Origin of the sequence: Phaeobacter sp. PT47_59 (assembly GCF_028890025.1) — a bacterium.
In the GTDB taxonomy this organism is placed as follows: domain Bacteria; phylum Pseudomonadota; class Alphaproteobacteria; order Rhodobacterales; family Rhodobacteraceae; genus Phycobacter.
Genome location: NZ_JARCJL010000007.1, coordinates 164,968 through 210,565, shown reverse-complemented (window position 1 = coordinate 210,565; position 45,598 = coordinate 164,968). Strand labels below are relative to the sequence as shown.

Below are 45,598 nucleotides of genomic sequence, written 5' to 3'. Positions count from 1 at the left end.
GCCATCAACACCATGATTTATATAGGTAATGTCGAGTTCAGGACAGCGAAATCAGCGGGTTACTTGGGGAATACGGGTTGTGATCTTTGATTTGGACGCCGGGCAGGTCGCCGCGGTGAACAGGCGGGCAGAAGAGCTTTTTGGCATCTCCCGGGACGATCTCGAAAACGCACCGATGCTGGAAAAACAGTGCCCCGAGCGACAACCCTCCGGAGACCTGAGCGCCGATGTCGTCCGGCAACATATGGACAAGGCATTGGATGGCGCGCATCCTGTTTTCAACCTGGAGATCCTGAACGCCGAAGGCGAAGCGGTGTTTTGCGAGATTTCCCTGTCGCGGATTCCCCCGACGGACAGGACGTTGATGCGGGCGAATATCTCGGACATCTCGAACCGGCTGGCCGAACAAAAACAACGGGAGGATCTCCAGTCCAGCCTGGCGGCATCGCAAAGACGTGAGGCCATCGGCCAGTTGACCGGCGGCGTGGCGCATGACTTCAACAACATCCTGGCGATCATCATGGGCAACCTCGAATTGCTGCGCGAGCGGGTCGAGGACGAGGAGCTTGAGGTCATCATCAACGGCGCCATTTCAGCCAGTGAACGCGGGGCGGGTCTGACCCGAAGCCTGCTTGCCTTCGCGCATGAGGCCCGCTTGCAGCCCGAGGTGGTGGATCTCAACACGATTGTGCACGAGGCCGAGAAATGGATGCGCCGTACCCTGCCGGCCTCTATCGTCGTGGAGATCTCTCTGCTGGCCGGTCTTTGGCCGGTGAAGCTGGATCGGACATCCCTGGAAAGCGCGCTGTTGAACCTGATCCTGAATGCCCGCGATGCAATGCAGGGCCATGGCAGGCTGACCATCGAAACCGCAAACATCCGCCTGGATGAAACCTACCTCGATGCCCGGGGCGAAGAGATCAAGCCCGGGCGCTATGTCATGCTGGCGGTCAGCGACACTGGCACCGGGATCGATCCTGAAATCCTGGAGCGCATGTTCGATCCCTTCTTCACCACCAAGCCGCCCGGATCCGGGTCCGGGGTGGGTCTGTCGATGGTGCAGGGCTTTGTGCAGCAGTCGCTGGGCACCGTTCAGGTCTATAGCGAAACAGCCGTTGGAACCACGCTGAAACTGTATTTTCCGGTCAGCGACACGGCTCTGCCCGCCAAGGCGGAAGAGTCGCCGGTGCAGGCGGACCGCAACGCGGGCGCCGGGCGTATCCTGTTGGCCGAGGATCAAGAGCAGGTCCGGGCACTTCTGCTGACCATATTGCAGACCGGCGGCTACGAGGTGACAGCCGCCAGCACCGGCGATGCCGCCTTTGAGATATTCCAGTCCGATCCGACATTCGACCTTGTCGTGACCGACATCGTGATGCCCGGGGACCTGCAGGGGACCGACCTTGCAAAGAGGATCCGCGAGACGCATCCCGATACCCCCTTCATCTTCATGTCCGGCTATGCCGCCGAGGCGACGGTGCATGGCAACGGCCTGCGTCCCGAAGACGTGCGGTTGATGAAACCTGTGCCGAAGGCCGACCTGTTGAAGGCCGTGGCGACCATGCTGCGCAAGACCGGGTGATGTACAGACCCCGGCTGTCGGCATTGACCTAGCCAGGCCCTAGGGCGTCTCGATGATCATGAGCCTCTGCACGTCGCAGCTGGGGCGGCTCAGGGCTGCCCGCCCCGTTTCAAGGCGTGTTTGACGGCTGCGATCAGGTCATTCTTTGGGATCGGCTTGCTCAACCGCAGGTCTTCGGGGCGCAGGCCGTTGCCGTGGACCTGGGCTTCATTGGCGTAGCCTGACATGAAGATGACAGCCAGTTCGGGCCGCAATGCCCGCGCGGCCTTTGCCAGATGTGTCCCCATCAGCGCGCCGGGCATCACGATGTCGGTCACCAGCAAGTCGAAGTCCGGATCCTGCTGCAAGATCTCCAATGCGTCGTCGCCGCTGTTTGCCGGGGTCACGATGCACCCAATTCCCTCGAGCGTTTTCTGGATGATCTCCAGAACCTCCGGCTCATCCTCGGCAACAAGAACCTTTGCCCCGACGTTCTGCAGGGCCTCTTCGGCCCGTGCGGGCTGTGCGGTCGAGCTGCCATCGCCCGTCTCCAGCGCCTTGAAGTATATCCTGAAGGTGGTGCCGATCCCGGGCTCCGAATAGACCTGAACCGATCCGCCGGTTTGTTTGACAAAGCCCTGTATCATCGAAAGACCAAGCCCCGAGCCGCGTCCCGCTTCCTTGGTGGTGTAGAAGGGTTCGAATATCTTGCCGATTTCATTCTTCGGGATGCCACAGCCGGTATCGGTGACGGAAAGAACCGCGTATCTGCCCTGTCGAACCAGTTCGCCGCTGGAATCCCTGAAATCCTGGTCTCTCTCGATATTGCAGGTTTCGATGGTCATCTTGCCACCATGCGGCATCGCGTCCCTGGCATTCAGGATGAGATTCAAAAAGGCGCTTTCGGTAGAGCTACGATCCGCGGACACCTCCCACAGGTCACTGCTGAGCGCCATGTGGATCTCGATGTTTTCAGGCAGCGTCCTGCTGATCCAGTTCTGCGTGTCTTCGATGACGGCGTTCAGGTGAAGCGTGGTGGGTTCAAGACGTGCCTGGCGCGCAAAACTGAGCATGTTTTGAGTGAGATCCGCTCCGCGCCTGGTGGCCGCGATGCTCTTGCGAACGAAGGCCAGCTGATCCACGCTGGTCAGCTCTTCCTGAAGCAGTTCAAGGTTCCCGAGGATTACAGCCAGCAGGTTGTTGAAGTCATGAGCCACGCCGCCGGTTAGCTTGCCAATGGCCTCCATTTTCTGCGCCTGGGCCAATGCGGTTTGCGCCTCGTGCTTTTCGGTCACATCGATCAGCACGCCTTCCAGTTCAATCTCGCCGTCTTCGGTGACGATCGGGCGTCCGCGTTCACTCAGCCAGATTTCGCTGCCATCGCTCCTTTTGACGGCATACTCGAACGAGAAATCGCTGCCATCGGCTATTGCCTTGTCGACCGCCTCGTTCATCTTCTTCATGTCGGTTTCGGAAATAACCGAGCCGAAGTTGATCGTGTGACGCTCACCGTCCTGATCATCGCGCAGCTTGGGATCAAAGAACGTGTTAAACCCGGCGCTTTTGTAGATCGGCGTCCAGTTTTCATCGTTCTTCACCCGGTAGATGGCACCGGGAATATTGTCCATCAGGTTTTCCAACTGGGCGCGTTTCAACTCGAGCTCGGATTTCCTGTTCTCCTGCTCGGTCACATCCAGCAGCACACCCGTCGTTTCGATCAATTTGCCGGTGATGTCGAAAACCGGTTCGCCAATCTCGTGAAGAACGCGCACGTCACCGTCGTCGCGGATGATCCTGGTGACGATATTGTAGCCGGTCCGGTTCCTGGAGGCCCCTTCAACCACCGCACGGTAGCGGTCCCTGTCATCGGGGTGGATCCAGCTGAGATCTTTATCGTACTGCAGCCCGTTGCTGTCGTCCTGCGCCGCATCGACGTGTTTGTTGGCGACAGTCCTGCTCATCAACTCTTCCGGCGAAATGCCATAGATATTCGCCAGCTCGGGAGAGCAGTAGGAAATGCGCGCCTCGACTTCGTCCCAGATCCAAGAGGCCACATTCGCCAGCCGTGCCGCATTCAGGTATTTCTGCTCGCTGGACTTCAGATCCTGTTCCCGCATCACACGGTTTGTGATGTCGCGTATGATCCCGCAATAGCCAAGAAACGCCCCATCGTCCGAATAGGATGGCTTGGCGGAGAGCTCCAGAAACACCCGTTGGCCCGTGCTGTCGACAGATGCAAAGGTGCAGTCGTCAATATCGCCCCGTTCCGCAACCACCCCTTGCAACTCGCCCCAGGATCCCCGTGCCGGGTCAACCTGCGGCATCTCCCACAGTTTCAGACCGATGAGAGGCTCCAGATCGCGCGAGGTCTTCGCCCCGCCGAGATGGTACTTCTGCAACCTGAAGTCCGTATCCATTTCCCAGTATTGGTCGACGACGTGCTGATCGAAATACGAGGATCTTCTTTGGGCAACATCGGCCTTGGGGTGAGAGACCTGGTCGCGGGGCGTATCGAAACAGGCTGAAACAAGGCTGGCGATGCATTCCGCAACGGTCTGTTCCTCGGCGCTCCATAGGTGCTGCCTGCCGATACGTTCCAGAACAAGGATCCCGGGGCTCTGGCCGACGGAGGCCAGGCGGCAGGCCAGGATCGAGCGGGCCGCACCCCCCGCAGGTGAAATCTGTTCCGGCGCTTCGCTGACATCGTCAATGGCAATGACAGCCTGATCCTCCAGCGCCTTCAGCAAGGGGGGGAGGGCCGACGCGTCGATCGTTCGGCCTTGGGCGCGCCCTGCACCCCATTCGAACAGGGGCAGCAGATGCTGGGCCTGCGTCTTGCATGGCCAAACCGTTATCCGATCAACGTGAATGGCGTCAGCCAGGGTCGAGCAATAGAATGCCAGCGCTTCCATTGGATCGAGCCTGGAAAACTCCCTGCCAACTATCAGCTTCCTGAGCAGGGACTCTGTGGTGCGTTCCGTCAATGTCCACCTGTCCCCAACTGTGGTTTCCCTTCTGACCATCACCCTGGTGTCGGTTGCGGTCGATCATGTCGGACTCTTGTGGATACGGTCTTCTTTCGAGCGCATCGGGCGCTGCAAAGGGTATCGCGGCTGTTTCAGCTGCCGAGCTTAGATGTTTTTTACTCAAAGTCCACATTCTGAAGGTGTGCCAGCCTGCGCCAGCAGGGACCTGTCCCGGTTTGATGCCGCTCCTTGGATGGCATTGCTGGCAGAAAGGAAGACGAACCTCGGGAGTGACAAAAAGGGGAGCAGTGCGGACAGAGACGCAGCAGGTGGCGCAGAGAAGTGACCTGACCGGGAAGCCGCGGGTCTCAGATCCGGATCCTGAGCCTAGCCAAATGGCTGATATCGCAGGGGGGACAGCTTCGCTCAGGTTCAACGAACCTGCGATCCCTGTCTTGAAAACAACAAAGGCGCCCTGGGGCGCCTTGTTTTATTGGTCGGAGTGAGAGGATTCGAACCTCCGGCCCCTGCCTCCCGAAGACAGTGCTCTACCAGGCTGAGCTACACTCCGACCGTGGCGCGGGATTATACCCGGAGCGTGGGTTTTGCAAGCGCAATTGTCGTGGTATTTTTCCGCCATGCCGAATTATCCAAAACCTGCCCCCGCCCGCCGACACTGCCCGCATAACCGGATGCAGGCGGTTCTATGACGGCTGACTACCTTTCCATTCTGGGCGGCATCGGCATGTTTCTGGTGGGCATGAAGATCATGACCGCAGCCCTGAGGGACGCGGCCGGATCGAACCTGCGCGCCGTTCTCACGCGTTTCACCACCACGCCCCTGCGTGGGGTGATGACCGGAACCGTGTCGACGGCCATCATCCAATCCTCCAGTGCCACGACCGTGATGACCGTGGGCTTTGTTGGCGCCGGGCTGTTGACGATGCCGCAGGCGCTGGGGGTGATCTACGGGGCCAATATCGGCACCACGGCCACGGGCTGGCTGGTGTCGATCCTCGGCTTCAAGCTGAAGCTGGGCAGCCTTGCGATGGCGGGTTTGCTGCTGGCGGGGCTGGCGGATCTTCTGGGGCGCGGCCGGGTGGCGCGCATTGGCCGGATGGTGTCGGGGCTGTGCCTGCTGCTGATCGGACTGGATCTGATGCAGGCGGGCATGGGTGATGTCTCGGGGCTGATCACGCCAAAGATGCTGCCCACCGATACCCTGTGGGGGCTCATAGTGCTGGTGGGGCTGGGGGTGGGGATCACCATCGTGATGCAGTCCTCCTCGGCGGCGGTGGCCCTGGCCTTGGTGATGGTACAGGGCGGAGCGCTGACCCTGACGCAGGCCCTGGCAATCGTGATCGGCATGAACGTGGGAACCACCTTCACCGCCATTCTGGCCTCCCTCGGGGGATCGCGCCCCATGCGCCAGACGGCCCTGGCGAACCTGCTGTTCAACGTGGTGACCTCGGTGGTGGCGCTGGTGATCTTGATCACAGGAGAGGCCGGGCTTGCCGCCCTGTTGGCTGCGGTCGGGCCGGTGACGGCGGTGCTGATTTTCCATATGGGGTTCAATATCCTGGGAACGGTGATGTTCCTGCCGCTGACCGGGCGCTTTGCCGCCGTTGTGGCGCGGCTGGTGCCCGAGCATCCGGCGGCGCCGCTCATCCATCTGGACCGGGCGCTGTTGCAGGATCCTGACCTTGCCCTGGTGGCGGCAGAGGCGGCGACGGCGACCCTGTCGCGGCGGATCCATATGGCCCTGGCGGCTGCCTTGCAGGAGCCGCCGGACTATCGGCCCGTGGCCGCGCTGCATGCCGTCGAGACGGGGGTGCAGGAGTTGTCCGCGTTTCTCGCCGATATCCGCCTGCCAGAGGGGCGCGCGGATCAGCAGCGCACCTATGGAGCCCTCATGCATCAGATCGACCACCTGCTGCGGCTGATGGAGCGCTGCAAGCAGACCGCACGTATCGCGGACCTGCTGGAGGATCCGCTGCTGCGCCGCCCGGCGCGGGCCTTTGCCATGGCATTGCAGGAATGTGCCGACGATTCGGCCGATCTGCATCGGGCAGCGACCCGGCTTGAGCGTCTGGCGCGGCTGGTTGAACAGCGCACCAACCGCCACCGAAGGGCGTTGATGCTAGGGGAGCATGCCGGGATGTACCAATTGTCCGAGGTCTTTGCCCATACGGACGCAATGCGGTGGTTGCAGCGCAGCCTGCATCATGCCGAGCGCATTGCATTCTATGGTCATGTCGCGCGTGAAGCGCTGGCTGCGGCAAAACCTGTCGCCGCAGCCGATCCTGTGAAAGAGCCTTAGAGGCTCGCGTCGAGCGCGGCGACGATGGCATCGCCCATTTCGCTGGTCGATACCGGATCGACGCCTTCTTCACCCAGGAGATCCGCCGTGCGCACGCCATCTGCCAGAACCTTTTCGACAGCTGCTTCGAGGCGGTCCGCCTCTACGCCCATGTCGAAGGAATAGCGCAGCGCCATGGCAAAGCTGAGGATACAGGCGATCGGGTTGGCCTTGCCCTGACCGGCAATATCGGGGGCCGAGCCATGCACGGGCTCATAGAGCGCCTTGGGGCGACCATTGGCCATCGGCTTGCCGAGGCTGGCCGAGGGCAGCATGCCAAGCGAGCCGGTCAGCATCGCGGCCGCATCGGACAAGAGGTCGCCAAACAGGTTGTCGGTGACAATCACGTCGAACTGCTTGGGCCAGCGGCACAGCTGCATGGCGCCGGCGTCGGCGTACATGTGGCTGAGTTCGACCTCCGGGTAGTCCTTGCCGACCTCGGTGACGACTTCGCGCCACAGGATGCCCGACTCCATCACGTTGGCCTTTTCCATCGAGCAGAGCTTCTTGTCGCGTTTCATCGCCAGCTCGAACGCCGAGCGCGCAACGCGGTCGATCTCGCTCTCCGTATAGCGCTGGGTGTTGATGCCGACGCGCTCGTTGCCTTCCTCGATGATGCCGCGCGGCTCACCGAAGTAGATGCCCGAGGTCAGTTCGCGCACGATCATGATGTCGAGACCTGCGACCACGTCTTTCTTCAGCGACGAGAAATCCGCCAGCGCGTCAAAGCACTGTGCCGGGCGCAGGTTGGCGTAAAGGTCCATTTCCTTGCGCAGGCGCAAGAGGCCGCGCTCGGGTTTTACCGAGAAGTCCAGCACGTCATACTTGGGGCCACCCACGGCACCCAGAAGCACGGCGTCGACCTCTTGTGCCTTGGCCATGGTGTCGTCATGCAGGGGCGTTCCATGGGCGTCATAGGCGGCGCCGCCGACCAGATCCTCGCTCACATCGAACTGAATGTCGCGCTTGTCACCGTACCAGCCGATGACCTTGCGGACCTCTGCCATGACTTCGGGGCCGATCCCGTCACCGGGCAGAATCAGAATCGATGGGTTGGACATGCGCTTCCTCCTTGAAATAGCTGGGAATGGGGTACTCTTCGCGCGGGCCAGCGTCAATAACGCGGCCTTGACTTTAAGGGGCGATGGCCTGTTTTGCCGCGCGCTCCAACCCTGTTGCCAGCATATCCCAGACGGCCCGGATCCGCGGGGTCTGCCGCATCACGCCATGGGCGGCCAGCCAGACCGGCAGCGGTGGCAGCGACAGGCCCAGATCCACTTCCTCGACCTCCGTGTCCAGGAGGGCGGGGCCACGCTGCGAAAACCCGATCCCGCAGCCTGCGCGCAACAGCTCCCAATAGGCGGACTGGTTGTCGCAGCGCAGCGCGAAGTCATGCCTGTCGACGTCAAACCCCATGGCCTGCATGGTGCGCAGGATCAGATCGTCTGCATCATAGCCGATCAGGTCGTGTTGCCAGAGATCGGCAAGGGTGTCGGGGCGCCCGCGCCGGTCCAGATAGCTTGTGGCGGCAAAGATCCCGAGCGGCAGATCCGCCACATGGCGGGCGACGATATCAAGCTGCGTCGGGCGATACATGCGGACCGCGATATCGGCGGCGCGGAACACCAGGCTTTCGGAGGCATCGCTGGGCACCAGTTCCAGTTCGATCCCCGGTTCGGTCGCGCGGATCTCGGCCAGGATGGCAGGCAAGACATAGTGCGAGGCAAAGACGCTGGCGGTGATCCGCACCGTTCCCGTCAAGTCCTGCGACTGGCCGGCGGCCTGCAGGCTGATGGCATTCATGCGGTCGTTGATCTCTCGCGCCAGGGGCAGCAGTCTTTCCCCCTGTGGCGCCAGGGTCAGGCCACGCGGGTGGCGGTGGAACAGGCGCTGGTCCAGCTCGCGTTCCAGCGTCTGGATATGGCGCCCCAGGGTGGGCTGACTGCGCCGCAGCCGTTTTGCCGCCGCCGAAAGCGAGCCGGTTTCGGCAACGGCGAGAAAGCTCTGGATCAGGGTCCAGTCGGTCAATGCAGGGTTATCCATTCACAAATGAATGGCAGATCTGCGGATCCATGCAATATGAATGATGCAATCCTCTGCCTATTCTGGGGCTGTTCAGGATGAAAGGAACAGATCATGCCCCGCAATGTGCTTGTCCTTGGTGCAACCGGCCGGTTTGGCCGCGCTGCCTTTCGTGCCTTTGAGGCGGCAGGAGATACCGTGCTGCCCTTTGACCGCGGGCGGGATGATCTGATGCGTGCCGCCATGGGCAAGGATATCATCGTGGTGGGGTGGAACCCGGCCTATCCCGACTGGGCCGCTCAGGTGCCGGGTCTTCACGCCCGGGTGATCGCCGCCTCCAAGGCAAGCGGTGCCACCGTGATCGTGCCGGGCAATGTCTATGTCTTCGGGCCTCAGACCCCCGGCCCCTGGTCCGCGCGCTCGCCTCATCGGGCCGAAAACCCGCTGGGCCGTATCCGGATCGCGATGGAGGAGGCCTATCGCACCTCCGGTGTGCGGACCATCCTGCTGCGGGCCGGGGATTTTCTGGATACCGAGGCCTCGGGGAACTGGTTCGATGCGGTGATGACGGCGAAGTTGACCAAGGGGCGGTTCGTCTATCCCGGCAATCCGGACATTCCGCATGCCTGGGCCTATCTGCCCGATATGGCACGGGCAGCGGTGGGGTTGGCGGATCTCGGGGATCGCCTGCCGGTCTTTGCGGACATTCCCTTTCCTGGATACACGCTGAGTGGGCGCGACTTGCTGGCGTCGGTGAATGGCTGCTTGGAACAGCCGGTTGTCATGAAGCAGATGGCCTGGTGGCCGGTGCAACTGGCGCGCCCGTTCTGGCCGATGGGGCGCTGCCTTCTCGAGATGCGCTACCTTTGGAATACCGCGCACAGTTTGGATGGCAGCTTGTTTGAGGGCCTGTTGCCCGGCTTCGAACACACAGAGCTTTCAGAGGCTCTGCACCAGGCGCTGCCCAAGGATCTGCTGAGATAGCGGCACGGCAGGCAGGATCTCCCGCCCCCGCAGGTGCCCTGGCTGGCGCCAGAACACCTTGGCGGCGTTGGGCGTGGCACCGCGCCATGCGCGGTGCCACGCCCAACGGGAAGCGCCTCTGACAGGAGGCAATGACGGGCGGGAGAGCGCCTTTTCTGGTGTCAGTCGGTTTCTGGTGTGGAGAGCGGGGGCAGGTCGATCTCCACCCAGACCAACCTGTGCCGACTGGCACGTTGTGCCGTGTCTTCACCGGGCAGCGACCACAAAACCCCTGCATCCAGAGCCTGAATGTTTGCCGACGGGAGCACATAGTCCACCCGCATCCTGCCGGGGGTCTGCCAATCCACCGTGCTCAAGTCGGCCTCTTGGCTGCCAGGGCGCGGATCCTTCAGCCGGGGATCTGCCAGCAACCCCTGGATGGCGCTGCGCAATCCGTCACCCTTTTCGGGGTCGAGATTGGCGCCGCCGACAATCACGAAGGGGCGGTTCTGGGCACGATGAAATGGAGCGGGGAGACGCGCGTCCAGCAGAAGCTGCCAGAGGCGGATCTCATCGTGGTTGCGGCGGCCATTGCGGTCTTCGGGACCATCGAACACCGGAGGCCCCGCCTGAAAGACCATCAGATCAAGGTGCTGGCCGTCCGGCAATCGGATCGGCACAACCCAATGGGCCGTCGAAGACAGGCGCTGGGCCGCTTGCGCTTGGGCCGTGGGGAAGGGACTGCCATCGGGGTGTTGCGGCAGCAATGCGGCAGGCAGGTCCCGCCACAGAAGCGGCGACAGGTCCAGGACCTCATCGTCCAGGATCGGATGGCGTGACAGCAGGGCGATCCCGCCCTTGCCGGTGAAATCGCCATAACCCTGGGAATCTCCGGGCCCGCCAAGGCGTCCGTCACCGTCTAGGTCCAGCCCCGAAGGAAGGCCTGCGTTGGGCCGCCTGGCAAAGAGATAGGGATAGGCCGCCCCGGCAAGGTCCAGGCGCCGCTGCAGGGCCTTCAGCGCCAGGTTCTCATAGTCCCAATCAATCCCCTGCAGGGCAATCACATCGGCCTTGGAAGCTTGGATCACCCGGATCACAGCGGCGATCTGCGCATCCTTTCCCTGTTCAATGTCGCGCAGCAGCAGGCCCGGCCCCTTGCGGGAGAGTTCGGTGTTGAAAGTGGCAATGCGATAGCTGTCGGCCCAGGCAGGCAGACATACTGACAGGAGGATGGAAAACGCGGCCGCCAGGGAAACGGCCCGCCCCCTCATGCGGTTTGCAGGATGTCGGGATCCGCGTAGGCCGCCCGGCGTCTTTGGGCAATCAGCTCGGCCACCCGCAACAGTGCCAGCCCACGCATGATCATCGAGGCAGGGACAAAGGCCCAGAGACCGATGGTCCAGACCAGGGTCTGCGGCGCGGCCAGCACGGCGGGATCGACCAGCCCGGAGCCGAGTTTCACCAGGGCCGGAATGGCAAAGGGCAACAGCACGCCGATCACCATGTTGATACGCCCGTCCCGCTGCAGGCGCAGCACCACGTCTCCGCCGGTGGTCGGGTCGAACAGCGGCAGGTTCACCCAGACATTGAAGGCGCCATTGCCAAGCGGCCAATTCCCGATTCGGATCGCCAGGGCGAAGGCGATGATCGCCAGCGCGGCCAGAAGATAGCTCAGCCCCGCGGCCGAGCGCACCGCCAGCACCAGCGCATCGGGCACCTCTGCAGGCATCATCAAAGTGGTGAGCTGAACGGGGGAATAGGCAAAATCCATCATCGCGCCCAGGCGCAGGGCAACCTCATGCACAAGCGCGGTCAGACTGGTGGGATCCAGCGGATGGCGCGCCAGCAGGCTCAGCAGGCCCACCGCCGCAAAGAAGGAGAAAAAGCGCATCCGGTTGAGCGGCGGCGCCTGGCGGAATTCCACAAAGCTTGGATAGTTCGAGAAATACTCGGCAAAGGTCAGCACCGCGCCCAGCAGCGCCATGAAGACGACGATCTCCGGAGATTCGGTGGCTGATACCGGTAGCAGCAAGGAGGGCATTGCAATCAACAATGCCACCAATACGCCACGGATTGCCGCGCCTGTGATGCGTGCGAACACTGCCTCTGTTTCCTTCAACCTGGACTGGCCGGTACTTTTGCCGGACCTTTGTTCCAACTTGTGTTCTCCGGTCTGCGCCGAAGAGTCTGCCTCAATTGTGCCTCATTTCAGCATGGCAGGGGGGCTGCACTCAAGTGGCTTGATCCGGAAACTCCGCGAAAATGCGCTCATCGCGGGGGGACTGGTGCGGGAATACATCAGCGGATGCCTTGGATTTCAGCGCCTTGCGGGGGCTTCCACAAGATGTTGGGGGTGGCGGCATCCCGACCGCAAGCGGCTTGGGCGCGATTTCCAGGGCCGGTGGGTTTCGGGATAATTTTAGTAAATATGTCTCAATTGTGGCGCGGGGGCGGTCGGCGCGGGTCGGCCCGCCACGAAAAAAGCCGCCCGCAGGGGCGGCTTTCGCAGTCATTTTGCGGCAGATCCGATCACACCCAGGGGCGCTCCTGGGACATCTTGCTCTCGTAGCTTTCGATGGCGCCCGCCTTTTCCATGGTCAGGCCGATGTCATCCAGCCCGTTCAGCAGGCAGTGCTTCTTGAACGCGTCCACATTGAAGGGAATCACCTCACCATCCGACGTGGTGATTTCCTGCGCTTCCAGATCCACGGTCATGCGCGCGTTTGCACCTTTTTCCGCGTCCTTCATCAAGAGGTCGACCTGTTCCTGCGGCAGCACGATGGGCAGGATGCCGTTCTTGAAGCAGTTGTTGAAGAAGATATCGGCAAAGGAGGTGGAGATCACGCATTTGATGCCGAAATCCGCAATCGCCCAGGGGGCGTGTTCGCGGGAGGACCCACAGCCGAAGTTGTCGCCCGCCACCAGGATTTCAGCCTCGCGGTACTGGGGCTTGTTCAGCACGAAATCCTCGATCTCGTTGCCCTCGCGGTCATAGCGCATCTCGTCAAAGAGGTTCACGCCAAGGCCCGAGCGCTTGATCGTCTTCAGGAAGATCTTGGGGATGATCATATCGGTGTCGATATTGACCAGCGGCATGGGCGCCGCGATACCGTGCAGTTTTTCGAACTTTTCCATATCGCTGGCTCCTTACATCAGCTCGCGGACATCGGTCAGGTGACCGGTGATGGCGGCAGCGGCGGCCATGGCCGGGCTGACCAGGTGGGTGCGGCCCTTATAGCCCTGACGCCCCTCGAAGTTGCGGTTCGAGGTGGCGGCGCAGCGCTCACCCTCGGACAGCTGGTCGGGGTTCATCGCCAGGCACATGGAGCAACCCGCAAGGCGCCATTCGAAACCGGCCTCCTTGAAGATGTCGGCCAGGCCTTCTTCCTCGGCCTGGGCGCGGACCAGACCCGAGCCGGGCACGATCATGGCCCGCATGCCGTCCTTGATCTTCTTGCCCTTGACCACCTCGGCCACGGCGCGCAGATCCTCGATCCGGCCATTGGTGCAGGAGCCGATGAAGACGGTATCGATCTGGATGTCGGTCAGCTTCTGACCGGGGGTGAGCCCCATGTAATCCAGCGCGCGACGGGCCGCTTCGACCTTGCCGCCGGTGAAATCCTCGGGGGAGGGGACAGTGGCGGTGATCGGCAGAACGTCTTCGGGCGAGGTGCCCCAGGTGACGACGGGCTGGATATCTTCGCCCTTCAGGGTCACCACCTTGTCGAAATGGGCGCCTTCATCGGTGTAAAGCGTCTTCCACCAGTTCAGCGCGGCTTCCCACTGGGCACCCTTGGGGGCGTGCGGGCGGCCTTTGACATACTCAAAGGTGGTTTCATCCGGCGCGATCAGCCCCGCGCGGGCGCCGCCTTCGATCGCCATGTTGCAGACGGTCATGCGCCCTTCCATGGAGAGATCGCGGATCGCCTCACCGCAGTATTCGATCACATAGCCGGTGCCGCCGGCGGTGCCGGTCTCGCCGATCACCGCAAGGGTGATGTCCTTGGCGGTCACGCCCGGCTTCAGCTTGCCGGTGATCTCCACCTTCATGTTCTTGGATTTCTTCTGGATCAGCGTCTGGGTGGCCAGCACGTGCTCCACCTCGGAGGTGCCGATGCCGTGTGCCAGCGCGCCGAATGCGCCGTGGGTGGCGGTGTGGCTGTCGCCGCAGACCACGGTCATGCCGGGCAGGGTCCAGCCCTGTTCGGGGCCGACGATATGCACGATGCCCTGGCGGATGTCGCTGACCGGGTAGTAGTGGACGCCGAATTCCTTGGCGTTCTTGTCGAGCGCCTCAACCTGGATGCGGCTTTCCTCGGTCATCTGCGCCGGGTCTTCACGGCCCGCCGTGGTGGGAACGTTGTGGTCCGGTACGGCGATGGTCTTCTCTGGCGAATGCACCTTGCGGCCGGCCATGCGCAGCCCTTCAAAGGCCTGCGGGCTGGTCACTTCGTGGACCAGGTGGCGGTCGATATAAAGCAGGCAGGTGCCATCCTCTGATTCATGCGCAACATGCGCATCCCAGATCTTGTCATAGAGTGTCTTGGGGGACATGGGTCCTCTCCCGTTCTGTATTGGAAAAGCTGGCTTGTGGCTCGGGCGGCAGCCTTATAGGCGCGCCAGAACCGTGCGGGCGGCGCCATAGAACCGTTCGCGCAGACGAGCGCGGTCTTGCAGTTCGATATTCTGGGCCAATACGAAAGTCATGCCAGTGAGATACAACTGCGCCGCTGGACAATCAAGGTTCCACGCAGGGGTACGGCGGCATTGTTCTTGCATATCTCCCCGCGCCACCGGCATGCTCACCTCATGGAGCAAGATACCGTTCAAACCGCCCCCACCGGGCCGACCGCCCCGACCGAGACCTTGACCGAGGCGTTGCCGGAGAATCTGCCTGAGAGCCTGTTCCAGGTTCTGAGCTGGCTGCTGGCCGAAGGGCAGTCGATGGTGACGCTGTTCGTGACGCCGGGCTGGCGGCAGTATCAGCTGTTCCTGATCCTTGGTCTGGCGCTGCTGGCCTATGTGATGAAGCTGGCAACGCGCGGAGGCTGGGACCGCTGGGCGCATCGGCGCGAGGGCTGGCCGAAATGGCGGCTCAGAGCCTTGCTGCAAATCCTGCGCCGGTTGACGCTGATCTACTTCGTCACCTTTTCGTGGACGCTCTATTGGGTGATGCAAGAGGTCACCTGGCCCTCGCGCAGCTACCTGATCGGGATCGCCGCGACCCTGGCGACCGCCTGGCTGGTGATCGGATTTCTGGCGCGGCTGGTGCGCAATCATACGCTGAGGCGGATCTTCACCTGGAGCCTTTGGATCTACGCGACCCTGGTGGCGCTGAACCTCGTGGATGATGTGGCGGGGTTTCTTGACAGTGTCGCGATTACCTTTGGCGCGATGCACCTGTCGGTGCTGGCGGTTCTGAAGGCGCTGATGCTGGGGGCGGTGCTGCTGACCCTGGCGCGGATCGGGTCCAACGCGGCAACGAAGGGATTGAAAAGCAACAGCGACATTTCGCCCTCGATGCAGGTGCTGATCGGCAAGGGGATCCAGCTGGCGCTTTACGGGCTGGCCGTCGTCGTCAGCATCCGCGCCATCGGGTTTGACCTGACGGGGCTTGCGGTCCTCTCCGGTGCCGTCGGTGTCGGCATCGGTTTTGGTCTGCAAAAAGTTGTGTCCAATCTGGTGTCGGGGATCATCATCCTGATGGATCGATCGATCAAGCCGGGGGATGTGATCTCGCTTGGAGAGACCTTCGGCTGGATCAATGCGCTGGGCGCGCGCTATGTCTCGGTGGTGACGCGGGACGGGCGGGAATACCTGATCCCGAACGAGGATCTGATCACCTCGCAGGTTGTGAACTGGTCCCATTCGGACCGCTATGTGCGGCTCGATATCCATTTCGGCACCGCCTATGGCGATGATCCGCACAAGGTGCGCAGGGTCGCCATCGATGCCGCGCGATCGGTCGGCAGGGTGCTTGCCACCCCCGGCAAGGCGCCGGTCTGCCATATCGTCGGTTTTGGCGACAGCAGCGTAGACTACGTGTTGCGCTTCTGGATCGGGGATCCGACCTCGGGCCTCACCAATATCCGCGGCAATGTCTACCTGGCCCTCTGGGATGCGTTTCAAACGGAAGGCATATCGATTCCCTTCCCGCAGCGCGAAGTACGTGTGCTGAACGAGCCTCTGTCGGTGGCCGATTTCCCTGCCGCGCAGCAGCGGATGCCGCCAGAGGACTGAACCAATGGGCCTCTTGATCCCTCTTATGCGCCTGCGGCAGTGCAGCGAAGCTTGATTGAAAAGCCCCGACCGACTTGCTACATTAACACTACCCCAGCGCCGTGGGATCGTCGGCGCGCAGCAAGGAGGACATTGTCCTGTCACCCGAACCTCATGCGGCAGCCGCCGCTGAAACCGAGGCAGCCGTGATGGCCGCCAAGACACGCCCCACCAGCGAGGTGCTGCTGGAGCGGATCCTCTCCTCTCTCGATGACGACAAGGCCGAAGAGGTCGTGCAGATCGACCTGCGCGGCAAGACGGCGATTGGCGATTTCATGGTCATCGCCTCGGGGCGCTCCACCCGCCAGGTTGCCGCCATGGCAGAAAAGCTGACCGACCGGCTCAAGCAGGAGTACGGCATCATCAGCAAGATCGAGGGCAAGGACACCGGCGACTGGGTGCTGATCGATACGGGCGATGTGATCGTTCATATCTTCCGCCCCGAAGTGCGCGAGTTCTACCAGTTGGAAAAGATGTGGGTGCCCGGCGCGGCAACCGGCAACTGACCCAAGTGTAGGGGCGGCCTGAACAGGCCTGCCCCAAGTCCCGCCTTGCTTGGCATGGCGGGGGAGAGTCCTCTGATGCGTCTACATATCTGCGCGGTCGGGCGGCTTCGCGCTGGCCCGGAAAAATCCCTGATCGACGATTATCTGACGCGGTTCGACCGCACCGGCCGGGCGCTGGGCCTTGGTCCTGCGCGGGTGATCGAGGTCGAGGACAAGAAGAACCTCGGCATGGGCGCCGAGGCGGATCTTCTGCGCAAGGCGCTGCCCAAGGGCGCGGTGATCTGCACCCTGGATGAGCGCGGCAAGCTGCTGTCCTCGCCTGATTTTGCCGACAAGATGGCAGGCTGGCGCGACAGCGGGCGGCAGGATCTGGCGCTGATCATCGGCGGGGCGGATGGCATTGACCCAAGCCTGCGGGCAGAGGCGGACTTCTCCATCTCCTTTGGCAAGATGGTCTGGCCGCATATGCTGGTCCGGGTGATGCTGGCCGAGCAGGTCTACCGCGCTGCCACCATCCTGTCCGGCAGCCCCTATCACCGCAGTTGACTGGCGTAGCCTAGGGTAGAGTCAGGCGAAACAGCTCATCTCCCCAGCCATCCAGATTGCAGCGCGCCTGGATCGTGACCTTTGTGATGCCGTCGGGGATCGCTATGCCGCTCAGGCTGCGGGTGAAGGGCTGCTCAGTCACATGCGGATGGGCCAGCACGCGCAGCCCCAGTTCGGCCCCGTTGTCATCCAGCACCCGCCAGCCGTCGGCATAGTGGTCCCAGCCCGTGTCCGGGTGGGATAGCGTCACGCTGATCGTCCAGCTGTCACCATTCTGCCGGGCCGTCGCCCCTTCGATGCGGGGGCTGTCGGCAAGGGCGGGCAGGGCAGTGCCCAGGGTACAGACAAGGGATATCAGGGCGGCTTTCATGTGCTCCACCATAGGCTACGCCCGGCCGGGGCGGGATCACGATGCCGTGTCTGCCTTGGTGGTTTTCTGGGCCTGGGGCGGGATGCGCAGCAACACGTTGCGCGATTGCGAGGCGAACTCGCGTCGGTACAGCACGGCGATGGTCACCAGCGAGGCCAGGATCAGCGGGATGGCCCCCGCCAGCCAGGCGGCCGAGGCCAGCGCGAAATAGGTGCACCGCATGCCCCGGTTGAAGCTGCGCGCGGCGGTGATTGACAGGTCCGCGGCCTGGGCGGCGCGGGGCAGGGCCAGCGGTTCTGCCGGATCGTTGGGTACCGCCGCCATCAGAACCGAGCAATAGCCGAACAGCCGATGCGCCCAGACGTATTTCAAAAACGCATTGGCGAGAAACAGCAGCACCGTCAGGATCTTCACCTCCCAGACAAAGGCGGGGGCGCTGTCCTGGATCAGGTCCGCAGCCACCCCGGCCAGCTGTTCCGTATTGCCGATCAGGGCCAGGCCGCCGCCCATCGCGATCATCGAGGCAGAGGCGAAGAAGGCGGTACCCTGGCGCAGGTTGCTGATCAGCTGCGCATCGAACATCCGCGGCTGGCGGGTCACCATCTGCACCATCCAGTCGCGGCGGAAATCGGCCATCAGGTAGGACACCGATGGCTTGTCCGGGCGCGGGTTCTCGATCCGCCAGCCGATCCAGATCCAGCCCGCGACAATCAGCGCCAGCGCGGCAAAATCCAAGGTTGAAAACAGGGCGATACGGTCGATCCAGGTCATGGCTGCACCCTAGCGGAGCATGTGCTCCCTTGCCAGATGGTATGAATTGGTAATATAACTTTACCAAAGAGGAGAGCCCGTCATGGAAATGCCCGCCCCGGACCCCGCCATCCTGTCGCGCAAAGCCCATCTGGCCGCGCGCCTGTCCAAGGTTCTGCCCGCAGATGCGCTGATCACCGATGAGGCCGAGACCCGCGCCTATGAATGCGATGCGCTGACCGCCTATCGCTGTCCGCCGCTGTTGGCGGTTTTGCCGCGCAACACGAAAGAAGTGTCCGATGTTCTGCGGATCTGCCACGAGGAAGGCGTGCCCGTGGTGCCGCGTGGGTCGGGAACCTCGCTGGCTGGGGGCGCCCTGCCGACCGCCGACAGCGTGATCCTTGGCGTGGCCCGCATGAATGACGTGCTGGAAACCGATTACGAGAATCGCATCATCCGGGTGCAGACCGGACGCACCAACCTCTCCGTTTCTGGCGCGGTGGAGGAAGAGGAGTTCTTCTACGCCCCCGATCCCTCCAGTCAGCTGGCCTGTGCCATTGCGGGCAATATCGCGATGAATTCGGGCGGTGCGCATTGCCTGAAATACGGCGTCACCACCAACAACCTGATGGGCGTTACCATGGTGATGATGGATGGCACCGTGGTCGAGATCGGCGGCGCGCATCTGGACGCGGGGGGCTTGGACCTCTTGGGGGTGATCTGCGGCAGCGAGGGGCAGCTGGGCGTGGTGACCGAGGCGACCCTGCGCATCCTGCGCAAGCCCGAGGGCGCGCGCCCCGTTCTGATTGGCTATGACAGCAACGAAGTCGCCGGTGCCTGCGTCTCCGACATCATCAAGGCGGGGGTTCTGCCCGTCGCCATCGAGTTCATGGACCGTCCCTGTATCGAGGCCTGCGAGGCCTTCGCCAAGGCGGGCTACCCGATGTGCGAGGCCCTGCTGATCGTCGAGGTCGAAGGAAGCCCCGCCGAGATCGACCACCAGCTTGGTCTGATCAAGGAGATCGCCCAGTCCCACAACCCGGTCGAGCTGCGCGAGGCAACCGACGCCGATGAGGCCGCCCGCATCTGGCTGGGCCGCAAGTCCGCCTTTGGCGCCATGGGGCAGATCAACGATTACATGTGCCTTGATGGCACCATCCCGGTGTCCTCGCTGCCTTACGTGCTGCGCCGCATCGGCGAGTTGAGCCAGCAATTCGGCCTGGCCGTGGCCAACGTCTTCCATGCGGGCGACGGTAACATGCACCCGCTGATCCTGTTCGATGCCAACAAGCCCGGCGATCTGGAACTCTGCGAGGAATTTGGTGCCGAGGTGCTGAAGCTCTGCGTTGAGGTGGGCGGCTGCCTGACCGGCGAACATGGCGTTGGAATCGAGAAACGCGATCTGATGCTGCATCAGTATACGGCAGACGATCTTGAGGCACAGCTGCGCGTGAAGGATGTCTTCGATCCGCAGTGGCTGCTCAATCCGGCTAAGGTCTTCCCGCTGTCGGTGACCGAAAGCCGCCGCGCGCCCGCCCTGGCGGCGGAATGATCCTGCGCCCAGAAACCAATATTAGACACGTTTGGAACAGACCATGATGCGACCCGAAAGCGAGGCCGATCTGGCCCGTATGATCGCCGAGGCCAAGGGGCCGCTCAATATCGAAGGCGGCGGCACCCGCGGCATGGGTGTCGAAGGGGAGACCCTGTCCCTGTCGGCCCTCAGCGGCGTTGAACTTTATGAACCCGGCGCGCTGACGCTGGTCGCCAAGGCCGGAACCCCGGTGTCAGAGATCGAGGCCTTGCTGGCAGGTGAAAACCAGCGGCTTGCCTTTGAACCGGCGGACTATCGCGGGTTGCTGGGCACCGAAGGCACGCCCACGATCGGCGGTGTCTTTGCCGCCAATATCTCCGGGCCCCGCCGCATCCAGGTGGGCGCCGCACGCGATTTCCTTCTGGGCGTGCGCTTCGTCGATGGGGCCGGGCAGATCGTCAAGAACGGCGGCCGGGTGATGAAGAACGTCACCGGCTACGATCTGGTGAAGCTGATGTCAGGCGCGCAAGGCACGCTTGGCGTGCTGAGCGAGGTCTCCTTCAAGGTGCTGCCAGAGGCCGAGAGCATGGCGACGGTTTCGGTCGCGGAACTGGATCTGCCGGGCGCCGTGCGGGTGATGTCGGCGGCGCTGGGTTCGCCCTTTGACGTGACCGGGGCAGCCTATGATCCGGACAGCCTGACCGCCCATATCCGCGTCGAAGGCTTTGCGGCTTCGGTCAGCTACCGCTGCGGAGAGCTGATCAGGATCCTGGGGGCGCATGGCACCGCAGAGCGGCAGGATGGCACCGCAGATCTGTGGCAGGGCATCCGCGATGTTGCCGCCTTTCACGGGCGTGATGGCGATGTCTGGCGGATCAGCGTCAAGCCCTCGGATGCGGTCGATCTGGCGCCGCGCCTTGGTGCCACCGCGCTGCAGTTTGATTGGGGCGGCGGCCTCATCTGGGCCTTGATGCCCGAGGGCAGCGATCTGCGCAAAGTGATGTCCGGTGTCGGCACCGGGATGGAGCCGATCCCGGGGCACGCCACCTTGATCCGCGCCAGCGCCGAAACCCGCGCCCGCCTGGGCCGGTTCGAACCGCAACCGGCACCTTTGGAGGCCCTGAACAAGGGGTTGCGAAACCAGTTCGATCCGCGCGGGATCCTGAACCCTGGCCTGATGGGATAAGACATGCAGACAGTATTCACCGAAGACCAGCTGAAAGATCCCGGCATCCAGCGCTCGAACGAGATCCTGCGCACCTGCGTGCATTGCGGCTTTTGCACCGCCACCTGCCCGACCTATCAGGTGCTGGGGGATGAACTCGACAGTCCGCGCGGGCGGATCTACCTGATCAAGGACATGCTGGAAAACAACCGGGTGCCGGATGAAAAGACAGTCAAGCACATCGACCGTTGCCTGTCCTGCCTAGCCTGCATGACCACCTGTCCCTCGGGGGTGCATTACATGCATCTGATCGACCATGCGCGCGCCTATATCGACAAGAACTACAAGCGCCCCTTCACCGACCGCGCCCTGCGCTGGGTGCTGGCGCGGATCCTGCCCTATCCGATGCGCTTCCGCGTGGCCCTGTTCGGTGCGAAACTGGCACGCCCCTTCAAGGGGCTGATGCCGGATGCCCGGCTGCGGGCGATGCTCGACATGGCGCCGAAGGATATTCCGCCGGTCAGCCGCAACGATGATCCGCAAAGCTTTGCCCCCGTCGAGCCGCGCAAGAAACGTGTGGCGCTGATGACGGGCTGCGCGCAAAAGGCGCTCAACACCGATATCAACGACGCTACCATCCGCCTGCTGACGCGATTGGGTTGCGAGGTGGTCGTGGCCAAGGGCGCGGGCTGCTGCGGCGCGCTGACCCATCACATGGGCCGCGAGGACGAAAGCCATGCCACCGCGGCCAAGAACATCCGCGCTTGGTGCGCCGAGATCGATGGCGAGGGCCTGGATGCCATCGTGATCAACACCTCTGGCTGCGGCACCACGGTGAAGGACTACGGGCATATGTTCCGCAATGATCCGCTGGCGGGGGATGCGGCGCGGGTGTCCGAGCGGGCGATGGATATCTCGGAACTCTTGATGCAGCTGGACCTGCCCGAAGGTGCAGACAAGGGGCTGACGGTGGCCTACCACGCCGCCTGTTCGCTGCAGCATGGCCAGCAGATCAAGACGCACCCCAAGACGCTGCTGAAACGCGCGGGCTTCAAGGTGGTGGAGCCTGCCGACAGTCACCTCTGCTGTGGGTCCGCCGGGACCTACAACCTGATGCAGCCTGAGATTTCGGGCCAGCTGAAAGAGCGCAAGGTGAAAACGCTGGAGGCCAAGAACCCCGACCTGATCGCAGCAGGCAATATCGGCTGCATGATGCAGATCGGATCGGGCACCAAGCTGCCCATCGTGCATACGGTCGAGCTGCTCGATTGGGCCACGGGCGGTCCCAAGCCCCCCGCGATGATCAAGGGCAACCGACCTGTGGCGACGGCCGAAGATCAGGTGCCGATCCTGCGCTGATCACAGGTTTGATATTTTTTCAGGGCCGGGCTGTATCAGCGCGGCCCTTGCCGTATTTTCGCCCCAAGCGATACGTATCCTGACAGCAGATGGATGAGGGAGATGCGGGTGCGGCATTGGATTCTTGCGGTATTGGCAGCCTTGCTGCCTGCGGTGGCGCTGGCGGGCGACAGCCGTCTTCTGCGTCTTGATACCACGGATGCGGGCCGCGACTGGGAGGCGGTGGGTCGTCTTGATGTCAACGGCGAAGGCTTCTGCACAGGCTCGCTGATCGCGCCGGATCTGGTTCTGACGGCAGCGCATTGCTTGTTCGATGGGCGCACCGGGCAAAAGATCGCCCCCGAAACGATTGAGTTTCTGGCCGGCTGGCGCAATGGGCGGGCCTCGGCCTATCGCTCGGTACGGCGGGCGGTGATCCACCCGGATTATGTCTATGATGGAGAGGTCTCAACCGGCCGGGTGCGCAAGGATATCGCGCTGCTGCAGCTGCAACGCCCCATTCGCAACACCACCGTGATCCCGTTTGAAACCGACCGCCGCCCACGCAAGGGCAGCCGTATCGGGGTTGTCTCTTATGCCCATGACCGCTCCGAGGCGCCTTCGCTGCAGGAGGTTTGCGCGGTAACCGCGCAGCAGCAGGGGGTCTTGGTGATGTCCTGCGATGTGGATTTCGGCTCTTCCGGGGCGCCGGTCTTCTCCTTTGAGGGACGCACTCCGCGGATCGTCTCGGTGGTCTCGGCCAAGGCCGAGGTGAACGGGACCCGCGTTTCGCTTGGGGCCTCGCTGGGCGAGGAGCTGGACCTGTTGCAGGCGCAGCTGACCGGCACCCATATCGGCAGCCGTATGCCTGCGGGCGTGGGCCGGGTTCAGGTGGGCGACGGCCGCCGGGCCGGTGGGGCGAAGTTCATCCGCCAATAGGGTTTCCGGCTGTCCTGCAGTAGCCTCTTGAAACCCCGTTTGCAATCCATATGTCGATACTGTCCGGATCGCCGCAGAGCGGGGTCCGGTGACGACCGCCCGGCCCCGGATGTGGGCGGGCACGCTTATAGAATCGCTCGACTATGAGGATGACAGAGATGCGTACCTTTGATTTTGCACCGTTGCACCGTGCGACCGTGGGCTTTGACCAGATTGCCGACCTGATGGACCGGGTCATGAGCAATGACGTCAGCCAGCCCAGCTACCCCCCATACAACATCGAGAAGATCGACGCCGACAGCTATCGTATCTCGATCGCCGTTGCCGGTTTTTCCGAGGCTGACCTCGCTGTGGAGGTGAAGGAAAACGCCCTTGTCGTTTCCGCCCGCAAGGCCGAAACGGATGAGGAGCGCACCTTCCTGCATCGTGGCATTGCCACCCGCGCCTTTGAACGCCGCTTCACCCTGGCCGATCATATGCGCGTCACTGGCGCCAGCCACGCGGACGGCATGCTGCATATCGATCTGCAGCGTGAGGTCCCCGAGGCCCTGAAACCGCGCCGGATCGAGATCGCCTCTGCCGCGCCCCAGCGTGCCGCATTGGACGCGCAACAGGTCAACTGATCTCCCCACGGGTTCACCTGTTTCCGACACTCCCCGAGGCCGTCACCCCACCACAGGCGGCCGAACTTCCCCCCGTGTCCATCACCCGGATGCGGGGGCTTTTCGCGTGTTGGCCGACCGGATGGTAGGCAGGCGCTCTTTCTGATACTACCGACAGAAAGGAGCCGTCATGCCCCAAGCCCACAGCCCGCAAACCCGCCCCGATGAATTCGTCGCCGCCGCAACGCAGCTTTTTGCCAGGCGCGGCTATCATGGGGCCTCCATTGCCAATATCGCCGATGAGCTGGGCCTGACCAAACAGACCCTGTTGCACCATTTCGGTAGCAAGGACGCCCTTTACGAGCGCGTTCTCGCAGGGGTCGCGGATCGCATGATGATTGTCCTGATGGAGGCGCAGGAGGCCTGGGATACGCCAGAAGCGCGCCTTGAGACGGCCTTTGCGACCTATCTGGATCAGGCGCTTTCACAGGCGGCGGACAGCCGGTTGATCCTGCGCGAGCTGCTGGATGACCGGCAGGAAGACAGCCCTGCCGAACGCTGGTTCCTGCGTCCCTTCCTGCAGGAACTGGTCGCCATGGTTCGCGATGTCCCCGCCTGTCGTGCCACGCCGCCGGAGCAGGCCTTGGCGGCGGTTTGCGATCTTCTGGGATCCATCGGCTTTTTTGCCATGGCGCAGCCGGTTCTGCCGCGCTTGCCCGGCGCGCGAGGGGCCGCCGATGCCTTTCGTGGCCAGATAGGAAAAAGGGTCCGTGACCTTTGCAGCCACGGACCCCGATCCTGATCAACTGATGCCGGATCAGACCGACATGCAGATGTATTTCATCTCGAGATAATCCTCGATGCCGTGGTGGCTGCCTTCGCGGCCCAGGCCCGACTGCTTGACCCCGCCAAAGGGCGCAACCTCGGTCGAGATGATGCCGGTGTTGACGCCGACGATGCCATATTCCAGCGCCTCGGCCACCTTGTAGACCCGGCTCAGATCCTTCGCGTAGAAGTAGGAGGCAAGGCCAAAGATCGTGTCATTGGCCATGGCGATGACCTCGTCCTCATCCTCGAACTTGAAGAGGGGCGCCAGCGGGCCAAAGGTTTCCTCGGTCGAGAATTGCATGTCGGTGGTGGCACCGGTCACGATGGTGGGCTGGAAGAAGGAGCCGCCCAGCTCGGACGGGTTGCCTCCCAGAATGATTTCAGCGCCCTTGGAGGTCGCGTCGGCCAGATGGGACTTCACCTTCTCAACGGCCTTGTCGTTGATCAGCGGGCCGAACTGGACGCCTTCCTCAAGGCCATCACCGACCTTCATCTTGGCGACCGCCTCTTTCAGCTTGGCGGCGAAGGCGTCATAGACACCGGCCTGCACGTAGATCCGGTTGGCGCAGACGCAGGTCTGGCCGTTGTTGCGGAACTTGCACATGATCGCGCCTTCGACGGCGGCATCCAGATCGGCGTCGTCAAAGACGATGAAAGGCGCGTTGCCGCCCAGCTCCATCGAGCATTTCATCACCTGATCGGCGGCCTGGCGCAGCAGCAGTCGACCGACCGGGGTCGAGCCGGTGAAGGTCAGCTTGCGCACCGCCGGGTTTTCGCAGAACTCCAGGCCGGTTTCGGGCGCATCCGAAGTGGTCACCACATTGAAGACGCCTGCCGGGATCCCGGCCCGTTCCGCCAGAACCGCCAGCGCGGTGGCCGACAGGGGCGTCAGTTCGGCAGGGCGGGCGACAAAGGCGCAGCCCGCTGCCAGCGCCGGACCCGCCTTACGGGTGATCATCGCATTGGGGAAGTTCCAGGGCGTGATCGAGGCGGCCACACCGATGGGCTGTTTCAACACGGTGATGCGCTTGTCGCGCTGATGGCCGGGGATGGTCTCGCCGTAGATCCGCTTGGCCTCTTCGCCGAAGAACTCGATGAAGGAGGCGCCATAGGCGATCTCGCCCTTGGCTTCGGCCAGGGGTTTGCCCATTTCGGCGGTCAGGATGGTGGCAAGATCGTCCTGGTTCTCCATCATCAGGTCGAACCACTTGCGCAGCACCTGTGCGCGCTCCTTGCCGGTCCACTTTGCCCAGTCCTTTTGCGCGGCTTCGGCCTGGGCGATGGCACCTGCCACCTGCGCCCGGCTAAGATCGGCCACCTCGGCGACCACGTCGCCGCGCGCCGGGTTCAGGACGTCGAATGTGCCCTTGTCGCCGTCCACGAATTGGCCGCCCACATAGGCGCGGGTCTCCATCAGGGTCGGGTCCTTCAGAAGGGATTTCAGCTCGGTGTTTTTCGTCAGCATTGGTGTCTCCCCAGCAATCATTGCAGCCATGCAAATCAGTTGCCCCTTGATATGTCCAGAACCTTCGATGAGTCCAGAATTTGATCAAAAATTTCCCGAAGATCGCCGACCTGTCTGTTTGCCGATAGCTGTTTGACAAGCCCGCCCGCAGGGAGTCTCTTTGACGCAAACAGACCACCAGGGGAGACAGGGATGGAACTGGACGACGCCTATGCCAATGGCGCCTATATAGAAGGGGCCGATGATTATCCGCCGCGCTGGGATGCATCGGCCGAGGATTTCCGCAACAGCCTGCATGAGCGTGCCCAGCTGGACATTCCCTATGGTCCTGGCGCGCGAAACAAATTCGATCTGTTCCTGCCCGAAGGGACCCCCAAGGGGCTGTTCGTCTTCGTGCACGGTGGCTACTGGCTGCGTTTCGACAAGAGCACCTGGTCGCATCTGGCGGTTGGCCCGCTGGCGCATGGCTGGGCGGTGGCGATGCCCTCCTATGATCTGTGCCCCGATGTCTCGATCGCAGAGATCACCCGGCAGGTGGCCTCGGCCCTGGTCCATATCGCCGAGGAGGTGGACGGGCCCATCGTTCTGGCGGGCCATTCGGCTGGCGGTCACCTGGTCGCCCGTATGCTGGATCGCGCTCTGGTGCCTGACGATATCGGCGCGCGTATCAAGACCGTGATCCCGATCTCGCCACTGTCGGATCTGCTGCCGCTGCTAAGGACCTCGATGAACAAGGAGTTCAAGATGGATGCCGAGGCCGCCCGCGCCGAAAGCCCGGTGGAGATGCGGGACCGCTACGATGTGCCGGTCACGGTCTGGGTCGGGGCCGAGGAACGCCCGGCTTTCCTGGATCAGGCGGTCTGGCTGTCAGATGCCTGGGGTGCCGATCACGTCATCGCCTTTGGCAAACACCATTTCAACGTGATCGATCCCCTGGCAGACCCGGACAGCGACATGGTGGCGCTGATCGTGAATTAGGCATCCCGCCCGGTCTGCGCGACCTCCTGAAAAAGGCCGCGCAGAAAACACTTGCCAGAGCCCCCGTTCCGCAGCATTCCTGTGGTCAGGGCCGGGCGATGGCGTCGCCGCGTGGGCCGATTCCACGGGCCTTGATGATACCAAAAATCTGTCCTGTACGCCGGGACCTTTCTTAAGAAAAAAGGAAGGATCCAGCATGACTGCACGTCCTGACATGTACCGTTTTCACAATGGCGAAAAGGCGCCATTGCAATTCCCCGTGGCCGAGTATGAGGCGCGCATTGCGGGCCTGCGCAAGATCATGGAGGCGTCGGGCGTCACCGCCGCTGTCTTCAACTCGATGCATAATATCTCGTATTATTCGGGGTTTACCTACTGCGCCTTTGGCCGTCCCTATGGCCTGGTGGTCACTGCCGATGCTGCCGTCACCATCAGCGCCGGCATCGATGCCGGCCAGCCCTGGCGGCGTTCGTTCTGCGACAACATCACCTATACCGACTGGCAGCGCGACAATTTCTGGCGCGCGATCCTGTCTGTGGCTGGCCCCGGCGCGCGGGTCGGCTATGAGAGCGATCACCTGACCCTGCTGCAAAAGGGCAAGCTCGAAGCCTTCCTGCAACCGGCTGAGATGATTGATCTTTACGAACCCACCATGCGCCAGCGCATGCATAAATCCGCAGCCGAGATCGAGCTGATCCGCGCAGGGGCAGCTGTGGCGGATGTGGGCGGCTATGCCATCCGCGATGCGATCCGCGAAGGGGTGCGGGAGATCGATGTGGCGATGGCGGGGCGCGATGCGATGGAGCTGGAGATCGCCAAACGCTTCCCAGACGCTGAATACCGCGACACCTGGGTCTGGTTCCAGTCGGGCATCAACACCGACGGCGCCCACAACCCGGTGACCGCCAGGCAGCTGCAGCGAGGCGATATCCTGTCGCTCAACACCTTCCCGATGATCTCGGGCTACTACACCGCGCTGGAGCGGACCCTGTTCGTGGGTGAGGTCGATCCCGACAGCCTGAAAGTGTGGGAGGCCAATGTCGCCGCCCATGAATACGGCATCTCGCTGCTGAAGCCCGGGTCAAGCTGCGCCGAAATCACCCATAAGATCAACGCCTTCTTCGAAGAGCGCGATTTGCTGCAATACCGCACCTTCGGCTATGGGCACTCGTTCGGGGTGCTGTCCCACTACTATGGGCGCGAGGCGGGTCTGGAGCTGCGCGAGGATATCGACACGGTGCTGGAGCCGGGCATGGTCATCTCCATGGAGCCGATGCTGACCATCGCGGAAGGCCAGCCCGGAGCGGGCGGCTACCGCGAACATGACATCCTGGTGATCACCGAGGACGGCAACGAGAACATCACCGGCTACCCCTATGGGCCGGAGTTCAACGTGGTTGGGTGAGGCGCGTCTCGGAAACGCTCAGTCCTGAATAAGTCTGGGAGAGCATTTCAGCGCCGAACGGGCGGAGCCCCGGCTGAGGAGACATCCGGGGGGTGACATCCGTACACCCCCCGTACACCGGCTGTGCACCGGCGGTGTGGCGGGGCGAAAGGCGGAGTGGGATGAGACGGCGATATAGGAGCAAGGAAAGATCGTGGTTTGCGCACAACTTCCGGCAGCGTTTTGAGTGAGGGTAGTTTTCACGCTCCGTTTCGTGTATTGGTTGTCGACCGAAATTTGGCACGAAGGCTTCGTTAACCTTGCAAAAAGAAATCGTTGATATATATGGCAACACTGATAGGCTTGTGTGAGCAAGGGCTGCTTGACACGATCGACCCTCTAAGCCCGCATGAGCTTCCTTGGAGATCGCTTTATGGAACACCGGATTTTATCGATTGGCTCGATAGGGCGTTGCCCACGTTAGATCACAACGATTTGTACGATGATCTGACACCGCAAGACCAAGTGTTCGTGGCGTTTCACGAATACGTAGCTGGAGAAGAGTTCCTTGAAGATCGGCGCTTTAAGAAACTCAGCTGGACGCCCGAGAGGTTCGTTTGGGAAATCAAAACCGAAGAGGTCCGAGTGTTCGGGTGGGTGCCTCACAAAAATGCGTTCATTTGCTGTTATGGTGATAGCAAAGACAGAATCGAAACTGAGCGTAGCTACGGGCGGTACATCGCGCAAACAGTATACGTTCGCGACAATATGGATTTAGACGAACCTAAGTTGGTTCGCAGCGGAGCTTTGCACGATGTCGTATCGAATAAAGATTGATGGCAAGAAACGGAAGGCGGCGCTCTTCATTTCTCAAGTCCAGAAAGAAATTCAGAAGGCGCTTATCGAATCCGGTAAAACGCAGCAAGAAGTCGCGACTATATTGGGAGTGGATAGGTCTGTTGTAAATCGAAGGCTGAAAGGGAATTCAAATTTGACAGCTCGCTCAATTGCGGAGTTTGCTTACGCGCTAGATAAAAATATCGAATTTAAGATGGTCGACATTAATCTTGCTGGACGCGGTAATGGCGTGGAAGATGCCCATAATGTTGTTCAATTGAATAGTTTTCGCGACGATCCCGCAACGGGAACTGTGAAGCCCGATGCCACAATAAATGTTGAGAGTGCTGTCCTGTGAATGCTGAAGCGTATGGGGTTACCGTTTTTTGCGATGACATTCGGCATGAAGTCGCCGGAAAAATGACCCTCGTAGGGTGTTATTTGGCTGAAATGAATTTCAGTAATCCCCCGCCGGGAGTGCTGCCCACGTTCGCGGCGTTAGTGAATGTAAGAATTCCGCTGTCAATAGAGTATGATAAGTTGACGCTGCTAGTCGTGAAAGAGACAGGTAGCGAAGTGGAGGAAATTTTTAGGACTGAAGTCGATAATCCTTCAACAAGTCTAAATAGTGATCCACAAGATGACGGTGGTGAGGCGCCGAGTATCGCAATGATTGCGGTTCCTGTGAGGTGGTCGCTGATGGAGTTTTCTAAACCAGGGTTTATTAAAGTCAGAGGATACTTGGATGGAGATGCGGAGATTCGAGCTGGCGCGCTGAGGGTGAATTTCCCTTCGGGTGAAAATCTGGACCCTGAAGGAGGTTGATTGAACTTGGTGAGAGCAAGATGATCGCTATTTGCCCTACAAAACACTGATCCTGTTTCAATTACTGATCCTGATTACAGCCCCCTCCCATTGCACGCCCCCTTTCGATCAGGCATAGCGGGGGCGGCTCTGCTGCGCTATGCAGGGGAGGGCGGGGCTTTGGATGATGCCTCCCCCGCCAGGACCTCATATGACCTCTGACAAGACTGACCTCCGCCCCATGGACGATCTGCCCAAGAAGACGAAAAACGAATACGCTCTGATCCAGTTATTGCCGAACATCATGACGGTGGGGGCGATCTGTGCGGGCCTGTCGGCGGTGCGCTTCGGGGTGCAGGGCAATTACGTGCTGGCGGTGCAGCTGATCCTGCTGGCGGCCCTTCTGGATGGGCTGGATGGGCGGCTGGCGCGGGCGCTTGGCAGTGACAGCAAGATGGGGGCCGAGCTGGATTCGCTGGCCGATTTCCTGAACTTCGGCGTGGCGGCGCCCCTGGTGATCTATTTCTGGGCCTTGCAGGACATGCGCAGTGCGGGGTGGATCTCGGTCCTGGTGTTCTCGGTCTGCTGCGTGGTGCGGCTGGCGCGGTTCAACGTGGCGGCGAAATCCGAAGAACCGGTGGAGGGAGAGCGCGAGGGTTATTTCACCGGCATCCCGTCCCCCGCCGGGGCGATGCTGGCGATGCTGCCGATGTTCCTGTCTTTCTCATTCGCGGATGGGCTGGTCATTCCGGGCCTGCTGATCTGCTTTCACATGGTTGTCATAGGGTTCCTTATGATCAGCCGCATTCCCACATGGTCGCCCAAGGCGGTGAAGATCAGCCGCGAGAATGTGAAGTACTTCCTTGTAGGGTGTGCCTTTGCCGGGGCGGCGGTTCTGACCTATGCTTGGACAACGCTGGTGGTGTTGTGCCTTGCTTACGTGGTTCTGGTGGTTTGGGGGCTGATCCGTAGGGTGCCGGATTGAACCCGTAATTCGAACGGGGGACAGGCGATTGGAACTGAGGGCGGTTCAATCATCCTATGCGCGCTGGGCGCCGATCTATGACAGGACATTCGGAGCGGTGACCAATGCCGGGCGCCGCCGGGTGGTGGGCTATATCAACCGGCGCGGCGGCACGGTGCTGGAGGTGGGCGTGGGCACCGGATTGTCGCTGCCCCATTACGGCCCGGATATGAAGGTCACCGGCATCGATTTCAGCCGCGAGATGCTGGCCAAGGCCAAGACCCGCGTTGCCGAAATGGACCTGCGCCACGTGAAGGCCCTGCGCCAGATGGATGCGCGCTGCCTCGATTTTCCGGATGCGTCCTTTGACACGGTGGCGGCGATGCATGTGCTGTCGGTGGTGCCCGAACCGCAAAAGGTGATGGCTGAAATCGCCCGTGTGCTGAAACCGGGCGGCGAGGTGGTGATCAGCAACCATTTCAAAAGCACCGATGGGATGATGGCGGCGGTAGAGAAGATCTCGGCCCGCTTTGCCAATGTCTTGGGCTGGCATGCGGATTTCGAGATCGAGACGATCCTGCAGGAGGGCAGCCTGGCCGTGAAGGAAAAGGAAAGCCTGCCGCCCCTGGGGCTGATGACCTTCCTGGTGCTCAAGAAGGCGCCGCAAGGCCAACCGCACAGGCCCGGCCGCACGGGATTGGCATCGTCCCGAAAGTGATTATGTTCCAAGGTACCAGCTGGGGCTCGCACAGATCCGGCTGGGGCAAGGGGCGGTGGTTTTGGCGTTTATTCGACTGTTTTTCTTCCTGATGATCACGCTGACGGTGGTCTATGGCGGCGTGTCGCTCTATTCGCGGGAAATGCGTCGGGCCAAGCTCAAGCGTCGCTGGAAAGACAAGGGGTTGACCGGGGACCGCGCGGCCTTCATCCAGCGGGGGCTGAGGCAATATGACCGGTCCTTTCGGCGTCGGCTGATCCTTCTGGTCTATGCCGTGCCACTGGCGCTGATCGCCCTGGTGATTTACATGGTCAATTTCAGATAGGAGAGCGTCATGGGCTATATCAAATGGGGATTTCTGATCACCGTCTGGCTGCTGTTCGGCGCCTTTCTGCACTACACCCTGCCGCAGTACGACGTGGTGCGCATCGTCAACACCTACGAGGAACGGCAGGAACTGAACGACTGGACGCGGATCTTCTGGTCGACGCCGGACAGCCAGTCCAGCGAATTGGTGAACCGGGATGTACAGTTCATCCAGGCGGTGCGCCCGAATGGCGATGCGGTGGTCTACCGCAACGAGGACACCGGCTGGAACTGGCCGCCCTATTTCAAGTTCGACACTGCGAACCTCTATACCGAGGCCAATGACGCCATCTCCAACAAGGCCAACCCCGAATGGGTGGCGGTGCTGCACTACGGCTGGCGCAACGAGTTCCTCTCGGCCTTTCCCAATGCGGTTGCGATCAGGCCCGTTACCGGGCCGGAGGACAAGCCGCTCAATTGGGTGAGCATTGTCATCCTGGTGCTGATCGCGGCGCTGTTCTGGGCCATCTATGTGCGCTGGCGCCGGTTCCGCCGCAACCGGCTTGATCCGATGATCGACGAGGTGGAAGACAGCCTCTATGCCGCCGGGGACGCGATCTCCGAAAAGAAAAGCCGCCTGCGTCGCTGGCTTGGTGGCACGGGCGGCTGAGCCTAGTCTTTGAAAAGACCGTTGTCCCGGTAGATCTCTTCGGCCTGCTGCCGGGACAGGCCAAAGACCTCTGCCAGAGCCGTCACGTCCGAGTCTGCCGTGCCGGATTCGCTGATGTAGTGACAGCCCTGGAAATCCGCATCGCGGATCCTGTCGCTTTCATAGAGGATGTCATTGCGGATCGAGGGCAGGATCCGTTCCAGCGTCTGCTGTGGTGTTTGCGTGCCCACCAGCCCCGACCGTTCGGCATGGGCGATCAGATCCGCGTCGGAGAAGCTGCAGTCAAGATGCAGCAGCCGGATGGTGGAGCGGTCAGAGGCGAAATCCTGAATGAGCTCCAGCCCGGACGGGTCGATGCAAACCATCAACCGATCGCTGTCATAGTGGTCGAACAGCATCCGCATCAGCGCGCGGTGATGCCGGTTGCGCTTGTCCAGGGTGGTCTCGATGCCGCCAAGATCGGGCAAGGGGGTATCGGCTTCGTGAAAGAGATAGCCCAAAGCGGGGACAGAGGTGATCTTGTGGATCCGCTCCACCAGGCGCTTGGCCAGGTGCCACTTCTTGCAGACCACCATTACCAGCACCCGTTCCCGCCCCAGCGTGCTTTCGGCTTCCCAGAAACGCGGGGCAAACCGACGCCCGTTTCGCCCGCGCCCGGCCAGGAAGCGATAAAGGTTGCGGCCTTCGTTGGAGATCTGGAATTCCACGTCTTCGGCCATATACAGGCGACCCAGGCGGCGCCGCAGCTCTTTTGCCTCCGGGCTGATCTTGCGGGCAAAGAGGAAGTCCTGCCCCAATAGTAGATCATAGTGGTCATTGTAGAAATTCACCGGCATCCCGTAATCGGTGAACATCAGGAAGGTGAGCGTGCGGCTGTGGATCTCCTGGCTGGGGATCAGGTGGCGGACCAGGGTTTGGAAAAAGGTTTCATCGGGAATCCAGGTGGTGCGGAAAAACCGGATCACGTCGCGGCGTTTCTTCAGGAAACTGAAGATCGCCTCGATGGTGCGGCGGCGCAGGCACCACCATTGGCTGCCGATCTGCATCTGCAGATCGGCGGGAATGGCGCGCTGCAAGCCCAGTTTCTTCTGCAGGGCGTGGCTGAATTCGAACAATCGCTTGTGCTTGCGCTCGTTGAAATAGTGCCGGTAGATCAGCCGGTCTTCGACCATGCCGGTCTTGATCCAGTTGCTTTCGAAGAAATCGAAGCTCTCGATGAAATCGCAATCGTTCCGGTCCAGGAAATCATGGGCATATTGCGCGGTCTTGATGGCCATGCAATCGCCGGACAGCATGTAGAAATGGGTGGCGCGGGGGAATGTCTCCAGCGCGGCTTCCAGCGCCCCCAGCGTGGCCTGCACCAGCGACCATTCCCCCCAGCCGCATTTGATGCGCCGACGGGCAAAACAGACATTGGGGTTGTCCTTCAGCGTGGCTCTGATTTCCTCGAAATCCCGGTTGCTGGCGCGCCCGTCGAAGTGGATCACCATGTAATCGCCAACCGCCGTCAGCCGCTCGGCCTGCTGGATGATCGCTTCGGGATCCTTGTGACACAGCAGGATGTAAGCGATTTTTGCCATTTTAACGACGATAGCCCTGCTTGCGGTGGATTGTAGTCTTGATAAAGCGCAGAGCGATTTGAAGAAACAAGATTATTTGTCTTTTGAATGCGATATGGGCATTGTTGCGGGAATTGGCAGGACAAGTGAGGGATTTGGATGGGATTTCCGGGAACCTGGATGACCGAGAGCGAAAGCGTGATCTATCGCGTGGTGCCCAAATGCGCCTGCTCGACCATTGGGCAGATCCTCTATTATTCCGACCATGGGGAGTTCTTTGATGGCGACATCCATGACGCCAAGGAAGGGCTGCACAAATGGGCGCAGGACCAGAGCCACGCGCCGATCACCCGCGCCGCCCAGGGGCAGCAGACCTATGCCTTCACCTGCGTGCGCAATCCCTATACGCGGGTTCTGAGCTCCTTTTTCGACAAGATCTGCGGCATCCAGCGCAATGGCAAGCGCTATCGCGGCCACCTGGTGCAGCGCCTGGTCTATGACTACGGGATCGAGGTCGGCGGCGAGGACGGCAAGCAGGAGTTCGACCAGATCAAGAGCTTCCGGCGGTTCCTGCTGTTTGCCCGCGATACCATCCGCTGGCGCCGCCCGATGGAGCCGGACATCCACTGGTCGGCAACGTCAGGCCATGTGTCGACCTTCATCCAGAATGGCGGGCGCTACAACAAGATCTTCTGGACCGAGAAGTTCAACGAGGGCATGCAAGAGGTCCTGGACGGGATCAAGACGCCGCATGCGGTGGATCTGGCGACAATTCCACGCTTCAACGAAAGCGAGGGCCACGGCCCCAAGCGCGCCCATCCGGTGGAGGATTACTTCGACGATCTGTCGATGCATCTGGTCTATGAGATCTACAAGCGCGATTTCGAGCTGTTCAAATACGATTTCGAAAACCCGGCCAACAAGATGCCCATCGGAGAGATCGACCTCGAGGAGGTTCACGCCAAGCTGGGGGACTGAACGCGGATTCTTCAGCGCAAACGGGGGGCTCCCGCCCATCGTCCGGGCATTGAAATGCCCATCCTCTGGTTGGGCCTGGCGCCGCTGACGCGGCGCAGAAGGTTTTTGCTCAGAAGCGGTTCAGGGGCAGGTCTGCCCTGAACGCGCCCTGTCGATTATCAAAAGGATCACACCCCGCCTCAAGGGAACCTCGCGCGATGCGCGAGGCCGCTTGTGCGGCCCTTGACCCGCGGTGCGATCCGGTTCGGTTTGGGGTGGTTGTGCGACGCGTCAGCGGCGCCGGGCCCAAGGCCGCCAAGGGGAATTGCCGAAGGCAAGGCACCTGCGGGCGCGGGAGGGCTCCACCCTGTCTTTAGAGGGCTTGACCGGCGGAACAAAGCCTTGCGTATCCGCGCAATTCCTCGTCCAGGTTTGAATGCGCCTTCAGGTAGTCTTCAATCACGATTTCAGTCTTAGGATGTGCGACATGGTTCATCCCATGCAACGCTGCAACTTGGCAGTGCTGCGCGTCGAGGTTGAGGATCTCACAAAGGGTTTCGAACATCGCGTTCCGGATCGCGCGGTGTTCGGGGTTTCGTTCGGGGTCGGCAGTGCCCATGGGATTGAAGGAATAGGCCAGGGGATCCCACCACATCTCGCAGGAGGTCTCGAGCGGCGTCACCGCGAAGAAATCTCGGTACATAACATACATTGAGTGGATCAGGGTTTCCTTCTCGCCAAGAGAGATGTCCTGTCCCCAGATCAGCTCTGCCAGGTTACCAGGAAGAATGGGGCCGAACATCGCCTGACATCCGTTTTCAAGCGTCTCGTCGTCATAGAGGCCGACAAGGCTAGCCCCGTTTCCAAAGAGTTGAGAATAGCGGCGGGCGTGGAGGGAGGGAGAAACCTTCAGGATCGGGCACGGATCGTTTGCCCAGCGGCCCAGTTTGAAAAACTCCTGGCAATCTGCTGAGAAGAAAAACGAGCGAAACTCTTCCAGAGTGACCTCTCGCAGATCAATAATGCGTTTTTTGTTCATAAAATGTCTCTAAAGAAATGCCCCTCCAACCCTATGGGTTGAAGGGAGCAGGATCAGGCCTGGATGGTGTGATCAATCCTCGTCCGGCAGCGCACGCACGGCGCCCTTGGCGGCGCTGGTGGTCAGCATCGCGTAGGCCTTGAGTGCCGTGGAGACCTTGCGCTTGCGTGGTTTCGCCGGTTTCCAGCCCGCAGCCTCTTGTGCGGCGCGGCGGGTGGCGAGGTCCTCGTCCGTGACCGCCAGGTGGATCGAGCGGTTCGGGATGTCGATCTCGATGGTGTCGCCGGTCTGCACCAGGCCGATGGCGCCGCCCTCTGCCGCTTCGGGCGAGACGTGGCCGATCGACAGGCCCGAGGTGCCGCCCGAGAAACGGCCGTCTGTCAGCAGCGCGCAGGCTTTGCCGAGGCCCTTGGATTTCAGGTAGGAGGTCGGGTAGAGCATTTCCTGCATGCCCGGTCCGCCGCGCGGGCCCTCATAGCGGATCACCACCACGTCGCCTTCCTTGACCTTGCCGGTCAGGATGTCGCTGACGGCCTGGTCCTGGCTTTCGCAGACATAGGCCGAGCCGGTGAACTTGAGGATGCTTTCATCAACGCCCGCGGTTTTCACGATGCAGCCATCCAGCGCGATATTGCCGAACAGAACCGCAAGGCCGCCGTCCTTGGAAAACGCATGTTCGGCCGAGCGGATGACGCCGCCCGCGCGGTCGGTGTCCAGCTCCTTGTAGCGGTTGGACTGGCTGAAGGCTTCGGTGGTGCGCACGCCGCCGGGTGCCGCCTTGAACAGCTCTTCGGCCTCCGGGTTGTTGGCGACCTTGATATCCCATTTGGCGATGGCCTCGCCCATGGAGCTGGAGTGCACGGTGCTGCAATCGTTGTGCAGGAGCCCTGCGCGGGAGAGTTCGCCGAGGATCGAGAAGATGCCACCGGCGCGGTGCACGTCTTCCATGTGCACGTTCTCGATGTTCGGCGCGACTTTGCACAGGCAGGGCACCTTGCGGCTGAGCCGGTCCATGTCGGACATGTCGAAATCGACCTTGCCCTCATTGGCGATCGCCAGGAGATGCAGCACGGTGTTGGTGGAGCCGCCCATGGCGATATCCAGGCTCATGGCGTTCTCGAAGGCCTCGAATGTGGCGATTTCGCGCGGCAGCAGGCCCTTTTCCTCGCCCACGTAGTGGCGCTTTGTGATGTCGACGATGCGGCGGCCGGCTTCGAGGAACAGCTGCTTGCGGTCGGCGTGGGTCGCGAGCGTCGATCCGTTGCCGGGCAGGGCAAGACCCAGCGCCTCGGCCAGGCAGTTCATCGAATTGGCGGTGAACATGCCCGAGCAGGAGCCACAGGTGGGGCAGGCGTTTTCCTCGATGTGCTGGACCTGTTCGTCGGTGAAGGTCTCGCTGGCGGCGGCGACCATGGCATCCACCAGGTCGATCTTCTTGGCATCGAGGTCGGCGATGTCGATCTTGCCCGCTTCCATCGGCCCGCCCGAGACGAAGATCGCCGGAATATTGAGGCGCATGGCGGCCATCAGCATGCCGGGGGTGATCTTGTCGCAGTTGGAGATGCAGACCATGGCATCGGCGCAATGGGCGTTGACCATGTATTCGACGCTATCGGCGATCACCTCGCGCGAGGGCAGCGAATAGAGCATGCCGTCATGGCCCATGGCGATGCCGTCATCCACCGCAATGGTGTTGAATTCCTTGGCAACGCCGCCTGCGGCTTCGACCTCGCGGGCGACCATCTGGCCGAGATCCTTGAGGTGGACGTGACCGGGCACGAATTGGGTAAAGGAGTTCACGATGGCGATGATCGGCTTGCCGAAATCATCGTCCTTCATGCCGGTTGCGCGCCAAAGGCCACGCGCGCCGGCCATGTTGCGCCCATGGGTGGAGGTTCTGGATCGGTACATTGGCATGTGGCTATTTCCCTTTTTTGCCCTCAGGGACATGATTTGTGAAACAAATGCAATAACTGAGCAGCGTTTTTGGTTGTTTTGCTCCGTTTTGGGGAGCCGTTTTGGAATGGATCATACCGGTTTCCTCGATAGGGTCGGGCGGTTGAGTGCGACATGGGCCACAAGACCAATCAGCAGCGCCCAGAAAGGCGCTCCGATTCCGAGGAAGCTGATGCCTGAAACGGTGCCCATGAAACACAGGAGCGCGGCCTCACGGCCCGCTGTCGGCTTCAGCGCATGGGAGAGCCCGTTGCCGATGGTGGATAGCAAGGCCAGCCCGGCAACAGTGGCCACCAGCGCATGCGGCGCGATCAGGAAAAGCGAGATCACCGCCGCGCCGCCCAGCCCTACCAGGCAGTAGATCACCCCGGCGGCAACCACGGCCAGATAGCGGGTCTCGGGGGTCTCATCGGCCTCGGGGCCTGCGCAGATGGCGGCGGTGATGGCGGCCAGGTTGAAGGCATAGCCGCCAAAAGGCGCGAGGATCAGCGAGGCAAGCCCGGTCACCGTCAGCGCCGCTGAAACTGGCGGCACATAGCCTGCGCTGCGCAGGGTCACGACGCCGGGTATGTTCTGCGAGCACATGGTGACGATATAAAGCGGCAGACCAAGGCCGATGAGCGCCGACAGCGTGAACTCCGGCATCACGGCTTCGGGGGTGGCAAGGTTCAGGTTCAGCTGGGCGATGTCCCCAAAGCTGCCCGTCGCGCTGGCCCAGGCAATGCCCGCCAGCAGCACCAGCGGGATCGTGTAGCGCGGTGTATGGAGCCTGCCGATGAGGAACGCTGCGCCCATGACCGCGACCAGCCAGATGTCCTCTTCCAGGGCAGAAAACGCCTCCAGTCCAAAGCGGAACAGGATCCCGGCCAGCAGCGCATTGGCCAGGGTGTCCGGGATCAGCCGCGCCAGCCGTTCGAACCAGCCGGTGATCCCGGTCAGCGTCAGCAGCACCGCGCAAAAGAGAAAGGCGCCGGTCGCCTCGGGCAGGGTGGTGGCGCCGCCTCCCAGCGCCAGAAGCGCCGCGCCGGGCGTTGACCAGGCGGTCAGCACCGGCATGCGGAACCACAGCGACAGGATCAGGCTGGTCACGCCCATGCCCAGCCCCAGCGCCAGAAGCCAGCTGTTGGCCTGCGCCTGGCTGGCCCCCAGTGCATCGATGGCCTGAAAGATGATCGCCACCGAACTGGTGTAGCCGACCAGAATGGCAACGGCACCGGCCGTGATATGGGACAGTTTCAACGCGGGCATTGCGGGGCTTCCTGGATGGGCTGAACGGGGGTTTTCCTGGGCTGCGGGCTCTTGTAGGGTCGGGGTGTGCGTTATAGCGCACAATATGCGCCGTGCGCTATAGCGCACAAGTCCTTTTTGACGAGACCTGACACCTGATGCCGACCCCAGCCGCGCCCCCCTCCTTGAGCGAGGACAAGATTTCCCAGAATCTGAGGCAGATACGGGCCGAGGCCGGGTTGAGCCTGGCACGGGCAGCGGAGGCCACCGGGGTCTCCAAGGCGATGCTGGGGCAGATCGAGCGGGGCGAATCCAGCCCGACCATTGCGACGCTCTGGAAGATCGCCAAGGGGTTTCACCTGCCGCTGACCGCCCTGATCGAGGACGCGAGCCGCCCCAAGGTGCTGGGCGAAAGCGTCTTTCGCACCGTTCAGTTCCCCGGCAGCATTGCGGTGAAGATCGTCTTTCCCTTCGATCCCAGCCTTGGCGCCGAGACCTTTCACGTGCGCCTGAAACCGGATCAATGCCACCAGTCCCAGGCCCATGATGCCGGTGTGACCGAGGAGGTCTTTGTGCTTGAGGGGCCGCTGGACGTTCTGAGCGACGGCGCCTGGAAGCGGCTGGAAGTGGGGGAGGGGCTGCGCTTTGCCGCCGATCAACCCCATGGCTATCGCGCAGGCACGGGCGGCGCGGCCTTTCTCAACATGCATCACTACCGCAGGCCCGAGGCGGGCAGCTGATCACGCCGCGCTCGCGCATGGATCACGATTCGGTGTCAGCCCGGATGTCTGCGCTTGTTCATTGCGGCCGGTCTCACTAGGGCTAGGGCATTGACGCAAAAGGCGATTGGAGGAGCACCGATGGAGACGCTGCGCGGCAGCCTGTTGATGGTGCTGGCCATGGCGGCCTTTGCACTGGAGGACATGTTTATCAAATCCGCCGCCCAGAGCCTGCCGGTGGGGGTGATTCTGCTGGTCTTCGGATCTGGCGGTATGGTGATCTTCGCGGGCGTGGCGCGTGCGCTGGGTCAGCCCCTGTGGCACCCGGGGTTTTGCACGCGCGCGATGGCGCTGCGCTCCCTGGCGGAGGTCGCGGGGCGGCTGTGCTTTACCCTGGCGATTGCGCTGACGCCGCTGTCTTCGGCCTCGGCTATCCTGCAGGCGACCCCCCTGGTGGTGGCAGCCGGCGCGGTGGTCTTCTTCGGAGAACATGTCGGATGGCGGCGCTGGCTGGCGATTCTCGCCGGGTTCATCGGCGTCTTGATCATCCTGCGCCCCGGTGTGAGCGGGTTCGAGCCTGCATCGCTGTTTGCGGTGGCCGGAACGCTCGGCTTTGCCGGGCGCGATCTGGCGACCCGTGCTGCGCCAAAGGACATGCACAACAGCCAGCTGGGGATCTTGGGGTTTGCCATGCTGGTGGTCGCCGGGGGCATTCTTCTGGCCTGGAACGGGGTGGGGGAGGGCGCCAGCAATGACCTGCCGCCCGCTGTCTGGCTGGACCTCACCTGCGCCACGGTCATTGGCGTTTTCGCCTATACCTCCCTCACCGGGGCAATGCGGCTGGGAGAGATCTCGGTGGTGGCGCCCTTCCGCTACACCCGGCTGGTCTTTGCCATGGTGCTTGGCATCCTGGTCTTTGGCGAGCGCCCCGATGCGCTGACCTTGGTGGGCAGCGCGGTGATCGTGGGCAGCGGCGTCTTTACCCTGATCCGCAGCCGCCGCAGCTAAGCCCCTACGCGCCATCTTGCGTCTGTCGCCGGGCGCGCTTACATCTGCCTCCCATGGCCAAACAGAAAACAGATCCGAACTACAAGGTGATTGCCGAAAACCGCCGGGCGCGGTTCGACTATGCAATCGAAGAGGATCTGGAGTGCGGGATCATCCTGGAAGGCTCGGAGGTGAAATCCCTGCGCGCGGGCGGGTCGAACATCGCGGAATCCTACGCCTCCGTGGATGACGGAGAGCTGTGGCTGGTGAACTCCTACATTGCTCCCTACGAGCAGGCCAAGATGTTCAAGCACGAGGAGCGCCGTCGCCGCAAGCTCTTGGTGTCGCGCAAGGAACTGGCACGGCTGTGGAACGCGACCCAGCGCAAGGGGATGACCCTGGTGCCGCTGGTGCTCTACTTCAATCACCGTGGCATCGCCAAGCTGAAGATCGGCATCGCCAAGGGCAAGAAGAATCACGACAAGCGTGAGACCCAGGCCAAGCGTGACTGGTCGCGCCAGAAGCAGCGCCTGCTGAAGGACGCCCGCTGATAGCGGTCAGATGTGCCGGGCAGAGAGCCCTTTGGCGCTGCCTGCGGGGCGGAATTGCGTCCTATTGTTCACGCCGTCTCAAATATTGTACCGCTTCGGCGCGTTCCCTTGCGCCTTGTGCCGGTGGGTTGTACCCATGCGCCAGCTATTTTTGCCCGGTACATATGGCCCGGAGAACCTGAAGGGGAGGTCTGAAGTGACGGATGATCCGAAAACCCTAGTGTCGACCGACTGGCTGGCGGCCCATCTGAAGGACCCCGACCTGCGCATTCTGGATGGCTCCTGGTATCTGCCGAACGAGAACCGCGATCCCAAGGCCGAATATGACGCCGCTCATATCCCGGGTGCGCGTTTATTCGATATCGATGATGTGGCCGATCACCGCTCGGACCTGCCGCATATGGCGCCGCCGGTGGAAAAGTTCATGTCGCGCCTGCGGGCAATGGGCGTGGGCGATGGCCACCAGGTTGTGGTCTATGATGGTGCGGGGCTCAAATCCGCGGCGCGCGTCTGGTGGCTGTTCCGACTGATGGGACAGAACAATATCGCGGTGCTGGACGGCGGCTTGCCGAAGTGGCAGGCCGAGGGGCACGCCGTGGAGGACCTGCCGCCGGTGATCCGTGACCGCCACATGACCGTGCGGGTGCAGAACAGCCTGGTGCGCGATGTGACGCAGGTGTCGGCTGCCGCCAAGCTGGGCGATCACGAGATCATCGACGCCCGCGCCGCCGCGCGGTTCCGTGGCGAGGCGCCGGAGCCGCGCGAAGGCCTGCGTGCGGGCCATATCCCGGGTTCGAAGAACGTGCCCTACACTGACCTTCTGAATGCCGATGGCACGATGAAGGACGAGGCCGGTATCCGCGCCACCTTCGAAGGCGCTGGCGTCGACCTCAAGAAACCCGCGATTACCACCTGCGGCTCGGGCGTGACCGCCGCCGTTCTCAGCCTGGCCCTGGAGCGGATCGGCAAGTCCGATCATGCGCTTTATGACGGCTCCTGGTCCGAATGGGGCGCCTTCCCGACCCTACCCGTTGCAACCGGAGAGAACTGATGTTCGAGACCCTGAAACCCCAGCCAGCCGACAAGATCCTGGCGCTGATGCAGATGTACCGCGACGACCCGCGCGAGCAGAAGATCGACCTTGGCGTCGGTGTCTACAAGAACGCCGAGGGCGTCACCCCGGTGATGCGTGCCATCAAGGCCGCCGAGCACCGCCTGTGGGAAGAACAGACCACCAAGGCCTATACCGGCCTGGCAGGTGATCCCGGCTATGGCGACGCGATGATCAAGCTGATCCTGGGCGACACTGTTGAACGCGGGAATATCGCAGCCGCCGCAACCCCCGGCGGCACCGGTGCCGTGCGCCAGGCCTTCGAGCTGATCAAGATGGCCAATCCCAAGGCGCGGGTCTTCGTGTCGGACCCGACCTGGCCGAACCACATCTCGATCCTGAAATACGTCGGCATCGAGACGGTGACCTATCGCTATTTCGACAGCGAGACCCGTGGCGTGAACTTCGACGGGATGATGGAAGATCTGAAGGGCGCCGAAAAGGGCGACGTGGTGCTGCTGCACGGCTGCTGCCACAACCCCACCGGCGCCAACCTGAACGTGACCCAGTGGCAGGAGGTGATCGACCTTTTGAACGCCCGCGGCCTGGTCCCGATGATCGACATTGCCTACCAGGGCTTTGGCGATGGTCTGGAAGAAGACGCCGCAGGCGTGCGCATGGTGGCGGCCCAGACGCCGGAATGCCTGATCGCGGCAAGCTGCTCCAAGAACTTCGGCATCTACCGCGAGCGCACCGGCCTTCTGATGGCGGTAAGCCAGGACGGCAGTGCCCAGGCGCTGAACCAGGGCACGCTGGCGTTTTTGAACCGGCAGAACTTCTCCTTCCCGCCGGATCACGGCGCGCGTCTGGTGACGATGATCCTGAACGATGACGCCCTGCGCGCCGATTGGGCGGCCGAGCTGGAAGAGGTGCGCCTGAGCATGCTGGACCTGCGCCAGCAACTGGCGGACGAGCTGCAGCGCCTCAGCGGCTCGGATCGCTTCGGCTTCATAGCGCAGCACCGTGGCATGTTCTCGCTCCTGGGCACGACGCCCGAATTGGTCGAGAAGATGCGGGTCGACAACGGCATCTACATGGTGGGCGACAGCCGCATGAACATCGCGGGGCTGAACAAGGCCACCGTGCCGCTCTTGGCGAAGGCGATCATCGACGCGGGTGTCTGATCCGCTGACGCGATTGGTTTGGAACAGGGAACGCGCTCCAGCTTGGGGCGCGTTTTCCTTTTCGTGAAGGCCTGCCGGGCTGCGGGCGGGGCTACCGCGCCCGCAGGTGCCTTGCCTGTGGCAAGACCCCTTGGCGGGTTTGGGCCCGGCGCCGCTGACGCGGCGCAAGGGATTTCGCTGAGAAGCGGTTTAAGGGCAGCTTTGCCCTTAAACGCGCCATGCTCATTGTGAATGGCAGCGCACCACGCCTCAAGGGAACCCCGCGCGCTGCGCGTGGCCGCTGGCGCGGCCCTTGACCCGCGGTGCGCTAGAGGGCGTCGGCATTTGAGTGCGGTATGCGCCGCGTTAGCGGCGCTATGCCCAACTGTGGAGGCTCAGGCTTTGCCTTTGCCGGAATGGGCGGGAGGGATTGTCCGATGCTGGATGAAACGGGCTGAAGCAAAGAAAACGCGGCCCCGGGAGGCCGCGTTCTTTTGGTCTGTGTCAGGGAGGCTGGGGTTAGCCTGCCTTGAACTCCGGATAGGCTTCCATTCCCAGCTCCGACATGTCGAGACCGTTGATCTCGTCCTCTTCGGAGACGCGGATGCCCATGGTGGCCTTCAGGATCAGCCAGACGATGCCGGAGACCACGAAGGTGAAGGCGCCGATGGCAACGAAGCCGATGATCTGGGTCACGAAGGAGGTGCCTTCGGTGTAGAAGGGAACCGCGAAGGTGCCCCAGAAACCGGCAACCAGGTGCACCGGGATGGCGCCGACCACGTCGTCGATCTTCAGCTTGTCCAGCATCGGAACCACGAAGACCACGATCACACCGCCAACTGCACCGATCCACAGGGCGCCGAACAGCGAGGGGTCAAGCGGACCTGCAGTGATCGACACCAGACCGGCCAGGGCGCCGTTCAGGGTCATGGTGAGGTCGGGCTTCTTGAACATCACCTGGGTCAGCAGCAGGGCAGTGACAGCACCGGCGGCAGCGGCCATGTTGGTGTTGGCGAAGATGCGCGACACGTCGGTCACATCACCCACGGTGCCCATCGCCAGCTGCGAGCCACCGTTGAAGCCGAACCAGCCGAGCCACAGGATGAAGGTACCCAAGGTGGCCAGGGCCAGGTTGGAACCGGGCATCGGGATGGTCTTGCCGTCCTTGTACTTGCCGATACGCGGGCCAAGGATCAGGGCGCCTGCCAGGGCTGCGAAACCGCCTGCCGCGTGCACCAGGGTGGAGCCGGCGAAGTCGGAGAAGCCCATCTCGGAGAGGAAGCCGCCGCCCCACTGCCAGGAGGCTTCGATCGGGTAGATGATACCGGTCAGGATCGCCACGAAGATCAGGAAGGGCCACAGCTTGATGCGCTCGGCCAGGGTGCCCGACACGATCGAGGCGGTGGTGGCGCAGAACATCAGCTGGAAGAAGAAGTCCGAGCCGACAGAGGCATAGTCAAGCGAGGCATCCGCCGCGCCCAGGCCAACGGGCTCCAGAGAGGTCACCGAGAACCACGGACCCATCACGCCCGAGA

43 protein-coding genes and 1 tRNA gene (1 of these 44 cut by a window edge) are annotated in these 45,598 nt (G+C 62.2%); 27 read left to right on the top strand and 17 right to left on the bottom strand.

The genetic code is table 11. The features are described from left to right. Positions 1-79: 79 nt before the first annotated feature. Positions 80-1,582, top strand: coding sequence for an ATP-binding protein (locus PXK01_RS09145; RefSeq protein ID WP_274859737.1), 1,503 nt, complete (start codon positions 80-82; stop codon positions 1,580-1,582). Between the two features lie 89 nt (positions 1,583-1,671). Here the strand turns inward: PXK01_RS09145 and PXK01_RS09140 are convergent, their stop codons facing one another. Beyond that, entirely contained in the window at positions 1,672-4,473 is a 2,802-nt protein-coding gene (locus PXK01_RS09140) for a PAS domain S-box protein (RefSeq protein ID WP_274859736.1), read from the bottom strand. Between the two features lie 548 nt (positions 4,474-5,021). Further along, a tRNA-Pro gene (locus PXK01_RS09135) sits at positions 5,022-5,098 on the bottom strand. 135 nt (positions 5,099-5,233) lie between these two features. On the opposite strand from PXK01_RS09135, the gene PXK01_RS09130 reads away from it, so the two are divergent. Next, on the top strand, positions 5,234-6,847 hold the full coding sequence (locus PXK01_RS09130; protein ID WP_274859735.1) for a Na/Pi cotransporter family protein: 1,614 nt from the start codon (positions 5,234-5,236) through the stop codon (positions 6,845-6,847). On the opposite strand, the gene leuB is transcribed toward PXK01_RS09130, so the two are convergent. Then, the gene (gene leuB / locus PXK01_RS09125) at positions 6,844-7,947 is read right to left on the bottom strand and encodes a 3-isopropylmalate dehydrogenase (protein ID WP_274859733.1); all 1,104 of its coding nucleotides are present in this window, start codon (positions 7,945-7,947) and stop codon (positions 6,844-6,846) included. The two genes, PXK01_RS09130 and leuB, sit on opposite strands and share 4 nt — an antisense overlap. Before the next feature lie 73 nt (positions 7,948-8,020). Continuing rightward, the gene (locus PXK01_RS09120; RefSeq protein ID WP_274859732.1) at positions 8,021-8,929 is read right to left on the bottom strand and encodes a LysR family transcriptional regulator; all 909 of its coding nucleotides are present in this window, start codon (positions 8,927-8,929) and stop codon (positions 8,021-8,023) included. Between the two features lie 93 nt (positions 8,930-9,022). On the opposite strand from PXK01_RS09120, the gene PXK01_RS09115 reads away from it, so the two are divergent. Further along, positions 9,023-9,892 carry an epimerase gene (locus tag PXK01_RS09115; protein WP_274859731.1) on the top strand — a complete coding sequence of 290 codons (870 nt, stop codon included), beginning with the start codon at positions 9,023-9,025 and terminating at the stop codon, positions 9,890-9,892. Positions 9,893-10,053: 161 nt separating this feature from the next. On the opposite strand, the gene PXK01_RS09110 is transcribed toward PXK01_RS09115, so the two are convergent. The 5 genes from PXK01_RS09110 to PXK01_RS09090 all read right to left on the bottom strand — a co-directional run bounded on the left by PXK01_RS09110 (position 10,054) and on the right by PXK01_RS09090 (position 14,578). Further along, positions 10,054-11,142 (bottom strand): endonuclease/exonuclease/phosphatase family protein, encoded by a 1,089-nt coding sequence (locus PXK01_RS09110; RefSeq protein ID WP_274859730.1) that lies wholly within the window; start codon positions 11,140-11,142, stop codon positions 10,054-10,056. After that, positions 11,139-11,972: a hypothetical protein gene (locus PXK01_RS09105; RefSeq protein WP_274859729.1), complete on the bottom strand. Its 834-nt coding sequence runs from the start codon at positions 11,970-11,972 to the stop codon at positions 11,139-11,141. Before PXK01_RS09105 ends, PXK01_RS09110 begins: the two co-directional genes overlap by 4 nt. Positions 11,973-12,400: 428 nt before the next feature. Then, positions 12,401-13,006, bottom strand: coding sequence for a 3-isopropylmalate dehydratase small subunit (gene leuD / locus PXK01_RS09100; RefSeq protein WP_274859728.1), 606 nt, complete (start codon positions 13,004-13,006; stop codon positions 12,401-12,403). 12 nt (positions 13,007-13,018) lie between these two features. Continuing rightward, a complete protein-coding gene (gene leuC, locus PXK01_RS09095) occupies positions 13,019-14,425 on the bottom strand; it encodes a 3-isopropylmalate dehydratase large subunit (protein ID WP_274849292.1) in 1,407 nt (468 codons plus the stop codon). Positions 14,426-14,479: 54 nt separating this feature from the next. Beyond that, on the bottom strand, positions 14,480-14,578 hold the full coding sequence (locus tag PXK01_RS09090) for an isopropylmalate isomerase (protein ID WP_226892586.1): 99 nt from the start codon (positions 14,576-14,578) through the stop codon (positions 14,480-14,482). 102 nt (positions 14,579-14,680) lie between these two features. Between PXK01_RS09090 and PXK01_RS09085 the strand changes: the two genes are divergently transcribed. The 3 genes from PXK01_RS09085 (at position 14,681) to rlmH (ending at position 17,202) form a co-directional block, all read left to right on the top strand. Then, complete coding sequence (locus PXK01_RS09085) at positions 14,681-16,111, top strand: mechanosensitive ion channel family protein (RefSeq protein WP_446728431.1); 1,431 nt, start codon at positions 14,681-14,683, stop codon at positions 16,109-16,111. A 188-nt stretch (positions 16,112-16,299) separates the two neighbouring features. Then, entirely contained in the window at positions 16,300-16,656 is a 357-nt protein-coding gene (gene rsfS / locus PXK01_RS09080; RefSeq protein ID WP_274849293.1) for a ribosome silencing factor, read from the top strand. Positions 16,657-16,731: 75 nt separating this feature from the next. After that, a complete protein-coding gene (gene rlmH / locus PXK01_RS09075; protein WP_274849294.1) occupies positions 16,732-17,202 on the top strand; it encodes a 23S rRNA (pseudouridine(1915)-N(3))-methyltransferase RlmH in 471 nt (156 codons plus the stop codon). Between the two features lie 10 nt (positions 17,203-17,212). Here the strand turns inward: rlmH and PXK01_RS09070 are convergent, their stop codons facing one another. Both PXK01_RS09070 and PXK01_RS09065 read right to left on the bottom strand, forming a co-directional pair. Continuing rightward, positions 17,213-17,572, bottom strand: a complete 360-nt coding sequence (locus tag PXK01_RS09070; protein ID WP_274849295.1) for a hypothetical protein — start codon at positions 17,570-17,572, stop codon at positions 17,213-17,215. 36 nt (positions 17,573-17,608) lie between these two features. Further along, complete coding sequence (locus PXK01_RS09065; protein ID WP_274849296.1) at positions 17,609-18,343, bottom strand: DUF599 domain-containing protein; 735 nt, start codon at positions 18,341-18,343, stop codon at positions 17,609-17,611. An 82-nt stretch (positions 18,344-18,425) separates the two neighbouring features. On the opposite strand from PXK01_RS09065, the gene PXK01_RS09060 reads away from it, so the two are divergent. The 6 genes from PXK01_RS09060 to PXK01_RS09035 all read left to right on the top strand — a co-directional run bounded on the left by PXK01_RS09060 (position 18,426) and on the right by PXK01_RS09035 (position 24,702). Beyond that, a complete protein-coding gene (locus PXK01_RS09060; protein ID WP_274849297.1) occupies positions 18,426-19,874 on the top strand; it encodes an FAD-linked oxidase C-terminal domain-containing protein in 1,449 nt (482 codons plus the stop codon). Between the two features lie 46 nt (positions 19,875-19,920). After that, the gene (locus PXK01_RS09055) at positions 19,921-21,042 is read left to right on the top strand and encodes an FAD-binding protein (protein ID WP_274859741.1); all 1,122 of its coding nucleotides are present in this window, start codon (positions 19,921-19,923) and stop codon (positions 21,040-21,042) included. Positions 21,043-21,045: 3 nt separating this feature from the next. Further along, positions 21,046-22,380: a glycolate oxidase subunit GlcF gene (gene glcF / locus PXK01_RS09050; protein ID WP_274859727.1), complete on the top strand. Its 1,335-nt coding sequence runs from the start codon at positions 21,046-21,048 to the stop codon at positions 22,378-22,380. Between the two features lie 102 nt (positions 22,381-22,482). Beyond that, positions 22,483-23,298, top strand: coding sequence for a trypsin-like serine peptidase (locus tag PXK01_RS09045; protein ID WP_274859726.1), 816 nt, complete (start codon positions 22,483-22,485; stop codon positions 23,296-23,298). A gap of 158 nt (positions 23,299-23,456) precedes the next feature. Beyond that, the gene (locus PXK01_RS09040) at positions 23,457-23,921 is read left to right on the top strand and encodes an Hsp20 family protein (protein ID WP_274849302.1); all 465 of its coding nucleotides are present in this window, start codon (positions 23,457-23,459) and stop codon (positions 23,919-23,921) included. A 169-nt stretch (positions 23,922-24,090) separates the two neighbouring features. Then, complete coding sequence (locus PXK01_RS09035) at positions 24,091-24,702, top strand: TetR/AcrR family transcriptional regulator (RefSeq protein WP_274859725.1); 612 nt, start codon at positions 24,091-24,093, stop codon at positions 24,700-24,702. Positions 24,703-24,717: 15 nt separating this feature from the next. Here the strand turns inward: PXK01_RS09035 and PXK01_RS09030 are convergent, their stop codons facing one another. Next, positions 24,718-26,193 (bottom strand): NAD-dependent succinate-semialdehyde dehydrogenase, encoded by a 1,476-nt coding sequence (locus PXK01_RS09030; RefSeq protein WP_274849304.1) that lies wholly within the window; start codon positions 26,191-26,193, stop codon positions 24,718-24,720. Positions 26,194-26,385: 192 nt separating this feature from the next. On the opposite strand from PXK01_RS09030, the gene PXK01_RS09025 reads away from it, so the two are divergent. From PXK01_RS09025 to PXK01_RS08985, 9 genes are all read left to right on the top strand, one after another. Continuing rightward, positions 26,386-27,171 (top strand): alpha/beta hydrolase, encoded by a 786-nt coding sequence (locus PXK01_RS09025; RefSeq protein ID WP_274849305.1) that lies wholly within the window; start codon positions 26,386-26,388, stop codon positions 27,169-27,171. A 196-nt stretch (positions 27,172-27,367) separates the two neighbouring features. Beyond that, positions 27,368-28,576, top strand: a complete 1,209-nt coding sequence (locus PXK01_RS09020; RefSeq protein ID WP_274859724.1) for an aminopeptidase P family protein — start codon at positions 27,368-27,370, stop codon at positions 28,574-28,576. Positions 28,577-28,900: 324 nt separating this feature from the next. Then, positions 28,901-29,392, top strand: a complete 492-nt coding sequence (locus tag PXK01_RS09015; protein ID WP_274849308.1) for a hypothetical protein — start codon at positions 28,901-28,903, stop codon at positions 29,390-29,392. Further along, positions 29,370-29,750: a helix-turn-helix domain-containing protein gene (locus PXK01_RS09010; protein WP_274849310.1), complete on the top strand. Its 381-nt coding sequence runs from the start codon at positions 29,370-29,372 to the stop codon at positions 29,748-29,750. The genes PXK01_RS09015 and PXK01_RS09010 overlap by 23 nt, the downstream gene beginning before the upstream one ends. Continuing rightward, positions 29,747-30,217: a hypothetical protein gene (locus PXK01_RS09005; RefSeq protein ID WP_274849311.1), complete on the top strand. Its 471-nt coding sequence runs from the start codon at positions 29,747-29,749 to the stop codon at positions 30,215-30,217. The genes PXK01_RS09010 and PXK01_RS09005 overlap by 4 nt, the downstream gene beginning before the upstream one ends. Before the next feature lie 190 nt (positions 30,218-30,407). Then, positions 30,408-31,181 (top strand): CDP-diacylglycerol--serine O-phosphatidyltransferase, encoded by a 774-nt coding sequence (gene pssA, locus PXK01_RS09000; RefSeq protein WP_446728387.1) that lies wholly within the window; start codon positions 30,408-30,410, stop codon positions 31,179-31,181. Between the two features lie 28 nt (positions 31,182-31,209). Beyond that, positions 31,210-31,878 (top strand): class I SAM-dependent methyltransferase, encoded by a 669-nt coding sequence (locus PXK01_RS08995; RefSeq protein WP_274859723.1) that lies wholly within the window; start codon positions 31,210-31,212, stop codon positions 31,876-31,878. Between the two features lie 55 nt (positions 31,879-31,933). Next, entirely contained in the window at positions 31,934-32,203 is a 270-nt protein-coding gene (locus PXK01_RS08990) for a hypothetical protein (protein WP_446728388.1), read from the top strand. A gap of 9 nt (positions 32,204-32,212) precedes the next feature. Continuing rightward, entirely contained in the window at positions 32,213-32,854 is a 642-nt protein-coding gene (locus tag PXK01_RS08985; RefSeq protein ID WP_274849314.1) for a DUF1523 family protein, read from the top strand. Positions 32,855-32,856: 2 nt separating this feature from the next. On the opposite strand, the gene PXK01_RS08980 is transcribed toward PXK01_RS08985, so the two are convergent. Further along, on the bottom strand, positions 32,857-34,434 hold the full coding sequence (locus tag PXK01_RS08980; RefSeq protein ID WP_274859722.1) for a DUF5928 domain-containing protein: 1,578 nt from the start codon (positions 34,432-34,434) through the stop codon (positions 32,857-32,859). Between the two features lie 138 nt (positions 34,435-34,572). Between PXK01_RS08980 and PXK01_RS08975 the strand changes: the two genes are divergently transcribed. Further along, positions 34,573-35,391, top strand: a complete 819-nt coding sequence (locus tag PXK01_RS08975) for a sulfotransferase family protein (protein WP_274849317.1) — start codon at positions 34,573-34,575, stop codon at positions 35,389-35,391. Positions 35,392-35,743: 352 nt separating this feature from the next. Here the strand turns inward: PXK01_RS08975 and PXK01_RS08970 are convergent, their stop codons facing one another. The 3 genes from PXK01_RS08970 to PXK01_RS08960 all read right to left on the bottom strand — a co-directional run bounded on the left by PXK01_RS08970 (position 35,744) and on the right by PXK01_RS08960 (position 39,613). Further along, positions 35,744-36,409: a hypothetical protein gene (locus PXK01_RS08970; RefSeq protein WP_274859721.1), complete on the bottom strand. Its 666-nt coding sequence runs from the start codon at positions 36,407-36,409 to the stop codon at positions 35,744-35,746. A gap of 72 nt (positions 36,410-36,481) precedes the next feature. After that, positions 36,482-38,326 (bottom strand): dihydroxy-acid dehydratase, encoded by a 1,845-nt coding sequence (ilvD, locus tag PXK01_RS08965; protein ID WP_274859720.1) that lies wholly within the window; start codon positions 38,324-38,326, stop codon positions 36,482-36,484. A gap of 111 nt (positions 38,327-38,437) precedes the next feature. Next, positions 38,438-39,613, bottom strand: a complete 1,176-nt coding sequence (locus PXK01_RS08960; RefSeq protein WP_274859719.1) for a benzoate/H(+) symporter BenE family transporter — start codon at positions 39,611-39,613, stop codon at positions 38,438-38,440. Between the two features lie 164 nt (positions 39,614-39,777). Between PXK01_RS08960 and PXK01_RS08955 the strand changes: the two genes are divergently transcribed. The 5 genes from PXK01_RS08955 to PXK01_RS08935 all read left to right on the top strand — a co-directional run bounded on the left by PXK01_RS08955 (position 39,778) and on the right by PXK01_RS08935 (position 44,084). Further along, the gene (locus tag PXK01_RS08955) at positions 39,778-40,332 is read left to right on the top strand and encodes a helix-turn-helix domain-containing protein (protein ID WP_274859740.1); all 555 of its coding nucleotides are present in this window, start codon (positions 39,778-39,780) and stop codon (positions 40,330-40,332) included. A 120-nt stretch (positions 40,333-40,452) separates the two neighbouring features. After that, the gene (locus tag PXK01_RS08950; RefSeq protein ID WP_274859718.1) at positions 40,453-41,319 is read left to right on the top strand and encodes a DMT family transporter; all 867 of its coding nucleotides are present in this window, start codon (positions 40,453-40,455) and stop codon (positions 41,317-41,319) included. A gap of 53 nt (positions 41,320-41,372) precedes the next feature. After that, positions 41,373-41,849, top strand: a complete 477-nt coding sequence (gene smpB / locus PXK01_RS08945) for an SsrA-binding protein SmpB (RefSeq protein WP_274847537.1) — start codon at positions 41,373-41,375, stop codon at positions 41,847-41,849. A gap of 196 nt (positions 41,850-42,045) precedes the next feature. Next, positions 42,046-42,900 carry a 3-mercaptopyruvate sulfurtransferase gene (sseA, locus tag PXK01_RS08940; RefSeq protein ID WP_274859717.1) on the top strand — a complete coding sequence of 285 codons (855 nt, stop codon included), beginning with the start codon at positions 42,046-42,048 and terminating at the stop codon, positions 42,898-42,900. Beyond that, the gene (locus tag PXK01_RS08935; protein WP_274859716.1) at positions 42,900-44,084 is read left to right on the top strand and encodes an amino acid aminotransferase; all 1,185 of its coding nucleotides are present in this window, start codon (positions 42,900-42,902) and stop codon (positions 44,082-44,084) included. The genes sseA and PXK01_RS08935 overlap by 1 nt, the downstream gene beginning before the upstream one ends. Positions 44,085-44,582: 498 nt before the next feature. Here PXK01_RS08935 and amt read toward each other — a convergent pair whose 3' ends face one another. Continuing rightward, positions 44,583-45,598 carry the 3' portion of an ammonium transporter gene (amt, locus tag PXK01_RS08930; protein ID WP_274847539.1) on the bottom strand. 304 nt of this gene lie beyond the right edge of the window, so 1,016 of the gene's 1,320 nt are visible here — the last part of the coding sequence; its start codon lies off the right edge, out of view — the gene reads right to left on this strand; its stop codon occupies positions 44,583-44,585.

What these genes read in the sequence shown, in the direction of transcription:
- PXK01_RS09140 (WP_274859736.1), bottom strand. Translation starts at nt 4,473, where the DNA reads ATGGAAGCGCTGGCATTCTATTGCTCGACCCTGGCTGACGCCATTCAC.
- PXK01_RS09130 (WP_274859735.1), top strand. Translation starts at nt 5,234, where the DNA reads ATGACGGCTGACTACCTTTCCATTCTGGGCGGCATCGGCATGTTTCTG.
- leuB (WP_274859733.1), bottom strand. Translation starts at nt 7,947, where the DNA reads ATGTCCAACCCATCGATTCTGATTCTGCCCGGTGACGGGATCGGCCCC.
- PXK01_RS09120 (WP_274859732.1), bottom strand. Translation starts at nt 8,929, where the DNA reads ATGGATAACCCTGCATTGACCGACTGGACCCTGATCCAGAGCTTTCTC.
- PXK01_RS09115 (WP_274859731.1), top strand. Translation starts at nt 9,023, where the DNA reads ATGCCCCGCAATGTGCTTGTCCTTGGTGCAACCGGCCGGTTTGGCCGC.
- PXK01_RS09110 (WP_274859730.1), bottom strand. Translation starts at nt 11,142, where the DNA reads ATGAGGGGGCGGGCCGTTTCCCTGGCGGCCGCGTTTTCCATCCTCCTG.
- leuD (WP_274859728.1), bottom strand. Translation starts at nt 13,006, where the DNA reads ATGGAAAAGTTCGAAAAACTGCACGGTATCGCGGCGCCCATGCCGCTG.
- leuC (WP_274849292.1), bottom strand. Translation starts at nt 14,425, where the DNA reads ATGTCCCCCAAGACACTCTATGACAAGATCTGGGATGCGCATGTTGCG.
- PXK01_RS09090 (WP_226892586.1), bottom strand. Translation starts at nt 14,578, where the DNA reads ATGACTTTCGTATTGGCCCAGAATATCGAACTGCAAGACCGCGCTCGT.
- PXK01_RS09085 (WP_446728431.1), top strand. Translation starts at nt 14,681, where the DNA reads ATGGAGCAAGATACCGTTCAAACCGCCCCCACCGGGCCGACCGCCCCG.
- rsfS (WP_274849293.1), top strand. Translation starts at nt 16,300, where the DNA reads ATGGCCGCCAAGACACGCCCCACCAGCGAGGTGCTGCTGGAGCGGATC.
- rlmH (WP_274849294.1), top strand. Translation starts at nt 16,732, where the DNA reads ATGCGTCTACATATCTGCGCGGTCGGGCGGCTTCGCGCTGGCCCGGAA.
- PXK01_RS09070 (WP_274849295.1), bottom strand. Translation starts at nt 17,572, where the DNA reads ATGAAAGCCGCCCTGATATCCCTTGTCTGTACCCTGGGCACTGCCCTG.
- PXK01_RS09065 (WP_274849296.1), bottom strand. Translation starts at nt 18,343, where the DNA reads ATGACCTGGATCGACCGTATCGCCCTGTTTTCAACCTTGGATTTTGCC.
- PXK01_RS09060 (WP_274849297.1), top strand. Translation starts at nt 18,426, where the DNA reads ATGGAAATGCCCGCCCCGGACCCCGCCATCCTGTCGCGCAAAGCCCAT.
- PXK01_RS09055 (WP_274859741.1), top strand. Translation starts at nt 19,921, where the DNA reads ATGCGACCCGAAAGCGAGGCCGATCTGGCCCGTATGATCGCCGAGGCC.
- glcF (WP_274859727.1), top strand. Translation starts at nt 21,046, where the DNA reads ATGCAGACAGTATTCACCGAAGACCAGCTGAAAGATCCCGGCATCCAG.
- PXK01_RS09045 (WP_274859726.1), top strand. Translation starts at nt 22,483, where the DNA reads ATGCGGGTGCGGCATTGGATTCTTGCGGTATTGGCAGCCTTGCTGCCT.
- PXK01_RS09040 (WP_274849302.1), top strand. Translation starts at nt 23,457, where the DNA reads ATGCGTACCTTTGATTTTGCACCGTTGCACCGTGCGACCGTGGGCTTT.
- PXK01_RS09035 (WP_274859725.1), top strand. Translation starts at nt 24,091, where the DNA reads ATGCCCCAAGCCCACAGCCCGCAAACCCGCCCCGATGAATTCGTCGCC.
- PXK01_RS09030 (WP_274849304.1), bottom strand. Translation starts at nt 26,193, where the DNA reads ATGCTGACGAAAAACACCGAGCTGAAATCCCTTCTGAAGGACCCGACC.
- PXK01_RS09025 (WP_274849305.1), top strand. Translation starts at nt 26,386, where the DNA reads ATGGAACTGGACGACGCCTATGCCAATGGCGCCTATATAGAAGGGGCC.
- PXK01_RS09020 (WP_274859724.1), top strand. Translation starts at nt 27,368, where the DNA reads ATGACTGCACGTCCTGACATGTACCGTTTTCACAATGGCGAAAAGGCG.
- PXK01_RS09015 (WP_274849308.1), top strand. Translation starts at nt 28,901, where the DNA reads ATGGCAACACTGATAGGCTTGTGTGAGCAAGGGCTGCTTGACACGATC.
- PXK01_RS09010 (WP_274849310.1), top strand. Translation starts at nt 29,370, where the DNA reads ATGTCGTATCGAATAAAGATTGATGGCAAGAAACGGAAGGCGGCGCTC.
- pssA (WP_446728387.1), top strand. Translation starts at nt 30,408, where the DNA reads ATGACCTCTGACAAGACTGACCTCCGCCCCATGGACGATCTGCCCAAG.
- PXK01_RS08985 (WP_274849314.1), top strand. Translation starts at nt 32,213, where the DNA reads ATGGGCTATATCAAATGGGGATTTCTGATCACCGTCTGGCTGCTGTTC.
- PXK01_RS08980 (WP_274859722.1), bottom strand. Translation starts at nt 34,434, where the DNA reads ATGGCAAAAATCGCTTACATCCTGCTGTGTCACAAGGATCCCGAAGCG.
- PXK01_RS08975 (WP_274849317.1), top strand. Translation starts at nt 34,573, where the DNA reads ATGGGATTTCCGGGAACCTGGATGACCGAGAGCGAAAGCGTGATCTAT.
- PXK01_RS08970 (WP_274859721.1), bottom strand. Translation starts at nt 36,409, where the DNA reads ATGAACAAAAAACGCATTATTGATCTGCGAGAGGTCACTCTGGAAGAG.
- ilvD (WP_274859720.1), bottom strand. Translation starts at nt 38,326, where the DNA reads ATGCCAATGTACCGATCCAGAACCTCCACCCATGGGCGCAACATGGCC.
- PXK01_RS08960 (WP_274859719.1), bottom strand. Translation starts at nt 39,613, where the DNA reads ATGCCCGCGTTGAAACTGTCCCATATCACGGCCGGTGCCGTTGCCATT.
- PXK01_RS08950 (WP_274859718.1), top strand. Translation starts at nt 40,453, where the DNA reads ATGGAGACGCTGCGCGGCAGCCTGTTGATGGTGCTGGCCATGGCGGCC.
- smpB (WP_274847537.1), top strand. Translation starts at nt 41,373, where the DNA reads ATGGCCAAACAGAAAACAGATCCGAACTACAAGGTGATTGCCGAAAAC.
- PXK01_RS08935 (WP_274859716.1), top strand. Translation starts at nt 42,900, where the DNA reads ATGTTCGAGACCCTGAAACCCCAGCCAGCCGACAAGATCCTGGCGCTG.